Origin of the sequence: Cellulosimicrobium cellulans, from assembly GCF_007679345.1 — a bacterium.
Lineage (GTDB): Bacteria > Actinomycetota > Actinomycetes > Actinomycetales > Cellulomonadaceae > Cellulomonas > Cellulomonas cellulans_A.
Genome location: NZ_VEGH01000022.1, coordinates 1 through 40,677 on the forward strand (window position 1 = coordinate 1; position 40,677 = coordinate 40,677).

Annotated in this window: 41 protein-coding genes, 1 tRNA gene and 2 pseudogenes; 24 read left to right on the forward strand and 20 right to left on the reverse strand. The window is 77.0% G+C overall.

Going from position 1 to position 40,677, the window contains the following annotated elements:
- Together FS882_RS21215 and FS882_RS19860 are read left to right on the forward strand one after the other, a co-directional pair.
- Window positions 1-194: pseudogene (locus tag FS882_RS21215) on the forward strand (HNH endonuclease); the annotation flags it as partial.
- A gap of 51 nt (window positions 195-245) precedes the next feature.
- Window positions 246-965 carry an SOS response-associated peptidase gene (locus FS882_RS19860; protein ID WP_158375840.1) on the forward strand — a complete coding sequence of 240 codons (720 nt, stop codon included), beginning with the start codon at window positions 246-248 and terminating at the stop codon, window positions 963-965.
- Between the two features lie 12 nt (window positions 966-977).
- Here the strand turns inward: FS882_RS19860 and FS882_RS19865 are convergent, their stop codons facing one another.
- Complete coding sequence (locus tag FS882_RS19865) at window positions 978-1,826, reverse strand: siderophore-interacting protein (protein ID WP_187365400.1); 849 nt, start codon at window positions 1,824-1,826, stop codon at window positions 978-980.
- A 189-nt stretch (window positions 1,827-2,015) separates the two neighbouring features.
- Between FS882_RS19865 and FS882_RS19870 the strand changes: the two genes are divergently transcribed.
- On the forward strand, window positions 2,016-2,678 hold the full coding sequence (locus FS882_RS19870) for a hypothetical protein (protein WP_187365401.1): 663 nt from the start codon (window positions 2,016-2,018) through the stop codon (window positions 2,676-2,678).
- A 9-nt stretch (window positions 2,679-2,687) separates the two neighbouring features.
- Here the strand turns inward: FS882_RS19870 and FS882_RS19875 are convergent, their stop codons facing one another.
- The 4 genes from FS882_RS19875 to FS882_RS19890 all read right to left on the reverse strand — a co-directional run bounded on the left by FS882_RS19875 (window position 2,688) and on the right by FS882_RS19890 (window position 6,244).
- Window positions 2,688-3,233: an NUDIX domain-containing protein gene (locus FS882_RS19875; protein WP_158375842.1), complete on the reverse strand. Its 546-nt coding sequence runs from the start codon at window positions 3,231-3,233 to the stop codon at window positions 2,688-2,690.
- Window positions 3,234-3,264: 31 nt separating this feature from the next.
- The gene (locus tag FS882_RS19880) at window positions 3,265-4,329 is read right to left on the reverse strand and encodes a hypothetical protein (RefSeq protein WP_158375844.1); all 1,065 of its coding nucleotides are present in this window, start codon (window positions 4,327-4,329) and stop codon (window positions 3,265-3,267) included.
- A gap of 152 nt (window positions 4,330-4,481) precedes the next feature.
- The gene (locus FS882_RS19885; RefSeq protein WP_158375846.1) at window positions 4,482-5,144 is read right to left on the reverse strand and encodes a response regulator; all 663 of its coding nucleotides are present in this window, start codon (window positions 5,142-5,144) and stop codon (window positions 4,482-4,484) included.
- The gene (locus FS882_RS19890) at window positions 5,141-6,244 is read right to left on the reverse strand and encodes a sensor histidine kinase (RefSeq protein WP_158375848.1); all 1,104 of its coding nucleotides are present in this window, start codon (window positions 6,242-6,244) and stop codon (window positions 5,141-5,143) included. Before FS882_RS19890 ends, FS882_RS19885 begins: the two co-directional genes overlap by 4 nt.
- Window positions 6,245-6,465: 221 nt before the next feature.
- On the opposite strand from FS882_RS19890, the gene FS882_RS19895 reads away from it, so the two are divergent.
- Window positions 6,466-6,963: a DUF1269 domain-containing protein gene (locus FS882_RS19895; protein WP_158375850.1), complete on the forward strand. Its 498-nt coding sequence runs from the start codon at window positions 6,466-6,468 to the stop codon at window positions 6,961-6,963.
- Window positions 6,964-7,007: 44 nt separating this feature from the next.
- Complete coding sequence (locus FS882_RS19900; RefSeq protein ID WP_158375852.1) at window positions 7,008-7,451, forward strand: hypothetical protein; 444 nt, start codon at window positions 7,008-7,010, stop codon at window positions 7,449-7,451.
- A 69-nt stretch (window positions 7,452-7,520) separates the two neighbouring features.
- Here the strand turns inward: FS882_RS19900 and FS882_RS21710 are convergent, their stop codons facing one another.
- Entirely contained in the window at window positions 7,521-10,088 is a 2,568-nt protein-coding gene (locus FS882_RS21710; protein ID WP_262348431.1) for a LuxR C-terminal-related transcriptional regulator, read from the reverse strand.
- Between the two features lie 312 nt (window positions 10,089-10,400).
- Here FS882_RS21710 and FS882_RS19910 point away from each other — a divergent pair, with 312 nt between their 5' ends.
- Window positions 10,401-11,729, forward strand: coding sequence for a DUF1214 domain-containing protein (locus FS882_RS19910; protein WP_158375854.1), 1,329 nt, complete (start codon window positions 10,401-10,403; stop codon window positions 11,727-11,729).
- A 74-nt stretch (window positions 11,730-11,803) separates the two neighbouring features.
- Here the strand turns inward: FS882_RS19910 and FS882_RS19915 are convergent, their stop codons facing one another.
- Both FS882_RS19915 and FS882_RS19920 read right to left on the reverse strand, forming a co-directional pair.
- The gene (locus FS882_RS19915) at window positions 11,804-12,010 is read right to left on the reverse strand and encodes a hypothetical protein (RefSeq protein WP_158375856.1); all 207 of its coding nucleotides are present in this window, start codon (window positions 12,008-12,010) and stop codon (window positions 11,804-11,806) included.
- A 94-nt stretch (window positions 12,011-12,104) separates the two neighbouring features.
- A complete protein-coding gene (locus FS882_RS19920; protein WP_158375858.1) occupies window positions 12,105-12,692 on the reverse strand; it encodes a hypothetical protein in 588 nt (195 codons plus the stop codon).
- A gap of 160 nt (window positions 12,693-12,852) precedes the next feature.
- Here FS882_RS19920 and FS882_RS21830 point away from each other — a divergent pair.
- The 3 genes and pseudogenes from FS882_RS21830 to FS882_RS19935 form a co-directional block, all read left to right on the forward strand.
- Window positions 12,853-12,927: pseudogene (locus FS882_RS21830) on the forward strand (TetR family transcriptional regulator); the annotation flags it as partial.
- 9 nt (window positions 12,928-12,936) lie between these two features.
- Window positions 12,937-13,128 (forward strand): hypothetical protein, encoded by a 192-nt coding sequence (locus FS882_RS19925; protein WP_262348432.1) that lies wholly within the window; start codon window positions 12,937-12,939, stop codon window positions 13,126-13,128.
- Between the two features lie 120 nt (window positions 13,129-13,248).
- Window positions 13,249-13,851 carry a TetR/AcrR family transcriptional regulator gene (locus FS882_RS19935; protein WP_158375860.1) on the forward strand — a complete coding sequence of 201 codons (603 nt, stop codon included), beginning with the start codon at window positions 13,249-13,251 and terminating at the stop codon, window positions 13,849-13,851.
- 64 nt (window positions 13,852-13,915) lie between these two features.
- Here the strand turns inward: FS882_RS19935 and FS882_RS19940 are convergent, their stop codons facing one another.
- From FS882_RS19940 to FS882_RS19950, 3 genes are all read right to left on the reverse strand, one after another.
- A complete protein-coding gene (locus tag FS882_RS19940; RefSeq protein ID WP_158375862.1) occupies window positions 13,916-14,608 on the reverse strand; it encodes an ABC transporter ATP-binding protein in 693 nt (230 codons plus the stop codon).
- Window positions 14,605-15,735, reverse strand: a complete 1,131-nt coding sequence (locus FS882_RS19945; protein ID WP_187365402.1) for an ABC transporter permease — start codon at window positions 15,733-15,735, stop codon at window positions 14,605-14,607. Before FS882_RS19945 ends, FS882_RS19940 begins: the two co-directional genes overlap by 4 nt.
- A 213-nt stretch (window positions 15,736-15,948) precedes the next feature.
- A complete protein-coding gene (locus tag FS882_RS19950; RefSeq protein WP_158375864.1) occupies window positions 15,949-16,116 on the reverse strand; it encodes a thaumatin family protein in 168 nt (55 codons plus the stop codon).
- A gap of 372 nt (window positions 16,117-16,488) precedes the next feature.
- Here FS882_RS19950 and FS882_RS19955 point away from each other — a divergent pair, with 372 nt between their 5' ends.
- Window positions 16,489-17,637, forward strand: a complete 1,149-nt coding sequence (locus tag FS882_RS19955) for an MFS transporter (RefSeq protein ID WP_262348433.1) — start codon at window positions 16,489-16,491, stop codon at window positions 17,635-17,637.
- A 72-nt stretch (window positions 17,638-17,709) separates the two neighbouring features.
- On the forward strand, window positions 17,710-18,315 hold the full coding sequence (locus FS882_RS19960) for a sugar O-acetyltransferase (RefSeq protein WP_262348434.1): 606 nt from the start codon (window positions 17,710-17,712) through the stop codon (window positions 18,313-18,315).
- A gap of 75 nt (window positions 18,316-18,390) precedes the next feature.
- On the opposite strand, the gene FS882_RS19965 is transcribed toward FS882_RS19960, so the two are convergent.
- A complete protein-coding gene (locus tag FS882_RS19965) occupies window positions 18,391-18,804 on the reverse strand; it encodes a RidA family protein (RefSeq protein ID WP_158375868.1) in 414 nt (137 codons plus the stop codon).
- Window positions 18,805-18,882: 78 nt separating this feature from the next.
- Here FS882_RS19965 and FS882_RS19970 point away from each other — a divergent pair, with 78 nt between their 5' ends.
- Complete coding sequence (locus tag FS882_RS19970) at window positions 18,883-19,251, forward strand: winged helix-turn-helix transcriptional regulator (protein WP_262348435.1); 369 nt, start codon at window positions 18,883-18,885, stop codon at window positions 19,249-19,251.
- A gap of 50 nt (window positions 19,252-19,301) precedes the next feature.
- Here FS882_RS19970 and FS882_RS19975 read toward each other — a convergent pair.
- From FS882_RS19975 to FS882_RS21715, 3 genes are all read right to left on the reverse strand, one after another.
- Window positions 19,302-19,378, reverse strand: a tRNA-Val gene (locus FS882_RS19975).
- 97 nt (window positions 19,379-19,475) lie between these two features.
- Window positions 19,476-19,946 carry a redoxin domain-containing protein gene (locus tag FS882_RS19980; RefSeq protein ID WP_158375870.1) on the reverse strand — a complete coding sequence of 157 codons (471 nt, stop codon included), beginning with the start codon at window positions 19,944-19,946 and terminating at the stop codon, window positions 19,476-19,478.
- Window positions 19,947-19,965: 19 nt separating this feature from the next.
- Window positions 19,966-20,385, reverse strand: a complete 420-nt coding sequence (locus tag FS882_RS21715; RefSeq protein ID WP_239194932.1) for a DUF3052 domain-containing protein — start codon at window positions 20,383-20,385, stop codon at window positions 19,966-19,968.
- A gap of 476 nt (window positions 20,386-20,861) precedes the next feature.
- Here FS882_RS21715 and aceE point away from each other — a divergent pair, with 476 nt between their 5' ends.
- A complete protein-coding gene (aceE, locus tag FS882_RS19990) occupies window positions 20,862-23,603 on the forward strand; it encodes a pyruvate dehydrogenase (acetyl-transferring), homodimeric type (protein WP_158375874.1) in 2,742 nt (913 codons plus the stop codon).
- Window positions 23,604-24,286: 683 nt separating this feature from the next.
- Here aceE and FS882_RS19995 read toward each other — a convergent pair.
- On the reverse strand, window positions 24,287-24,967 hold the full coding sequence (locus FS882_RS19995; RefSeq protein ID WP_158375876.1) for a hypothetical protein: 681 nt from the start codon (window positions 24,965-24,967) through the stop codon (window positions 24,287-24,289).
- Between the two features lie 112 nt (window positions 24,968-25,079).
- Between FS882_RS19995 and FS882_RS20000 the strand changes: the two genes are divergently transcribed.
- From FS882_RS20000 to FS882_RS20025, 6 genes are all read left to right on the forward strand, one after another.
- Window positions 25,080-26,447: a PucR family transcriptional regulator gene (locus tag FS882_RS20000; protein ID WP_262348436.1), complete on the forward strand. Its 1,368-nt coding sequence runs from the start codon at window positions 25,080-25,082 to the stop codon at window positions 26,445-26,447.
- Between the two features lie 206 nt (window positions 26,448-26,653).
- Entirely contained in the window at window positions 26,654-27,631 is a 978-nt protein-coding gene (locus FS882_RS20005) for an ACP S-malonyltransferase (protein WP_158375878.1), read from the forward strand.
- A complete protein-coding gene (locus FS882_RS20010; RefSeq protein WP_158375880.1) occupies window positions 27,628-28,632 on the forward strand; it encodes a beta-ketoacyl-ACP synthase III in 1,005 nt (334 codons plus the stop codon). Before FS882_RS20005 ends, FS882_RS20010 begins: the two co-directional genes overlap by 4 nt.
- A gap of 89 nt (window positions 28,633-28,721) precedes the next feature.
- Window positions 28,722-28,970: an acyl carrier protein gene (locus FS882_RS20015; RefSeq protein ID WP_146838928.1), complete on the forward strand. Its 249-nt coding sequence runs from the start codon at window positions 28,722-28,724 to the stop codon at window positions 28,968-28,970.
- 148 nt (window positions 28,971-29,118) lie between these two features.
- Window positions 29,119-30,357, forward strand: a complete 1,239-nt coding sequence (locus tag FS882_RS20020; protein ID WP_158375882.1) for a beta-ketoacyl-[acyl-carrier-protein] synthase family protein — start codon at window positions 29,119-29,121, stop codon at window positions 30,355-30,357.
- Between the two features lie 126 nt (window positions 30,358-30,483).
- Entirely contained in the window at window positions 30,484-30,849 is a 366-nt protein-coding gene (locus tag FS882_RS20025; RefSeq protein ID WP_158375884.1) for a RidA family protein, read from the forward strand.
- Between the two features lie 15 nt (window positions 30,850-30,864).
- Here FS882_RS20025 and FS882_RS20030 read toward each other — a convergent pair whose 3' ends face one another.
- Complete coding sequence (locus FS882_RS20030) at window positions 30,865-31,764, reverse strand: oxidoreductase (RefSeq protein WP_158375886.1); 900 nt, start codon at window positions 31,762-31,764, stop codon at window positions 30,865-30,867.
- A 79-nt stretch (window positions 31,765-31,843) separates the two neighbouring features.
- Here FS882_RS20030 and FS882_RS20035 point away from each other — a divergent pair, with 79 nt between their 5' ends.
- The 4 genes from FS882_RS20035 to FS882_RS20050 all read left to right on the forward strand — a co-directional run bounded on the left by FS882_RS20035 (window position 31,844) and on the right by FS882_RS20050 (window position 35,819).
- The gene (locus tag FS882_RS20035) at window positions 31,844-33,253 is read left to right on the forward strand and encodes an NAD(P)/FAD-dependent oxidoreductase (RefSeq protein WP_158375888.1); all 1,410 of its coding nucleotides are present in this window, start codon (window positions 31,844-31,846) and stop codon (window positions 33,251-33,253) included.
- Window positions 33,250-34,248: an RNA polymerase sigma factor SigJ gene (sigJ, locus tag FS882_RS20040; RefSeq protein ID WP_262348437.1), complete on the forward strand. Its 999-nt coding sequence runs from the start codon at window positions 33,250-33,252 to the stop codon at window positions 34,246-34,248. Before FS882_RS20035 ends, sigJ begins: the two co-directional genes overlap by 4 nt.
- Window positions 34,249-34,317: 69 nt before the next feature.
- Window positions 34,318-35,073: an SDR family oxidoreductase gene (locus FS882_RS20045; RefSeq protein WP_158375890.1), complete on the forward strand. Its 756-nt coding sequence runs from the start codon at window positions 34,318-34,320 to the stop codon at window positions 35,071-35,073.
- Window positions 35,070-35,819 carry an SDR family oxidoreductase gene (locus FS882_RS20050; protein ID WP_158375892.1) on the forward strand — a complete coding sequence of 250 codons (750 nt, stop codon included), beginning with the start codon at window positions 35,070-35,072 and terminating at the stop codon, window positions 35,817-35,819. The genes FS882_RS20045 and FS882_RS20050 overlap by 4 nt, the downstream gene beginning before the upstream one ends.
- A gap of 29 nt (window positions 35,820-35,848) precedes the next feature.
- On the opposite strand, the gene FS882_RS20055 is transcribed toward FS882_RS20050, so the two are convergent.
- Genes FS882_RS20055 through FS882_RS20065 form a run of 3 tightly spaced genes read right to left on the reverse strand, consistent with a single transcriptional unit; the run spans window position 35,849 to window position 38,737 of the window.
- A complete protein-coding gene (locus FS882_RS20055) occupies window positions 35,849-37,363 on the reverse strand; it encodes an FAD-dependent oxidoreductase (protein ID WP_158375894.1) in 1,515 nt (504 codons plus the stop codon).
- Window positions 37,360-38,256 (reverse strand): FAD:protein FMN transferase, encoded by an 897-nt coding sequence (locus FS882_RS20060; RefSeq protein ID WP_158375896.1) that lies wholly within the window; start codon window positions 38,254-38,256, stop codon window positions 37,360-37,362. Before FS882_RS20060 ends, FS882_RS20055 begins: the two co-directional genes overlap by 4 nt.
- A complete protein-coding gene (locus FS882_RS20065; RefSeq protein ID WP_158375898.1) occupies window positions 38,243-38,737 on the reverse strand; it encodes an FMN-binding protein in 495 nt (164 codons plus the stop codon). The genes FS882_RS20060 and FS882_RS20065 overlap by 14 nt, the downstream gene beginning before the upstream one ends.
- A gap of 191 nt (window positions 38,738-38,928) precedes the next feature.
- On the opposite strand from FS882_RS20065, the gene FS882_RS20070 reads away from it, so the two are divergent.
- On the forward strand, window positions 38,929-40,521 hold the full coding sequence (locus tag FS882_RS20070) for a CehA/McbA family metallohydrolase (protein WP_158375900.1): 1,593 nt from the start codon (window positions 38,929-38,931) through the stop codon (window positions 40,519-40,521).
- Window positions 40,522-40,677: the final 156 nt, after the last annotated feature.

Here is a 40,677-nt window from a genome sequence, read left to right on the forward strand (position 1 = left end):
ACGCCGACAACCTCGGACCCCTGTGCCACCGCCACCACCGCCTCAAGACCGACGGCGGCTTCCGGCTGCGCCAGATCCAACCCGGCCTGTTCGAGTGGATCACCCCCACCGGACACCGCTACCTCACCCGACCCGGCACCGGGCGTGCGCGCGACGCCACGGCAGACCCGTACGACGAACCACCCCCGTTCTAGTCCGACGCCCCCGCGTCGTCGATGTCGGTGGTGCGCGGCACACTGGGCTCCATGTGTGGCCGCTACGCGCAGACCCGCGCCGCCGACCAGCTCGAGCGCGATCTCGCGATCGACCGGATCCTCGGCGAGCACCCGGGGCCGTCCTGGAACGTCGCCCCGACGCAGGACGTGCCGGTGGTGCTCGAGCGCGTCGAGGACGACGGACCGCAGCGCCAGCTCCGCCAGGCCCGCTGGGGCCTGGTGCCGTCGTGGGCCAAGGACGTGTCGATCGGGTCGCGGATGATCAACGCCCGCTCCGAGACCGTGCTCGACAAGCCGGCGTTCCGGAAGGCGGCGGCGCGGCGACGCGCGCTGGTCCCGATGGACGGCTACTACGAGTGGCAGGCCAACGAGCGCGGCCCCAAGACGCCGTACTTCCTGCACGGCGCGGAGCCGCTGGCGGCCGCCGGCCTGTACGAGCTCTGGCGCGACCACGCCAAGGCCGACGACGACCCGACGCGCTGGCTGTGGACCGTCACGATCATCACGCGCCCCGCGACCGACAGCCTCGGGCACATCCACGACCGCTGCCCGGTCCTGCTGCCCGGCCACCTGTGGGACGAGTGGCTGGACCCGACGATCACGGCCGCCGACGAGGTCGGGGCGATGCTGGTGAACGTGCCCGAGCCGCACCTCACGCCCCGCGAGGTCGGCCGGGCGGTGGGCAACGTGGCGAACGACGGGCCGGGGCTGGTCGAGCCGGTGGCGCCGGAGCCCGGGACCGAGGGCTGAGGCGACAGCCCGTCAGGCCATCGCGCGCGCCTTCGCCGCCCGCCAGTAGCCGCAGAAGGTCACGTCATGCTTGGGCACGCCGGCCGCGACCCAGTGCCGCCGCGTCGCAGCGACCAGCGACTGCTCCCCCACGACCCACGCGGTGACCGGCTCGTCCGGCACCGGCAGCGCCTCGACGGCCCCGAGCGCCGCCGGACCCGCGACCGCGTGCGGGTCGTCCCGCACCACCCAGCGCACCTGCACGCCCGCCGGTCCGGCGAGGTCCTGGACGTCGTCGGCGTGCGGCACCTCGACCACGGCGACGCCCCGGGCACCGACGCCGAGGGAGCGGAGGATGCCGGCGACCGCGGGCAGCCCGGTCTCGTCGGCGACGAGCAGCACCCGGTCGTGCGCGGTGGCCGCGGGGAACGTGATGCCCTCGTCGAGGATCGCGACGGCGTCGCCGGGCGCGCAGGTCCGCGCCCAGGTCGCGGCGGGGCCGGAGGTGCCGTCCTCGGGGGTCCCGTGCAGCACGAAGTCGACGTCGAGCTCGGGACCGTCGGGACCGTCGGGTCGGAAGGCCCGGACCGTGTAGTTCCGCAGCACGGGCCGCTCGGTCCGGGCGATCGCGAGGTACCTGAGGTACGCGAGGGTGTCGAGCTTGTTCGGCAGCCGGGACAGCACGGCGTCGTCGGCCACGGGGATGAACAGCCGGAACCACTGGTCGAAGCCCATCGGCCGGAACCGCGCCGCGTCGCCGCCGCCCAGCGTGACGCGGACGAACCCGGTCGACACGCGCGCGGTGCGCAGGACGTGCAGGGTGAGCAGCTCGGTGACCTCGGGCTTGCGCCGGCCCGCGGTGATGGTGCTGCTGCGGGCCACGGGTGCTCTCCTGTCGTCGATGTTGGTAAGGCTCGCCTTACCGGGAGGTGCGACGGTAGCAGCCGGGACCCGGGCGCCGGAATCCCCCGGCGCCTCGCAGTCCCCCGGCGGCGACCCGCCGCGGGCGCCCAGTGGTGCCGGGACGTCGGTCCGTGGCGGGCAGCGCCCGCAGGTGGCGGGATGGTGCGCATGGGGACCGACCGCTCCGACGACGCACCCGGACCCGGCGTCCTGCTCTGCTGGATCCCGCTGGGCGCGGGCGGGCCGCGGGTGGTGCGCGCGAGCGGCCGCTGCTACGAGACGCTCGCCGCGCTCCGGGACCGCCGCCGGCCACGGGCGCTCGTGCACGGCGCGCTGCTCGTCCGGCCGGCGTCCGGCCCCGAGGTCGCGGTCGAGGTGACGCCGGTCTGGGGCCAGCCGCCGGTCGACCGCGGCGTCGTCGCGACCGGTCCGGTCGGTGCGCGACCGCTCGGCAGGTCCCGGCTCTTCCGCTACGAGGTCCGGTGCTGGTCGGGCGGCGCGGTGCCCGACCAGGCGTGGGCGCTGGCGCGGCGGCGGGTGTCGGCGGACCCACGCGTGGCGGAGCGGCTGCTGGCGGCGGCGCCGGGCGTGCCGGCGCGCACCTGGGGCGGTCGGGCGCCGGGCGACCGGGACATGTGGACGTCGAACTCGGTGGTGGCCTGGCTGCTCGGGGCCGCGGGGCTCGACCCGGTCCCGCTCGGACCGCCCCCGGGCTGCCGCGCGCCGGGCTGGGACGCGGGCGTGCGGGCCGCCGCGGAGCGCACCGCCGCCCGGCCGGCGCCCTCCGGCCTCGCGACCCGGGATCCGCGCGGGCCGGGCCGGGCACCGTAGGTCGAGCGGTCAGGACACCCGGCCGAGCGCGATCGCCGCGTGCAGCAGGGCGCCCAGGGACTCGTTGTCGGTGATCGCGCCCGCGCGCACCAGGTCCAGCAGCTCGGGCCACGGCACGCGGCGCAGGCCGACGATCCCCTCCTCGTGCTGCGCGTGCGCCTCGTCGGCCGGCCGCAGCCCGCGGGCGAGCAGCACGTGCCCCGGCGCGTGCGCGACGCCGTTGAGGGAGAACACCGGCCCGAGGTGCGTCCAGTCGGCGGCGGCGAGCCCGGTCTCCTCGCGCAGCTCGCGCGCCGCCGCGACCAGCGGGTCCTCGCCGTCGGACCCGCCCGCCGGCACCTCGAGCGACACCGCGCCCGTGGTGTACCGCTCGACCTCGACCAGCACCACCTCGCCGTCGTCGGTGACCGGGACGACGAAGACGGCCGGGTTCCGGACCTCGACGACGCCGTAGACCCCCTCCCCGCCGTCGGGCCGGGTGACGGCGTCCTCGCGGACCCGGATCCACGGGTTCTCGTAGACGGTGCGCGAGTCGTGGGCGTGCCAGGCGGACATGCCCGCCATCGTGCCAGCCGGGCGGGCGGGGTCAGCGCCGCCGGTCGCCCGGGCCGCGCGAGGCGTGCCGGGCCAGGTGCGCCGCGCCGAGCGCGACCAGACCGATCCCGACCGCGCCCAGCGCCCCGGCGGCGAGGCCCGCGGCGTCCGAGCCGGTGGCCGCGAGGACGGCCGGAGCCGGGTCGGCAGGGTGCACGGGGTCCGCGGGGTCCGCCCGGCCCCCCGTGTGCGCCGGGGACGCGGCCGGCGACCCGACCGCCGCCGCCACGGTGGCCGCGCCCGGGTCGGCCGCCGCCACGCAGGACGCCGCGCCGGGGTCCCCGGGCACCTCCTCGACCACCGCGGGGTGCTCGATCGTCCGCACGGGGTGCTCGACGGTCTCCGCCGGGTGCTCGATCGTCCGCTCCGGGTGCGTGACCGTCACGGCGGGGTGCTCGACGGACGCCCACTCGTCGGGGACCTCGACGGTCTCGGTCACGGCGGGGTGCCGCTCGACGTGCGTCTCCGCCTCGTGCCGGACCGTCTCGGTCCACGCCTCGCGGTCCACGACGGTCTCGGTCCACGCGTCCTGCACGACGGTCTGCTCCTCGCGCACGAGCTGCCAGCCGTTGCCCGGGAAGGACGACCGGTCGGTGAACCAGCGCTCGCCGTTGCCGTTCTGCTGCCGGAACAGCCACCGGGTCTGCGTCACGGCCGGGTGCTCGACGGCGTGCGTCTCGGCGGGGTGCTCGATCGTCTCGGTCCACGCCTCCCGGTCGACGACGGTCTCCTCGTACGCGGCCGACACCTCCCGCTCGACGGCGTGCGCGGGCGTCACGAGCACGCGCTCGGTCCACGCGGCGCGCACCGTCTCGGTCCACGCGGGCACGGTCTCCGTCCAGGCCTCGCGGACGGTCTCGGTCCACCCGGGGACGGTCTCGGTCCAGGCCGCGGCCCGCAGCACCGGCCTCGACGCCGCAGGCGCGGCCGCCGTGCACACGATCCAGCGCCCGACCGACGACGCCGCGGGGGCCCCGGACGACGCCGCGGGGGCGGCCGGGAGGACCAGCGTCGCGCCCGAGACGGACGCGGCGAGGACGAGGGCGAGGGACGACATGATGGGCTCCTGGCGGCTCTGCGGGGGCGGCCGACCCGCCCCCGGCGACGTCCACCACGCTCCCGCCGCGGGCACCCCCGCGACCTCGTCCGACCGGCTCGTCCGACCCGGTCCGTCCGGATGCTCCTCGTCGCTGGGCGGCCCTGCCGGCCTCACCCCCCGACCGGCGGCACCAGCCCCGCGTCGTGCGCCACGATCGCCGCCTGGGTCCGGTTCTGGACCCCGAGCTTCGTCATCGCGTGCGCCAGGTGCGCCTTCACGGTCGGCTCCGCCAGGTACAGCCGGCGCGCGGTCTCCGCGTTCGACAACCCCTCCGCCACGCAGGCGAGCACGTCGCGCTCCCGGGCGCTGAGCGGGGCGACCCGGTCCCGGGCCTCCTGGGCCACCCCCGACAGCGCCGGGCCGACCGCGTCGAGCAGCCGCCGGGTGACCGCCGGCGACAGCATCGCGTCCCCCGCGGCGGCCGCGCGGATCCCCCGGTGCAGCTCCTCGACGGTGCTGTCCTTGAGCAGGTAGCCCGCGGCCCCGAGCCGCAGCGCCGGGACGAGGTACCGGTCGGACAGGAAGCCGGTGAGGACGACGACGGCCGTGCCGGTCCCGGCCCGGAGGATCTCCTGGGCCGCGCTCAGGCCGTCCATCACGGGCATCTGCAGGTCGAGCAGCACGACGTCGGGCCGGTGGGCGCGCACCTGCTCGACCGCCTCGCGCCCGTCCCCGGCCTCCCCCACCACCTCCAGGTCCGGCGCGGCGTCGACGAGCCGGGCGATGCCCTGGCGGAACAGCGCCTCGTCGTCGACCACCAGCACCCGGATCATGCCGGCACGGAGCGGCGCGGCAGCCGCGCGTCCAGCAGGAAGCCGCCCGCGGGTGTCGGCCCGGCGTCCAGGCGCCCGCCCACGAGGGCCACCCGCTCGCGCAGGCCGGCGAGCCCGGTGCCGCCGGTGGTCAGGCCGGTCGGCGTCGCGCGCGCCTCGGTCGTGAGCACCTGCACGTGCAGCTCGGGCCCCGCGTCCTCGACCAGGACGCGGGTGCCCGCGCCGGGCGCGTGCCGGACCGCGTTGGTCAGGCCCTCGCGGACCACGCGGACGGCGGTGCGCTCCGCGGGGTCCGGCGGGTCGCGGTGCGCCGCGGCCACGACGGCGGTGACGGGCTGGCCGACGTCGCGCGCGGCGGCGACCAGGCCCTCGACCTCCGGGAGCGCGTGCCGGGCCAGGCCGTCCTCGCCGGGGTCGTGGCGCAGCAGGCGCAGCACCTCGCGCATCTCGTCCAGGGCGGCGCGCCCGGTGTCCCGGATCTCGGTCGCGGCGGCGTGCACCGCCGGGTCGTCGGAGGCGCCGTCGAGCAGGTTCGCGTGCAGCACGATGAGGCTGATCCGGTGCGCGACGACGTCGTGCAGCTCGCCGGCGAGCCGGGTGCGCTCGGCCCGCCGCACCGCGAGGGCAGCGGCCTCCGCGGCGGCGCGCTCCTGCGCCACCCGGAGGGCGGCCGCGGCCGCCGCCGAGCGCTGCCCGCGCCCTGCGAGCCACGGCACCAGCACGTCGATCAGCAGCACGAGCGGCACGGCGACGCCCGACCGGAACGAGGTCAGCCGCCAGGCCGGCCAGATCATCGCCAGCGCGGCGAGCAGCCCGAGCCACCCCGCGCGCGGGCCCGCCCACCGCCCGACCAGGTACAGCGCGACCGGCGTCGCGACGACGGGCGAGAGCAGGCACAGCGGCAGGCACACCGCGAGCGCCACCGTCTCCCGCCGCAGCAGCAGCGCGGCGGCCCCGACCAGCTGCGCCGCGGCCTCCCAGGCGACCGGCTCGAGCGCGACCCCGGCCCGGGCGCGCGCGAGCACGAGGCCCAGGCCCGCCGCGGCGGCGACGGCGGACAGCGCCTGGCGCGGAGCGCCCACGGCGCGGTCGTCGGGCATGGCGACTCCCCCCGGTCGTCGGTGCTCGCGACGAGCCTGTCGCCCGCGACGGCCCGGGGCGTCGTCCGTCGCGGATGACCCGTGCGGCCGCGCCGGCCGTCGGCGGGCCGGGGTCACCCGGCCCGGGCGATGCGCGCCGCTCGCCCGCGCCGGGACGCTGGCAGACGTCCCACCCCGGCGAGGGGCCGCGGGACCGACCCGACCGACGAAGGAGCACGACGGTGGCCACTCTCAGCGTGTGGAAGTTCGAGACCCCCGGCGGCGCCCAGCAGGCCGAGCAGGCGCTCGAGTCGCTGGCGAAGCAGGAGCTCATCCAGGTGCACGACGCCGCCACGGTGTCCTGGGACCCGGACAAGTCGAAGCCCAAGACGCGGCAGGCGCACAGCCTCGCGGCCGCCGGCGCCCTCGGCGGGACGTTCTGGGGCATGCTGTTCGGCCTGCTGTTCTTCGTCCCGCTCCTCGGCGCCGCCATCGGCGCGGCGGCCGGCGCGCTCGCGGGGTCGCTCACGGACGTCGGCATCGACGACGACTTCATCGACTCGGTGCGCAGCAAGGTCACGCCGGGCACGTCGGCGCTGTTCCTGCTGTCGTCCAACGCGGTGCCCGACCGGGTGGTGGCGGCACTCAAGGAGCAGGGCATCCACCCCGAGCTGATCCAGACCAACCTGTCCGAGGACGAGGAGGCGCGGCTGCGCGAGGCGTTCGACGAGAACGCCTGACCGGTGGGTCGGCCGGGTCCGGCCCGGCGGGGAGGAGGAGGGCGATGTCGAGGACATCCGTGCACGAGGGGGCCGCGGCGCGGCCCCGGCCGCGGGAGACGGCCTGGGTCGGCTGGATCTGGTTCGGCGCGCTGATGATGATCCTGATGGGCCTGTGGGGCATGTTCACCGGCCTGGTCGCGGTCTTCTCGCCGCACACGATCGTCGCCTGGACGACCTACGGGCTGGCGGCGGTGGACGTCTCCACCTGGGGGTGGGTGCACCTCGCGGTCGCGGCCCTCGTCTTCCTGGTCGGCATCTCGCTGCTGACCACGGCCGCGGGCTGGGCGCGGGTGACGGCCGTGGTCCTGGTGGGGCTGCAGCTGCTGCTGCAGTTCGTGGCGCTGCCCGCGACGCCGTGGTGGTCGCTGGTGTCCATCGGCCTGTGCGTGACGGTGCTGTGGGCGCTGGTCGTGCACGGCGGCGAGCTGCGGCCCGTGTCGACCTGACCGGCCCCGCCGCCCGCGGAGCCGGGTGCGGCGGTGCCCCGGTGGGGGCGCCGCCGCCCTGCGGCGCGCTCAGAGCAGGCCGCGCTGCACCGCCGTCCGGACCGCCGCGCGGCGCCCGTCCACCCCGAGCTTCCGGTAGATGGCCCGCATGTGCGTCTTCACGGTGTTGATCGACAGGAACAGCGAGCCGGCGATCTCCTCGGAGGTCAGCGACGAGCGCAGGCAGGCGAGCACGTCCCGCTCCCGGGGCGTCAGGTCCCAGGTGGACGCCCGGGGCGCGGGCGCCTCGTGCTCCGCGACCAGCAGCCGGGTGATCAGCGGCTCGTGCGCGCTGCCCCACTCCAGGTGCGCCGACAGCAGCGGGTGCAGCGCCGCGGCGCGGTCCCGCAGCGGCCGGACGAGCCCGTGCGGCGCGGCGGCGGCGAGCGCCGCCTCGAGGGCGAGGTGCGCCGCGGCGGCGTCCTCGTCGGCGCGCAGGGCCGCCTGCGCCGCCAGGTTCGCGACCCGCACCTGGGCGGGCGTCCCGCCCAGCGCGGCGGCGGCCGCGGCGGCGGCGCGCTCGGCGGCCTCCAGCGCTCGCTCGGCGGCCTCGATCTCCCCGATCCGCAGCAGCAGGTCGCTCTGCCAGCCGAGCGCGAGCGGGTCGCTGAACGCGGCCGACGTCTCGTCGACCAGCGCGAGCGCCTCCCGCGGCCGGTCCTCGACGCCCAGCTGCACGGCCGTGAGGAAGGCGCGGAACGCGGTCAGGTGCTCGGGCGCCGACCCGTCCGGCCAGGGCGCGTCGGTGATCTCGCGGGCCCGGGCCAGTCCGGGGGCGTCGCCCTGCGCGAGGCAGACGACCGCGAGCACCCCGGCCGCGTGCACGGCGACCTCCCGCCGGTTGCGGCCGGCCGCCTCGATCGCGGCCCGCAGGTGGCCCGCCGCGGCGCACAGCTCGTCGCGCCAGTACGCGGCGATGCCGCAGGCCAGGTGGGCGGACGCGACGATGCCGGCTCCCTGCCAGTCGTGCAGCGCCGCGGTGGCGAGCACGGCCTGCGCGGCGGCCAGCGCCCCGCCGGCGTCGCCGCGCTGCGCGGCGGCCAGCGCCTCCTCCGCGCGGCAGCCCAGCTCGAGCGCGACCCAGCCGCGCTCCGCGGCGAGCGCCCCGCCCTCCGCGAGGTGGGTCAGCGCCGCGGGGTGCGGCCCGTACTGCTGGAGGGCGGCCCGCCCCACGAGGTACAGGCCGAGCGCGCGGGCGGCGTCGTCCGGCGCGCCGCCGCCGGCGACCCCGTCGTCGAGCAGCGCCCGGCCGCGCCGCACCGACTCCTGCAGCGACGGGCGCCCCGGGCCGAGGAACGTCCGCACCAGCTCCCCGACCCACGCCGCCCGGGCGTCGTCGTCGCCCGCGCCGTCGGCGTCGTAGGCGTGCGCCGCCGCGAGCGCCAGGAGCACGTCGGGGTCGCTGCGGTACCGCGGGGGCAGCGCCGCGCGCAGGCCGCGCACCTGGCCGACGTCGCCGCGCACCACCAGGTCCGGCCACCGCTCGCCGAGCACCCGCGCCGCCAGGTCGGGCGCGTGCCCGTCCAGCGCGTGCCGGATCGCGGCCGCGGGGTCGCGCGGCCCGAGGTGCGCCGCGACGACCCGGTGCGCGACCCGCGCCGCGAGCGGGTCGCGCCGCGCCAGCACCGCGCGCGCGTGCGCGGCGACCAGCGCGTGCCACCGGTACACCGGCCCGTCGCCGGCGTCCCCGACGTCGGTGAGGAACAGCCCGCGCGCGACGCACTCGTCGAGCAGCCGCGCCCCGCCCGGCACCAGCGCCTCGGCCAGCTCGGGGTCGACCTGGCCGGCCACGCTCGCGCGCAGCAGGAAGTCGGCGAGGTCGTCCGGCAGCGACCCGATCACCTCCTCGACCAGGTAGCCGGTGATCGGCACGTCCCGGTCCCGGAGCTGCGCCAGCGGCTCCCCGGAGCCGGCGAGCACGTCGGCGGCCAGGGCGAGCCGCACGGCGACCGGCCAGCCCCGCGTGACCTCCCAGAGCGCGCGGACCGTGGCGCCCTCCGCCGGCACGCCGGCGGCGCGGACCACGTCGGCGACCTCGTCCTCGGTGAACGCCAGGGCCCGCTCCCGCAGCTCGCCGACCTCACCGGCCATCCGCATCCGGTTCACCGGCAGCGCTGCGTCGTACCGGCCGGCCAGCACGAACCGGGGGCCCGCGTACCGCAGCACCGGACCCAGGACCTCGCGGGCCGTCCGGGCCGAGAGCAGGTGCACGTCGTCCAGGACCACCACCGTCTCGGGCGGCAGCGTCTCCAGCGCCGCCACGAGGGCGTCCACCCGGCGGGCGAGCGTCCCCGGCGCGCGGCCGGAGGCGGGGGCGGCACCGGGGCGCGCCCCCGGGGCGAGGCAGGCGAGCGCCTCGCCCAGCACGCGCACCAGGCGGCCGGGCTCGTCGTCCAGCGGGTCGAGCGACACCCAGGCGACGGGGCCGGGCTCCCGGGCGGCCCACTGCGCGAGCAGCGTGGTCTTGCCGAAGCCCGCCGGCGCGCTCACCACGGTCAGCCGGTGACCGACCACCGTGGCCGCCAGCGCCTCGTCGCAGCGCGACCGCGCGACCAGCCCGTGCGGGGGACGCGGCACCGTGAACTTCCCGTCGGGCACGGTGCGACCACGCCGTGCCCCCGGGCGCCCCTCCGGTCCCGTCCTGCCGCCGTCGTCACCAGCGTCCATGTCCACGCCCCCCCGATGCGTGCCCGACTCACCGTAGACCGCGTGCTCGCGGACGCCGGCTCCCCTGCACCAGAGTGACAGGTCCGCGCTGATCGTGAGTCACGTCTCGTTGTGACTCCCTCACCCGGCGCGGGTGAGCGCGGGTCCGGCCTCCCGGGTTCACACACCGCGGGTGAGGCCCGCGCGCCGCCCCGCGGCTTCGCTGGTGGCGTCGGTGCGGGACGGGCGCGAGGGCGGTGGGCGATGCCGGAGACCCAGCCCGCCCCCGTCCCCGTCCCGCACGACGCCGAGGTGGTGCGCGCCGCCGCCGAGGCCGCGGTGTGGGCGCACCCGGCGCTGCTGGGCTACCGGCAGCTGCGCACGGAGCTGCGGACCGGCCGCGCCGGGTTCGGCCTCCTCGACCACGACGGCCCACCCGCGCCCGGTGACGGCACCCGCCACGCCGACCCGCTGCTGGTGCGGTCGAGCGGGTGGCTCGACCTGCGCGCCGAGCCCGCCGTCGTGGGCCACCCCGACCTGCCCGCGGGGCGGTACGCCGGGCTGCAGGTCGTCGACCTGCTCGCCCGCACGGTGGCCCACCTCGGCCCAGTCGGCACCGGGACGGCCGCCGCCGACTGGGCCGTGGCCGGGCCCGGCTGGGACGGGGCGGTGCCGCCCCACGTCTGCGGTGTCCTGCGGGCGGGGTCGCCGCTGGTCCGGGTCGTGGCCCGCACCGGCGTACCGGGCCCGGGTGGTCTCGCCGCCGCCGTCGAGCTGCAGCACGCGTACCGCGTCCGGCCGCTGCACGCGCTCGGCGGCGTGCCGCCGCCCCGGCCGGCGCCGTCGCCCGACTGGCTCGCGTGGGACGAGGAGCGGGCCTGGGGCGCCGGCTTCGTCGAGTACCTGGCGCTGCTGCTCCGGCTCGCCCCGCCCGCCGGTCCCGCGGACCGGGCCCGGGTCGCGCGGTGGGTCCGGCTGGGCGTGCTGAGCGGCGCGGCGCTGCCCGGCGCGGGCGGCCGGGAGGCCGGGCACGGCACCGACGCCCGCACGCGGACGCTCGTCGCGCGGGGCGCGGCCCTCGGGGCGGCCCAGCTCGCCGACGCCCTGCGGCGTGAGGGGCAGGGCCCCGACGGGCCGGGCACCGCGGACGGTGGCGACACCGAGCCGGCGGCCGCGCTCCGCCGGGCCGTCGCCGCGGAGGACGAGCTGCACGCCCCCGAGCCCGACGAGGTCCGCACCCTGCGCTGGCGCCTGCTCGACGGGGAGCCGCTCGACGGGCACCGGCGGTACCGGATGACGCTGCCCACCGAGCCGCCGGCGTCGCTGCTCTGGTCGCTGGCCGCGCACGCCGAGCCGTCCGGGGAGCTCGTCGCCCACCCGGCGCGCCGGTACGCCCTCGGGACGGGCACGCCGGACCTGCCCCGCGGCCGGGACGGCTCACTGACCGTCACGCTCCAGCACGACGAGCCGGCCGACGCGCTGAGCCGCGCGGGCTGGCTGCCGGTCCCGCCCGGGCGGTTCGGCCTGGTCCTGCGGCTGTACGGGCCCGCGCGGGCGCCGGGGTGGGCCCCCGTCCTGCGCGTGCTGGGCTGAGCGGGCCGCCGCCCGCGCTCCCCGCCGGGTCGCGCCGCGCCGGGTCGCGCCGCGCCGGGTCGCGCCGCGCCGGGTCACGCCCCGCGGGTCACCGCCTGCAGCTCGGCGATGGCCACCCCGAGGTCGCACAGCAGCGCCACCACGCCGGTGAGCCCCGACGCGTCCGGCACCTCGCACGACAGGATCGCGCCGTCCCGCGTCGGCGCCGCCACGATGTCCGCGTAGTCGCCCAGCCCGCCGAGGTCGCGCTCGGGACCGACGACCCGGATGTGGTAGAGCACGCGCCTCGCCCCCTCCTCGACCGCGCCCGACCCGATGCCGCCAGCCTCGGGCCCTGCGGCCGCCGCGTCGTCACGCGCCGGGGGTGAGCCGCGGTCAGGACAGGACGACCGCGAGCGCCGCCAGCGTCTCGGACTCGACCTCGAACGACCAGTCCGCGCCCAGCTCGTCGAGCGGGAGCACCGTGACCTGCGGGTCCGCGTCCGGGTCGCCCCCGTCCGAGCAGGCGACGTCGGCCTCCCCGACCGTCTCGCCCGCGACCACCACCGTGAGGTGGGCGCCTCGGCCGTGCTCCGACGCGCAGACCACCGTGACGTCGCGCGCGCCGCGCTCCGGGGCCTGGGAGGACCCGCCGCTCATCGCCGCGCCGGGACCGGCCGCCCCGCCGCCGAAGGCGGTGCCGCCCTCCGCGTCGCTGATCCCGAGCGCGTGCTCCCAGACCCGGCTCCCCGCCGCCTCCGGGTCGAACGCCGGCCCCGCGGCGGCCCGCCACCCGAGCACCGCGACCACCGCGACCACCGGGACGGCCAGCGCCACGAGGGGCAGCCAGCGGCGCGCGGCGCGCGGCACGCGCTCGTCGCCGGGCTCCGCCGCGGGCGCGACGTCGACGTCGGCGAGCACGTGGTGGTCGTGCGCGTCGTGGTCGTGCGCGGCGGGCGGGGAACGGTCGTCGGGGGCGGTCACACGCACGAGCCTCGCACGCCGGGCCGGGTCGACGGGCGCGTTCCGGGCAACCCGTCCCCTACCCTCGGCTCCGTGGCGGAGCGACGGGACGCGGTGCGCAACCGGGGGCTGATCGTCGCCGCGGCCGAGGCCGTGTTCCGCGGAGGGCGCCGCCGTCCCGCTGGACCGCGTCGCGCAGCGGGCGGGGGTCGGCCGCGGCACGCTCTACCGGCACTTCCCCGACCGGCTGGCGCTGATCGCGGCCGTGTACGCCGCCCGCGTCGACGCCCTGGAGCGGCACGTCGGCACCCTGCCGCCCGACCGGCTGGTCGAGCACCTCGTGGCCGAGATCGGCGCGCAGCAGGTCGCGGCCCCCGGGCTGTTCGGCAGGCGCTACGGGAGGACGGCAGCGTCGTCGCCGGGCTGTACGCCGCGGGGAACAGCTCGGCGTCGGTGATGGGGCGCACGTACCCCGGGCCGGGGTCGACGATCGGGCCCGCGGCGGCGTTCGCCCGTCCGCACCCTAGAGTGGGCGGCCGGGCACCGGGCCCGAGGACCAGCGGAGGGTGAGGACGTCGTGCCGCGAATCGCCGCCCCGACCGTGGCGGAGCACCGGGCGGCGCGCCGTCGCGCGCTGCTGGACGCCGCGCGGGACCTGCTGACCGCCGACCCCGACCGGGTGCCGTCGCTGGCGGAGGTCGGCGCACGCGCCGGGCTGTCGCGGTCCAGCGTCTACCAGTACGTCCAGTCGCGGGACGACCTGCTGCGGGCGGTCGTGAGCGACTCGTTCCCGCGCTGGCAGGAGCGGCTCGACGCGGCGATGGCCGCCGCGCCCGGGCCGGCCGCGCGGGTCCTCGCGTTCGTGCGGGCGAACCTCGAGCTCGTCGCGGACGGCGAGCACGCGCTCGCGCGCACCCTCGCGGTGGTGGCGCCGGCCGAGGACCTGGCACGCGAGTCCCGCGCGTTCCACGAGCGGCTCCTGCACCCGGTGCTGGACGCGCTCACCGAGCTCGGCGTCCCGGACCCGGAGACGACGGCCGAGCTGGTCAACGCCCTGGTGCACGCCGCGTCGCGGCGGGTCGAGCAGACCGGGGAGCTCGAGCGCGCGTACGCGGCGACCGCGGCGCTGCTCGAGGGCTACCTGGGCGACGACGGCGGTGGGGCGGGCGCGACGGGCTGACCCCGGCACGGCGCCGCCCGGCCCGGGACGTCCCGGGCCGGGCGGGTCCGGCGCGGCGTCCGCCTCAGGCGGGTCGCAGCCGCCCGTCGACCATCTCGACCACGCGGTCCGCGTGCTCCAGCACGTCGTGGTCGTGGGTGACCATGACGGTCGCGACGTCGAACTCGTGCGTCTGACGCCACAGCAGCTCCACGATCTCGTGACTGCGCCGGCGGTCGAGCGCGGCCGTGGGCTCGTCCACGAGCAGGACCGACGGCGAGGCGGCGAGCGCGCGGGCGATACCGACGCGCTGGCGCTCGCCTCCGGACAGCCGCGCGGGACGCCGGCCGGCGTGCTCCGCCATCCCGACGGCAGCGAGCAGCACCTCGGGGCGGCGCGCCGCCGGTCTCCCCGTGATCGTCTCGACCAGCCGGAGCTGGTCGACCGCGGTGAGCGCGGGCACCAGGTTGCCGGACTGGAACACGAAGCCCACGTGGTCGCGGCGGAACCGGGCGAGCCCTCGCCGCGAGACGGTGGTCAGCTCGATGCCGTCGACCACGACCGACCCCGACGAGGGTCGGGTGAGTCCCCCGGCCACGGCCAGCAGGCTCGACTTCCCGGCGCCCGAAGGGCCGACGACGGCGACGAGCTCGCCGGCGCGCACCACCAGGTCGACGTGGTCCAGGGCGGTGACCACCTGGTCGCCGTCACCGAACGCGAGGGTGACGTCGGACAGGGCGAGGCCCGCCTGGGGCAGCGCGGGATCGGTGGCGGTCATCGGTTCTCTCCCAGGGCGGTGACGGGGTCGACGGAGACGATCCGGGTGGTGGCGACGGCGGCGCCCACGAGCCCGAGGCCGACGATCAGCCCCGCGCCGCCGAGCACCGGGCGCGCCTCGAGCGAGAACGGCATGCCCGTCCCGCCCAGCAGGGCCCCCAGGCCCAGGCCGGCGGCGACGCCGACGGCGGTCGCGCCCACCAGCAGGATCGCCGCCTGCAGCAGGCCGTCGGTCAGCAGGTAGCGGGTCGACGCCCCGATCGCGCGCATCACGGCCAGCTCCCGGGTGCGCTGCACGGTCCAGAGCGTGAAGAACGCCCCCACGACGAGCGCCGAGATCGCATAGAGGAACGCCTGGATCAGCTGCATGGTCATGAGCTCGGCGCTGTACCCGGGCGAGGAGTCGAACGCCTGGGTGATCGTGCGCGCGGACGTGCCGGCCGCGGCGTCGCCGGCCGCGAGGTCGATCGCGTCCCCGCCCGCGGACCGGAGGGCCACGACGCTGGCGACGTCGTACGCGTCACCCGGCACCGCCTCGCCGACGCCGGCGCCGGCGTGCACCTCCTGCCAGGTCCGCAACGCCACGTAGCCGATGTCGACGTGACCGAACGTGCGCTGGTCCGGGGCGAAGCCCACGACCTCGAGCCGCGTGCCCAGCCGGTCCAGCGTGATGACGTCGCCCAGCGCGATGCCCTCGTCCCGCGCGGTGGCGCTGAGCACGACCTCGCCCTCGGCGGCGAGGTCGCGGCCGTCGGCGGCCTCGGGTGCGACGAACCCGCCGGGCTCGACGCCGAACAGCGTGAGGTCGACGGGGGCGCCGTCGTCGTTCTCGGCGTTGACGATCGCGGTCCCGAGCAGCTCGGCGTCGGCCACGTCGTCCCGCGCCGCCCAGGCGTCCCGCTGCGCGGCGGTGACCTCGGAGCGCGTGAAGGCGGAGTCGGTCCGGGTGCCGTCCGCGAAGGCGAGGGCGTCGATCCGGCTGCGCTGCAGCCCGGACACGCCGTCGATCACGAGCCCGGACGACAGGCCGGACAGCAGGACCATGAGGACGGCGATCAGGGCGACGACCGCGCCCATCAGGCCGAAGCGGGTGCGCGCGAACGCGAGCTCGCGCAGTGCGAGGAACACGGGGAGCCTCTCGGGGTCGGGGACGCGCCGGTTTTCCGACGCGGTGTCGGCATCATAGCGACGCGGTGTCGGTATCCCACCGACACCGCGTCGAGGTCCGCACGCACATCGCGTGCCGGGGACGACGAGGGCCCGGCCCCGGAGGCCGGCGGGTCGCACCCGCCGGCGCCGTCTCCCACGGCGCACCTCCGCGGAACCGCCGCCCGCCCGTCGTCAGCGGGTGCAGCCGGTGCGCCCGACGGCCTTGCGCCGCAGCACGCGCACGACGGACCAGGCGGCCACGCCGGCGACGACCAGCGTCCACGCGGCGACCCAGCCGCTCGCGAGCGCCAGCCCCGTCGTGGCGAGCACGCCCGCCCCCTGGCCGGTGATCTGATACATGGTTCCCCACTCTCCGGAGTCGTCGGCCGCGCACGGACCGGACGCCGGCGCGGTGCACCCATCCGACCCCGCGGGGACCGGGTGCTCACGTCGCCCCGGACCCCCGGGAGCACAGCGGACGTGCGCGACGAGCAGGCGCGCCCCCGGCCACGAGCGACCGCCGACGGCGTGCTCACGACCGCGGACGCTGCGGGCACCCGCTGCGGGCGCGCACGGGGCCGTGGAGTGGCAGCATGTGGCGAGCCTGGTCGACCCGTCCGCGCAGGGGGCCCGATGCGACGACCACAGCCCGACCGACCGAGCGCCGACGCGTCGCCGGCGGGGACGCCCGCGTCGGGGCGGGCCGGACCGTCGCCCTCCGTCCAGCTCGCCGTGGCCACCGTCGGGTTCGCGATCAACTTCTGGGCCTGGGCGCTCATCAGCCCCCTCGGGCGGACCTACGGGACGGACTACGACCTCACCGACGTCCAGGTCTCCGTCCTCGTCGCCGTGCCCGTCATCGTGGGGTCCCTCGGCCGCATCCCGGTCGGCGCGCTGACCGACCGTGTCGGCGCACGGACGATGTTCCCCGTGGTCAGCGCGCTGACGATCGTCCCGGTGCTGTTCGTGGGGCTGATCGCGGACAGCTTCCCGATGCTGCTCGTCGGCGGGTTCCTCCTCGGGCTCGGCGGCACGACGTTCGCCATCGGGGTGCCGTTCGTGAACGGCTGGTTCGCGCCGGAACGGCGCGGGACCGCCCTGGGGATCTTCGGCGTCGGGATGGGCGGCACCGCCATCTCGTCGTTCACCACCGTCGCGATCGCCGATGCCGTCGGCCGGTGGGCGCCGTTCGTGCTGGTGGCGGCGCTGCTGGCGCTCTACGCCGTCGTGGCGCGCCTGCTCCTGCGCGACCCCTCCCCCCGACCGCCGGCCAGCGGCGACGGCCTGCTGGCCCGGACCTGGCGGACGCTGCGGATCCCCGCCACCCTGCAGCTCTCCTGGCTGTACGCCGTCGGGTTCGGCGGCTTCGTCGCGTTCTCGGTCTACCTGCCCACGTTCCTGGCCAACGCCTACGGGCTGAGCCAGGGCGACGCGGCCGCCCGGACCGCCGGGTTCGTCGTCCTCGCGGTCGTGATGCGCCCGGTCGGGGGGACGCTGTCCGACCGGCTGGGCGCCGTGCCGGTGTCGGTGGTGTGCTTCGCCGTCGTGACCGTGCTGGCCGCCGTCGTCGCGTTCCAGCCCGATCTGGTGCCGGTCGGGACGATCGCGTTCCTCGGGCTCGCGGCCGCGCTCGGGGCGTCGTCCGGGGCGACGTTCGCGCTGGTGTCGCAGGTCGCGCCGCCGGGGACGGTCGGGGCGGTCACGGGTGTCGTGGGCGCCGCCGGCGGGCTCGGCGGGTTCCTGCCGCCGCTGATCATGGGCGCCGTCTACCAGCTGCGGGGCGACTACGGCACCGGGTTCGCGATGCTCGCAATCACCGCGCTGGCGACGCTGCTGTTCACGCTCGGGCCGGTGCGCCGTGCGAGCGCACGCCGGGGGTAGTCCGCGCCGGAGGTCCCGGCGCCCCGCGGCCCCCGCCTGGGACACTCGTCGTCCGCGACGAAGGAGAACCCCGTGCAGGAGCTCGACCTCGCGACCGCCCTCGCGGACGGCCGCACCGAGTACGACAAGATGGTCGCCGGCGACTGGTACCGCTACCGCTACGGCCCCGAGCTGGCGGAGCTGACCACCAGCACCCAGCGCACGTGCCGCCGGATCACCGCCCTCTACGACGAGGACCGGCCCGCGGCCGAGAGGCTGTTCCGCGAGCTGCTGGGCACCGTCGGCGAGGGCGTCGACTTCCGCCCGCCGTTCTACCTGGACTACGGCCACCGGCTGCACCTCGGCGACCGGACCTTCGTCAACGCGGACTTCCTCACCCTCGGCGGCGGCGAGATCCGCATCGGCGCGGACGTCCTGATCGGCCCGAGCGTGCGGCTGTACACGCCGACCCACGTGCTGGACCCCGAGCTGCGCCCGCAGGGCTGGGAGCGGGTCTCCCCCATCACGATCGAGGACGGCGTGTGGCTCGGCGGCAGCGTCGTCGTGTGCCCGGGCGTGACGATCGGCGCGCGGTCGGTCGTCGGCGCGGGGTCCGTGGTCACGAAGGACGTGCCGCCGGACGTGGTCGTCGCCGGGAACCCCGCGCGCGTCGTGCGCGCCCTCCTGCCGGAGGGCTGAGCACCGCGCCGTCCGGCTTCCGCGGCCGGCTCGCCGCCCGCTCGCCGCCTGTCCCGTGACGGCGCACGGCCGGGATCAGCCGATCACCGCGGTCGCCTCGATCTCGACGCGGACGCCGGGCTCGAACAGCACCTCGACCCCGATCAGCGACGCGGGAGGCAGTGGCGTCGGCAGCCCGAGCTCCTCGGCCACCGACTCGACGCCGGCGAGGAACGCGGGCATCTGGTCGGCCGTCCACCGGGTCACGTAGATGGTCAGCCGGACGACGTCGGCGAAGGTCGCACCCGCGCCCGCGAGGCCCGCCGCGACGTTCCGGAGCGCGTCGGCCACGTGCCCGGCGATGTCGTCGGCCGCGAGCGGTGCGCCGTCCGCGTCGACGCTGCCGACCTGGCCGGCGACGTGCACCTGGCGGGTGCCCGAGCCGATCGCGACGTGCTGGTACGGGACGGGGTGGGCGAGGCCGGCGGGGCTGAGCAGCTGGACGGGCACGGGGTCCTCCGAGGGGCGGGAAGCAGGTATCCCCTTCCTACGTGGTACCCGCAGGACACTTCAACGAGACTAGGTGTCGTGACCGATACCGCCACGCCCGCCGAGCGCCTCGCCGTCGGCGCGCCCCACCGCGAGCTGCTCGAGCAGGTGCTGGACACCTGGTCGATGCAGGTCCTCGAGCACCTGTGCGAGGCACCCGCCCGGTTCAACGACCTGCGCCGGGCGATCCCCGCCGTCACCGCGAAGTCGTTGACCGCGACGCTCCGCCGGCTCGAGCGCAACGGCATCGTCGGCCGCGCGGTCATCAGCACGCGTCCGGTGGCGGTCGAGTACGCGATCACCCCGCTCGGCAAGACCCTCCGGGAGCCCGTCGACGCCCTGCTCGCCTGGACCTCCGCTCACCTGGCGGAGGTTGAGGCGGCACGCGACCGCTTCGACGACGCCTGACGACGCCAGGGCTCGCGGCGGCTGCGGGATCCGTGCCGGGCATCCTGTGGTGGTGGGCCCGGCCGGTCTCGAACCGACGACCTCCGCGGTGTAAGCGCGGCGCTCTGACCAACTGAGCTACAGGCCCCTGCTGCGCTGGGCAGCCTACCGGTGCGGGTGCCCCCGCCCGGTCCGTACCCCGGTCCTCGACGGGACGGGTGCCGGCACCCGCGCCGGCACGCGGGTCACAACCCCGCGACCGCCTCGCGGTACGCGGCGAACGGCCGCGCGACCCCGGCGGCGGACTCGACCGACCAGCGCAGCACGCCGGTGGCGTCCAGCAGGAACGACCCGCGCCGCGCGTACCCGTCGACCTCGTCGAACACCCCGTACGCCCGCGCCGCGGCGCCGTGCGGCCAGAAGTCGGACAGCAGCGGGAACGTGTACCCGTCCTGCTCCGCCCAGGCGCGCAGGGCCGGTCCGGGGTCGCAGGACACCGCCCGCACGCCGACACCGGCCCGGTCGAGCTCCGGCAGGTGCGCCTGGAGCTCGCCGAGCTCCGCGGTGCACACCCGCGAGAACGCGAACGGCACGAACACCAGCAGCACCGGGGCGGCCGACGCCCCGCCGACCGCCACCGGCGAGCCGTGCGCGTCCGGCAGCGTCAGCACGGGCACCGCGTCGCCGACGACGGGCGCCCCCGGACCCTGGCTCACGGCCGGGACCGCGCGGGGCTCAGCGCCCGCGGCCGCGGCTGCCGAGGCGGGTCGCGGACCAGTCGCCCGCGATCGAGAACGTGCTCGTCGCGTGCAGGCCGGCCGTGGTCGCGGCCTCCTCGATGTCGTCGTGCCCGACGTGCCCGTCGCGACCCGGCTTGGGCGTGAGCACCCACATCTGCCCGCCGTCGTCCAGCACGGTCATCGCGTCCATGAGGGTGTCGGCCAGGTCGCCGTCCTCGTCGCGGAACCAGATGACAACGCCGTCGACCACGTCGTCGTAGTCCTCGTCGACGAGCTCGGTGCCGGTGATGCCCTCCAGACCGGCGCGCAGGTCGTTGTCGACGTCGTCGTCGTAACCGAACTCCTGGACCACCTGGCCCGAGGTGAACCCGAGACGGCCCGCCCCCTGGGGGGCGTCGCCGGTGCTGGATGCCACGTCCTGACCTGTTCCTTCCGTCTGGCGTGCCGGGCCGGTCCCGAGCACCACCTGTTCGATGATCACCGAACGGTAGCCCACCGCACCCCACGTGCGCGTGGCAAGCGCCGTCGTGGCGCCGGGATGTCGGCGCGGCGCGGACCAGCGCGTCCGACCCGCAAGACGGCGCGACCCGGCCGCGGCCCCCGCCCGGAGCGGCACCCGGCGGTCGCGACCGGCGGCCAGGCACCCGCGCACTCCCCCCGAAACGCCCCGTGACGTGCCCGGACGTGATGGGGGCCACCCCCCGGAGAGCCGATTGTCATGAGCGTCACGCATCCCGAGTGTCGGACTGGGAGACTTTCGGTGTCCGGACGGCGGACAATGGTCCTACTACCCGCCCGGCGGCGGCGCGCACCGAAACCGGCGCGCACACCGGCGGGCCGAGATGCGCACCGGGGCCGACCGGCCCCCGCGTGGAGAGGCGAGGAGCACTGGTGGCTTCGAAGGACGAGCGCGGACCGCTCATCAACGGCCTGCTGAGCCAGGTCCCGGACGTGGACCCCGAGGAGACCTCCGAGTGGGTCGAGTCCATCGACGGGCTCATCGACGACAAGGGCGGCCCCCGGGCCCGCTACGTGCTGCTGAGCATGCTCAAGCGCGCGCGTGAGCGGAACGTGGCGGTGCCGGCCGAGCTGAACACGCCGTACGTCAACACGATCGGCGTGCACGAGGAGCCGTACTTCCCGGGCGACGAGGTCCTGGAGCGCCGGTACCGCTCGTGGAACCGGTGGAACGCGGCGGTCATGGTGACCCGCGCGCAGCGCCCCGGCGTCGGCGTCGGCGGCCACATCTCCTCCTACGCCTCCGTGGCGACGCTGTACGAGGTGGGCCTCAACCACTTCTTCCGCGGCAAGGACCACCCCGGCGGCGGCGACCAGATCTACTTCCAGGGCCACGCCTCCCCCGGCGTGTACGCCCGCGCGTTCCTCGAGGGCCGGCTGGACGAGCACCAGCTCGACGGCTTCCGCCAGGAGGTGTCGCACCCGGGCGGCGGCCTGCCGTCGTACCCGCACCCGCGCCTGATGCCGGACTTCTGGGAGTTCCCGACGGTGTCGATGGGCCTCGGCCCGGCGTCGGCGATCTACCAGGCGTGGACCAACAAGTACCTGCACCTGCGCGGCATCAAGGACACCAGCCAGCAGGACGTCTGGGCGTTCCTCGGCGACGGCGAGATGGACGAGCCCGAGTCGCGCGGCATGCTGCAGCACGCCGCCCAGCAGGGCCTGGACAACCTGACCTTCGTCGTGAACTGCAACCTGCAGCGCCTCGACGGCCCGGTCCGCGGCAACGGCAAGATCATCCAGGAGCTCGAGGCGCAGTTCCGCGGCGCCGGCTGGAACGTCATCAAGGTCGTGTGGGGCCGCGAGTGGGACGCCCTGCTCAACGCCGACAAGGACCGCGCGCTCGTCCACCTCATGAACGAGACGCCCGACGGCGACTACCAGACGTACCGCGCGGAGAACGGCGCGTTCATCCGCGAGCACTTCTTCGGGCGCGACCCGCGCACCAAGCAGCTCGTCGAGAAGATGACCGACGACGAGATCTGGGCGCTCAAGCGCGGCGGCCACGACTACCGGAAGATCTACGCCGCCTACAAGGCCGCGCGCGAGCACACCGGGCAGCCGACCGTCATCCTGGCGCACACCGTCAAGGGCTACGGCCTGGGCTCCGGCTTCGCCGGGCGCAACGCCACGCACCAGATGAAGAAGCTCAAGGGCGCCGAGCTCAAGGCCCTGCGCGACTCGCTCTCGATCCCGATCACGGACGAGCAGATCGACGAGAACCCGTACCTGCCGCCGTACTACCACCCCGGCCAGGACGACCCGGCGATCCAGTACCTCCAGGAGCGTCGCCGCCAGCTGGGTGGCTACGTGCCCGAGCGCCGCTCGACGCACAAGCCGCTGACGCTGCCGGGCGACAAGGCCTACGAGCTGCTGAAGAAGGGCTCCGGCACGCAGGAGGTCGCCACGACGATGGCGCTCGTGCGGCTGTTCAAGGACCTCGTGAAGGACAAGGAGCTGGGCAGGCGCCTGGTCCCGATCATCCCCGACGAGGCCCGCACGTTCGGCCTGGACTCGATCTTCCCGAGCGCGAAGATCTTCAACACGAACGGCCAGAACTACCTCGCCGTCGACCGCGACCTGATGCTCTCCTACAAGGAGTCCGAGTCCGGCCAGATCATGCACACCGGCATCAACGAGGCCGGTTCCGCGGCCGCGTTCCAGTCGGTCGGCACGTCGTACGCCACGCACGGCGAGGCGCTGATCCCGTTCTACTTCTACTACTCGATGTTCGGGTTCCAGCGGACGGCCGACCAGTTCTGGGCGGCCGGCGACCAGATGACCCGCGGGTTCCTCATCGGCGCCACCGCCGGCCGCACCACGCTGACCGGCGAGGGCCTGCAGCACGCCGACGGCCACTCGCCGCTGCTGGCCGGCACCATGCCGCACGTCGTCCACTACGACCCGGCGTACGGCTACGAGATCCGGCACATCGTCCGCGACGGCATCCAGCGGATGTTCGGCGAGGACGGTCGCGACCCCGACGTCATCTACTACCTGACGGTCTACAACGAGCCGATCGTCCAGCCGGCCGAGCCGGAGGACGTCGACGTCGAGGGCATCCTCAAGGGCATCTACCTGCTGTCCCCGGCCGAGGGCGACGGGCCGAAGGCCCAGATCCTCGCGTCCGGCGTGGCGGTGCCGTGGGCGCTCGAGGCCAAGCAGCTGCTCGCCGAGGACTGGGGCGTGCACGCCGCGGTCTGGTCCGTGACGTCCTGGAACGAGCTGCGCCGCGAGGCGCTGGCCGCCGACCAGGCCGCGTTCCTGAACCCGGGCGAGGAGGCGCGCACGCCGTACCTCACCGCCAAGCTCCAGGGCGCCGAGGGCCCGTTCGTCGCGACGACCGACTACGACCACCTCGTGGCCGACCAGGTGCGCGAGTGGATCCCGGGCCGGTACGCCACGCTCGGCGCCGACGGGTTCGGGTTCTCCGACACCCGCGCCGCCGCCCGCCGGCACTTCAAGATCGACGGCCCGTCGACCGTGGTCCGCGTCCTGCAGCAGCTCGCCCGCGAGGGCAAGGTCGCGGCGGACGCGCCGGCGCAGGCGATCGCGAAGTACCGCCTGCACGACGTCACCGCCGGCACCTCCGGCAACGCGGGCGGCGAGTCCTGACCGGACCCGCCTGACGCACGCGACGGGCCCCGCACCCCTCCTCGGAGGGGTGCGGGGCCCGTCGTCGTCCCGGGGGCCGGTGCCCGGACCCGGCGAGATCGGCGCTGTCGGCGCCGGTCGCCGTCGGCGGCGCGCCGTCGCCGACCGGCGGCGCCCCGTCGCCGAAGTAGGACGGCTCCGCCGAGGTAGGACCGTCGGGGGACCTATCTCGGCGCGCGGGACCTATCTCGGCGCGCAGTCCTCTCTCGGCGCGCGGGGCCGGGACGGCACGGCGCCCGGCGCCAGGTCCCCGGGTCCCGCGCGCTCGACGCAGCCCCGCGAGATCGGTGCTTCCCCCCGAGATCGGTGCTCGCAGCCACCGATCTCGACGGGATCCGCCGATCTCGGCGCCGCCCCGTCGCCGAGGTAGGACCGTTCCGTCGAGGTAGGACCGTCGGGGGTCCTACCTCGACGCGCGGGTCCTACCTCGACGCGCGGGTCCTACCTCGACGCGCGGGTCCTACCTCGGCGCAGGTCGGCGCACGGTGCGCGGGGTCTCTCCCGCGGCGCGGGTCCGCTGCCGACGGCGTACGACCCGCGGACGCTCGCCGGGGACGCCGACAGAGGACGCCCGCCGGACGACACGCGCCGCCGGGCGGACGACACGCGCCGCCCGCCGGACGACACGCGCCGCGGAGCGCGCGTCAGGCGCCGGCGTGCCGCTCGGCCTGGTCCACCAGCCGCGCCAGCTCGCGGCGCATCTGGGCGATGTCGTCCTGCTTCGGGTACAGCTCGAGGCTCGCGAGGTGCTGCTTCGCGTCGAGCGGGCGGCCCGCCTCGACCGCGGCCAGGACCAGCTCGCGCCCGACCTCGGGGTCGTGCTCCCGCGGGTGCCAGTGCCCGGTTCCGAGGCCGAGCGCCTCGACCGGCAGGCCGGCCTCGCGCAGCAGCCGCAGGCCCGCGACGAGCGCGGCGCCGGACGGGTCGCGCTCGGTGGCCGTGGTGAGCCGGCGGAGCGTCCCCTCCAGGTCGTCGCGCACGGACAGCCGCGCGACCTCGACCAGCGGGTACCAGGCGCGGGGGTTGCCGGCGAGCTCCTCGCCGAGCGACCACACGGCCAGGTCCGCGGCGCGCTGGCGCTCCGCGTCGTCCGCCTCGGCGGTCAGGGGGTCGTCGTCGACGCCGGTGACGGCGTGCCGGCGGACGATCTCGGCGAGGGCCGCGAAGGCGCGCTCGTCGTTGGGATCGTCGCCGAGGCGGGACCTCAGGGCGTCCTCCTGGGGGACGTCGCCGTGCCGGGTCGCGCCCGTCGGGCGGCGCGCCCCGATCCGGGACGCGGGCGCAGGGCGGCCCAGCAGGCGGCGCAGTCGGGGCAGCAGAGCCATGACGCGACACTATCCGGTGGACTCGTCCCGCACCGGTCGAACGGCCCGCCGGCCCGTCGGCCACGCTCGGGACCTTTGTCGGTTCCCCACAACGGGGCCCTATGCTCACGGCATGCCTCAGCCCCGCCGGACGTCCGCGGCCCCCGCCCCCGAGGGCGCCGCCCCGGCCCCGTCGCCCGCCGCGCCGCCGACCACGACGGCCACCACGGCACCGGCGGCGCCGCCCGAGGTCCCGGCCGAGGACGCCGCCCGGGCCGCCGCCCCGGTCGACGGCCTCTCCCCCGCCCGCAACCGCACCCGCGCCGGGCGCATCGCCACGGCCCCCGACGCGAGCAACGGCGAGACCCTGCGCCGCGTCCGCGAGGGCAGCGGCGTGCTGGCCGCGGCGGCGATGCGCCGGCTCGACGAGGACCTCGACTGGTACCGCGCCCTGCCCGCCGACGACCGGTCCTGGGTCGGGCTCGTCGCCCAGGCGGGCATCACCGCGTTCGTCACCTGGTTCGCCGACCCGTCGCGACCGCCGCACGGCGTCGGCGAGATCTTCGCGACCGCCCCGCCCGAGCTGACCCGGTCGATCTCCCTGCAGCACACGCTGCAGCTGGTCCGCGTGGTGGTGGACGTCGTGGAGTCGCACAGCGACCGGCTCGCGGCGCCGGGCGGCGAGCGCGACCTGCTGGAGGCCGTGCTGCGGTACTCCCGCGAGGTGGCGTTCTCGGCGGCGGAGGTCTACGCCCGCGCCGCCGAGGTGCGCGGCGCCTGGGACGCCCGGCTGGAGGCGCTGGTCGTGGACGCCCTGCTGCGCGGCGACGTCGACGACTCCCTCCGGTCCCGGGTCGCCGCGCTCGGCTGGAGCGGCCGCGGCAGCACCCTGGTCGTCGTCGGCACCACCGCCTCCCCGCTCGACGACGTCCGGACGTCCGACCTGCGCCGCGCGACCCGCCGCGCCGCGGACGACGCGCTGGTCGGCATCCAGGGCGACCGGCTGGTCGTGTTCCTCGGCGGCACCGGCGACCTGCGCGAGGCGGCCGCGTCCCTGCTCCCGCGGTTCGGCCCCGGTCCCGTCGTCCTCGGCCCCACGGGCACCGACCTGGCCGACGCCGCCCGGTCCGCCCGGGCCGCGCTCGCCGGGCTGGCCGCCATCTCCGCGTGGCCGCAGGCGCCGCGCCCGGTGCTCGCCGACGACCTGCTGCCCGAGCGGGTGCTCGTCGGCGACGCGAGCGCCCGCGCGCTGCTGGTCGAGCAGGCGTACGTCCCCCTGCTGGCCAGCACCGGCAGCCTGCTGGAGACCCTCACCGCGTACCTGGCGGCGGGCCGGTCCCTGGAGGCCGCGGCCCGCACGCTCTACGTCCACCCCAACACCGTCCGGTACCGCCTGCGCCGCGTCGCCGAGGTGACGGGCTGGGACCCCCTGGACCCGCGCGAGGCCTACGTCCTGCAGCAGGCCCTGGCGGTCGGCCGCCTGGACCACCCCGGCGCCTGACCCCCGCCGAGGTCGTCGGTTCCGGCCACCGCACCCCCGGCGGAACCGACGACCTCGGGCGCAACCGCCGACCTCGCGCCCCCGCCGGGGGCCGGCGGGACCCCGCGGGACCCCCGCGGGCGTTGTGGGACCCGGACAAGTCGGGCTCGGGAACCGTGTGCGGGTCGTGAGCGGGCGCGGCGCGTCCGCACCGGCAGAGTGGTCGGGTGCTCGCGATCGTCTGCCCCGGACAGGGCGCCCAGACCCCCGGAATGCTCGCCCCCTGGCTCGAGCTGCCCGGATCCGCCGACCGCCTGGCGGCCTTCTCGGAGGCCTCGGGCGTCGACCTGACGGCGCACGGGACGACCTCCGACGCGGACACCATCCGCGACACCGCGGTGGCCCAGCCCCTGATCGTGTCGACCTCCCTGCTGGCGCTGCGCGCGCTGGAGGACGAGGGCGGCCCGGTCGCGGCCGGCGCCACGGCGGGGCACTCGGTCGGCGAGTTCGCCGCCGCGGCCGTCGCGGGCGTGCTCGACGACGCCGCTGCGGTGGCCCTCGTCGGGCAGCGCGCCCGGTTCATGGCCGAGGCCGCCGCCGCCGAGCCCACCGGCATGACCGCCGTCCTCGGCGGCGACCCGGACGAGGTGCTCGCGGCGATCGAGGCGGCCGGCCTGTGGCCCGCCAACGTCAACGGCGGCGGCCAGGTCGTCGCCGCCGGTGCGCAGGACGCGCTGGCCCGGTTCGCCGAGAACCCCCCGGCCCGCGCCCGCGTGGTGCCGCTCCAGGTCGCCGGCGCGTTCCACACCCCGTTCATGCACCCGGCGCGCGACGCGTTCGCCGCCGTCGCCGCGCAGACCGCGGCCGCGTCGCCCCGGGTGACGCTGCTCACCAACGCGGACGGCTCGGCCCTCGGGCCGGACGTCGCCGGCGCCGACGTCGTGGCCCGCCTGGTGTCCCAGATCGCCTCGCCCGTGCGGTGGGACCTGTGCCAGGCGACCCTCGTCGAGCTCGGCGTGACCGGCCTGCTGGAGCTCGCCCCCGGTGGTGTGCTCAAGGGCCTGGCCCGGCGTAGCCTGCCCGGGGTGGAGACGGTCGCGATCACGTCGCCGGCCGACCTGCCCGCCGCCCGGGGCCTCGTCGCCCGCCACACCGCGACCCCCGGCGCGCCCACGACCGACGACTCCCGGGAGACCGCGAAGTGACCCGCCCCACCCTGACCCAGGCGACCGGCCCCGCCCACACGCGGATCCTCGGCCTGGGCGCCGCCCGCGGCGAGAACGTCGTCCCGAACGACGACCTGGTCGGCCCGATCGACTCCTCCGACGAGTGGATCCGGCAGCGCACCGGCATGGTGACCCGCGTCCGCGCGGGCGCCGACACCGACGTCCTCGACCTGGCCGAGAAGGCCGCCCGCGAGGCGATCGCGAACGCGGGTCTGACCGGCGCGGACATCGACGCGGTCATCCTGGCGACCGTCACCTACTTCCACCAGACCCCGTCGGGCGCCGCGATCCTCGCGGACCGGCTCGGCGCGACCCCGGCCGCCGCGTTCGACGTGTCGGCCGCCTGCGCGGGCTACTGCTACGGCATCGGCCAGGCGGACGCCCTGGTGCGCGCCGGCACCGCCCGCAACGTGCTGGTCATCGGCGCGGAGAAGATGAGCGAGTTCGTCGACCCGACGGACCGGTCCATCTCCTTCCTGCTCGGCGACGGCGCGGGCGCGGTCGTCATCGGCCCGTCCGACTTCCCCGGCATCGGCCCGACCGTGTGGGGCTCGGACGGCTCGCAGGCGCAGGCCATCCGCCAGACCCACTCCTGGCTCGACACCCGGGACAAGGGCGCGGGCTGGCCGACGCTGCGCCAGGAGGGCCCGAGCGTCTTCAAGTGGGCCGTCTGGCAGATGGCCCCGGTCGCCGAGAAGGCCCTGGCCGCGGCTGGCGTCACCGCCGACCAGATCGACGCGTTCATCCCGCACCAGGCGAACATGCGGATCATCGACCAGATGATCAAGCAGCTGAAGCTGCCCGAGACCGTCGCGGTCGGCCGGGACATCGCCGACACCGGCAACACCTCGGCGGCCTCCATCCCGCTCGCGACCGAGCGCCTCATCCGCGAGGGCCAGGCGAAGAGCGGCGACCTGGCGCTCCAGATCGGCTTCGGCGCGGGCCTCGTCTACGCCGCCCAGGTGGTCGTGCTGCCCTGACGGGGCGCCCGGCCGCAGTACCGTTCATCGACCGCACGACCGTCGCCCCGCCTCACGGCGGGGTGCAGCACACAACCAAGGAGACACCGATGGCGCACAGCGAGCAGGAGATCCTGGCCGGCCTGGCCGAGATCGTCAGCGAGGAGACCGGCCTGCCGACCGACTCGGTCCTGCCCGAGAAGTCGTTCACGGACGACCTCGACATCGACTCCCTGTCGATGATGACGATCGTGACCCTGGCCGAGGAGAAGTTCGAGGTCCGCATCCCGGACGACGAGGTCAAGAACCTCGCGACCGTCGGCGACGCGGTGTCGTTCATCTCGAACGCCCAGGCCTGAGACACCCGACCGGGGTCCGCGCCGCGCCGCCGCCTCGCGCGGCGTCCGGGAGCCCAGCGCTCCCGCGGCGCGGACCCCGGTCGCGTCCCGGCACGCTCCGGGACGCCCCCGCACCACCCGCACGCACCCGACACCCCAGGAGCACCTCATGAGCACGCGAGTCGTCGTCACCGGCCTCGGCGCCACGACCCCGCTCGGCGGGGACGTCCCCACCACCTGGCAGGCCGCCCTGGCCGGCACGTCGGGCGCGCGCACCCTCGACAACGACTGGGCCGAGACGTACGGCCTGCCGGTCGACTTCGCCGCCACGCTCGCGGTCCGCCCGGAGGAGGTCCTCCCCCGGCCCGAGATGAAGAAGATGGACCCCTCGGCGCAGTACGCGATCATCGCGTCGCGCGAGGCGTGGTCCGACGCCGGCGCCCCGGAGGTCGACCCCGAGCGGCTCGGCGTCGTCGTGTCCTCCGGCATCGGCGGCATCTGGACGACCCTCGACGCGTGGGACACCCTGCGCGAGAAGGGCGCCCGCCGCGTCCTGCCGATGACCGTCCCCATGCTCATGCCGAACTCGCCGTCCGCGTACGTCGAGCTGGAGTTCGGCGCCCGCGCCGGGGCGCACGCCCTGGTGTCGGCCTGCGCGTCCGGCGCCGAGGCGATCGGCTACGGCGTCGAGATGATCCGCACCGGCCGCGCCGACGTCGTGATCGCCGGCGGCACCGAGGCCACCATCCACCCGATGCCCATGGCCGCGTTCGCCGCGTCCCGCACGCTGTCGACCCGCACCGACGACCCGGCCCGCGCCTCGCGGCCGTACGACGTCGACCGCGACGGCTTCGTCATCGGCGAGGGCTCCGGCATCGTCGTCCTGGAGTCCGAGGAGCACGCCCGGGCCCGCGGCGCGAAGGTCTACGCGGCCGTCGCCGGCGTCGGCCTGTCGTCCGACGGCTACCACATCACCTCCCCCGAGCCGACCGGCCGCGGCCAGATCGCCGCGATGCGGATGGCCATGACGGACGCCGGCATCGGCACCGCCGACGTCAAGCACGTGAACGCGCACGCCACCTCGACCGTCGTCGGCGACCTCATCGAGGCCCGCGGCGTCCGCGAGACCCTCGGCTCCGACGCCGACCAGGTCGCGCTGTCCGCCACCAAGTCGATGACCGGCCACCTGCTCGGCGGCGCCGGCGCGCTCGAGACCGTCTTCTCGGTGCTCGCGGTGCACGACCGCCAGGCCCCGCCGACGATCAACGTCGAGAAGCCGGACCCCGAGCTCGTCCTCGACCTGGTGCGGGACACCCCGCGTGCCCTGCCCGAGGGCGACCTGGCGGTCGTGAACAACTCGTTCGGCTTCGGCGGCCACAACGTCGCCCTGGTGGTCACGAACGCCTGACCCGGGTCCTTCGACCCTCGCGACCCCCCGGGTGGAGCGTCCTGCCCGACACGCCGGTGCGTGTCGGGCAGGACGCTCCACCCGTTTCCACCCGAGGGCCCCGGGCACGGCGGTACCGTCCGCGGCATGGACGCGATCACCCGCCACGAGATCCACGAGGGCTGGGCGCACGCCGGACTGGTCGAGGCCGGCGCTCTGGTGTTCGTCTCGTACTGCGTCGGCCGGACCACCGGCACGACCGCCGAGCAGGTGCACGGCGCGCTCGACACCCTCGAGGCGCGGCTCGCGACGATCGGGCTGTCGCTCGCCGACGTGGTGCAGGTCGACGCCCTGTTCGCGGACATCTGGGAGATCCCGGCGATGGAGGCCGTGTTCCGGGAGCGGTTCACCGCCGGGTACCCGGCCCGGAAGTCGATCCAGACGGCGTTCGCGCACGAAGGGCTGCGGTTCCAGCTCGACGCGGTGGCGCACCGGGGGGCAGCAACCCCCTGAGCGCCGCCCGGGCGCTCAGCCCGGGCCGTCGCTCGCCGCCGCCAGCAGCGAGACCAGCACGTCCCCCACGGGGGTCGGGATGCCGTGCGCCCGGGCGCGGCGGAGCACGACCCCGTTGCGGGCGTCCCACTCGAGCGGCCGCCCGGCCTCGCGGTCGGCGAGGATCGACGTCCCCAGGTCGGGCGGGTTCGACCGGAAGCCGTCGAGGATCGCCTCGGGCACGTCGTCCCCGAGCGCCGCCCCCTCCTCCCGGGCGACCGCCAGGCACTCGCGCAGGTAGCGCAGCGCCAGGTCGCCGACGTCGTCACGGCGGAACGCGGCGGAGCGCCGCCCGGTCAGGACCATGAGGCCCGCGGCGGCGTTCTGCAGCAGCTTCCGCCACGCCACCGTGGGGAAGTCCGCGGCGAGGTCGACGGCGCACCGGCTGCCGCGCAGCGCGTCCCGGACGACCGCCGCCGCGGGCACGTCCGGCAGCGTGAGCCGGGGATCGCCGCGCAGCAGGACCGCCCCGTCCGGCTCGGCGACCGCCGGGAACCAGACGACCGCGGGCAGCACCTCGGCCCCGCCGGCCAGCGGTGCCACGACCGGCACCTGCTCGACGCCGTTCTGCAGCACGCACACCACCGTGCCCGGGCCGCAGAGCGCCGACAGCCAGGGAGCCGCGCCGTCGACCTGGGTCGCCTTGACCGCGAGGAGCACGAGGTCGACCGGCGCGCGGACCTCCCGCGGGTCCGTCCGGACCGGCCCGGGCACCACGACCGTGCCGTCCGCCGTCCGGAGCACGAGGCGCTCCCGCGGGGTCCGGCCGTACAGCCGCGGCGTCCGGCCGGCCTCGTGCAGCGCCGCGGCGACGGTGGTGCCGATGACACCGGGGCCGACGAGGGCGGTCGTGGCAGGGGGTGCGCTCGAGGTCACACCGGCGAGGCTACGCGCCACCTCACACCCGGTCGGGCCGCGTCGTCATGTCGGTGACCGAACAGGAAGGGTCGCAGCCGTGAAGCACATCGTCGTCGTCGGGGGCGGGTACGCCGGGTTCTACGCCGCGTGGGGGCTCGAGAAGAGGCTCCGGCGGGGCGAGGCGCGGGTGACCGTCGTCGACCCCCGTCCGTACATGACCTACCAGCCGTTCCTCCCCGAGGTGGCGTCGGGCTCCGTGGAGGCCCGGCACGTGGCCGTCCCGCTGCGCCGGCACCTGCGTCGCACGCGGCTCCTCGCCGCGACCGTCACGCGGGTGGACCACGCCGCGCGCCGGGTCACGGTGGCGCCGCGGGACGGCGACCCGGTCACGCTCGCCTACGACGTCCTCGTGCTGACCGCCGGCGCGGTGACCCGGACGCTGCCGATCCCGGGGCTCGTGGACGAGGCGATCGGCCTGAAGCAGGTCGAGGAGGCGGTGGCCGTCCGGGACCACGTGCTCACCGCGTTCGACCGGGCGGCGGCCCTGCCGGCCGGCGCCGAGCGCCGCCGGCTGCTGACGGTCACGTTCGTCGGCGGCGGGTTCTCCGGGGTCGAGGGCTTCGGCGAGACCCTGTCGCTGGCCGCCTCGCTGCTGCCGTCGTACCCGGAGCTGGCCGCGGACGAGCTCGCCTTCCACCTCGTCGAGGCCCGCGACCGCATCCTGCCCGAGGTGACCGACGGGCCCGGGGCCTGGGTGGTCCGCCACCTGCGGCGGCGCGGGGCGCACGTGCACCTCGGCGCCCAGCTGCGCTCGGCCGTGGGCGGGCACGTCGTGCTGTCCACCGGGGAGGAGTTCGACAGCGGCCTGGTGGTCTGGACGGCGGGCAACGCCGCGAACCCGGTGGTCCGCCGGCACACCGACCTCCCGGTGACCGATCGCGGGCTGATCCGGGTGCGCGCCGACCTGCGCGTCCAGGACGCGGACGGCGTCGTGGTCCCGGACGCGTGGGCGGCCGGGGACGACGCGGCGGTCCCCGACCTGGCCGGCGGGCCCGGGGCGGTCACCGTCCCGAACGCGCAGCACGCCGTCCGGCAGGGACGGCTGCTCGCGGCCAACGTCGTCGCCGCGCTCCGCGGCCGGACGACCCGGGACTACGTGCACCACGGGCTCGGCGTCGTGGCGACGCTCGGCCGGCACCAGGGCGTCTTCCAGTATCGGCGCCTGGTGCTCACCGGGCTGCCGGCGTGGCTCGCGCACCGCGGCTACCACGTGCTGGCGGTCCCCACCTGGGAGCGCACGCTCCGCGTCCTGCTCGTCTGGTTCGCGGCCGCGCTCGCGGGGCGGGACACCGCGTCCCTGAGCGCGGTGGTCGAGCCGCGGCGGTCGTTCGTCACCGGCGGTGCCCCGGAGCGCGGGGCGGACCACGACGGGCGGGACGCACGGCACGCCGGCGACGCGCCGTCGGGCCCGCGCGACCCGGTCCGTGCCACGATCTCCGCGGCGTGACCGACGACGGAGGGGGACGGCGGGCGATGATCGAGCACGGACCGGACCGGCGCGTCCCGCCGACCGCCACGGCCGACGACGACCTCGCGGGGGTGTTCGAGGAGCGCCGCCGCCTGCTTGCGATCGGCTACCGCATGCTGGGGACGCTCGCCGAGGCGGAGGACGCCGTGCAGGAGACCTACGTCCGCTGGTACCGGATGACCGACGCGGAACGGGCGGCGGTCCGGAACCCGGCGGGGTGGCTGACCCGGGTCATGGGCCGGGTCTGCCTGGACGTGCTCGGTTCCGCCCGGGCGCGCCGGGAGCGGTACGTCGGCGAGTGGCTCCCGGAGCCGGTGCCGGCGGACCTGTTCGCCGGCGTCCCCGGCGCGACCGCCCCCGCCCTCCCCCCGGGCGGCGGCGACCCGCTCGACCGCGTCACTCTCGACGAGGAGGTGAGCACCGCGCTCCTCGTGGTCATGGAGAGCATGACCCCTGCCGAGCGCGTCGCCTTCGTGCTGCACGACGTGTTCGCGGTGCCCTTCGACGAGGTCGCGGCGGTCGTGGGGCGCACGCCCGCCGCGGTCCGCCAGCTCGCGACGTCCGCCCGGCGGCGGGTCCGCGAGCGCGGCGCCGTCCCCGCCGGGGGCACCCGCGAGCACGACACCGTCCTGGCCGCCTTCGCCGCGGCCTGCGCGGGCGGCGACATCGACGCCCTGACGGCCCTCCTCGACCCCTCGGTGACGCTGCGGTCCGACGGCGGCGGTCTGGTCAGCGCGGCGCGGCGCCCGGTGCTGGGGGTCGAGCACGTGGCGCGGTTCGTGCTCGGCGTCCTCCGCAAGCAGGCGACGGCGACGCTGGTGCCCCGGCGGACCGGCGACGGGCTGGCGTTCGCCCTGGTGACCGAGGACGGCGTGCGGGGTGTCGTCAACGCACGGGTGCTGGACGGCCGGATCGTGGACCTGTGGTTGCAGGTGAACCCCGAGAAGCTCGGCGCCTGGCACGGCGGGCGCTGACCTCACACCCGGCGGGGCTGCGTCGTCATGCCGGCAGGACCGGCAGGGCGCCGGCCAGGAGGGAGAGCCATGCGACTGCTTGTCGCCGGTGGCACCGGCCACGTCGGGAGCCGCCTGACCGCGCGGCTGCGGGAGCTCGGGCACGACGTCGCCGTCGGGTCCCGCGGCAGGGGCTTCGACCCCGTGACCGGCGCCGGCGTCGGTGAGGCCGTGCGGGGGGCCGACGTCGTCGTGGACGTGCTCAACGTCCCCGAGACGGACCCCGCGGCCGCCACGGCGTTCTTCCGCGGCACGACCGAGCGCCTGCTCGCCGCCGGGCTCAGCACCGGCGTGCGGCACCACGTCGTGCTGTCGGTCGTGGGCGCGGACCGCGCGCTGGCGAACGGGTACTACGCCGGCAAGGTCGCCCAGGAGGAGGCGGTGCGCGACGGCGGCGTCCCGTTCACGATCGTCCGGGCCACCCAGTTCCACGACTTCGTCCCGGCCCTCGCCGACTGGCTGACGGTCGACGGCACCGTCCGGGCTCCCGGCACGCTCCTGCAGCCGGTGGACGTCGGCGAGGTGGTCGACCTGCTGGCCGACGTCGCCCTGGGCGAGCCCGCGGACGGCACCGTCGACCTCGCGGGTCCGCACCGGTACCGGCTCGACGACCTCCTGCGCGCCACGCTCGCCGACCGGTCGGACCCGCGCGCCGTCGTGACGGTCGCCGGGACCGCGCTGGGCGCCGAGAGCGACGACGCGCTGGTCCCGCTCGGGGACCACCTCCGGGGCGTGCGCCCGTACCCGGTCCCCGGGGTGCCCGTCGCAGCGGAGCCGGTCCGATGAGGATCGCGGTCGCCGGCGGCACCGGCACCGTCGGCCGGCACGTCGTCGACGCCGCCGCGCGCCGGGGGCACGACGTCGTGGTCCTCAGCCGGCACGAGGGCGTCGACGTCCTGGGCGGTGCCGGTCTCGACGCCGCGCTGGCGGGCGCCGACGCCGTCGTCGACGTGCTGAACACCACCACGCTGTCGGCCCGGGCGGCGACGGCGTTCTTCTCCGGCACGACGCGCAGCCTGCTGGCCGCGGGCACCCGGGCGGGGGTGCGGCACCACGTGGCCCTGTCGATCGTGGGCATCGACGGGACGGACGCCGCGTACTACGCCGGCAAGCTGGCGCAGGAGCGGCTGCTCGCGGGGTCGGGGAGCCCGCACACGATCGCCCGCGCGGCGCAGTTCCACGAGTTCGCGGAGCAGGTCACCGCCCGCACGTCCCTCGGCCCGGTCACCGTCGTGCCCCGCACGCTGTGCCGCCCGGTGGCCGCCCGCGAGGTGGCCGAGCACCTGGTCGAGGTCGCCGAGGCCGGGCCGACGGGCCGCGCGCCGGACCTGGTCGGGCCGCGGGACGAGACCCTCGCGGACATGGTCCGGCGGCTGGCCGCGCACGACGGCACCCGGCGGCGGGTGCTGGACGTGCGCCTCCCCGGCCGGTACGGGGCCGGGCTGGCGTCGGGCGACCTCCGCGGCGACGGCGGACCGCGGCGGGTGGGCCGGACGACGTTCGACGAGTGGCTGGACTCGCGCGGTCGCTGAGGACAGGGGGGCGGGGGCGCCGGCCCTGCTCAGTACCCGCTGAACGCGTCCGTCCGCACCCGCCGCGCCCCCGCGCGCCGCAGCAGCGCCCGCGTCCCGTCGACCATCGCCGGCGGCCCGGACACGTAGGCGTCGCGCTGCGCCAGGTCCGGCACCGCCTCGGCGAGCCCCTCGACGCTCAGCCGCCGCTCGCCCAGGTGCACCGCCCCGGGCGGCAGCCCGTCCAGGTCCGGCGTCGGCGACAGCACGAGCACCCGGGCCCCGGCGGCCCGCGCCACGTCGGCGTAGGCGAGGTCGGCGTGGTCGGTGACGGCGTGCACCAGCACCACGTCCCGGCGCTCCCCCGCGTCCGCCAGCGCCGCGAGCTGGGACGCGAACGGCGTGATCCCGATGCCACCGGCGACGAGCAGCACCGGCCGCTCGGCGTCGTCGGGCAGCACGAAGTCGCCGCCCAGCCCGGTCGCCCGCACCCGGGAGCCGATCGGCAGCGCGGCCAGCGCGCGCTTGAACGTGCTGGGCCGCTCGGGCACGGTCAGCGCCACGGTGAGCTCGCCCGCCGACGGCGCCGACGACACGCTGAACACGCGCCGGGTGCCGCGGGCGTCGGGTCGGCGGTGCGGCACCGTCAGCTCGACATACTGACCCGGCCGGAACCGCACGGGCCGGTCGGCCCGGAACGCGAGCTCCACGGTGCGCGGCGTGAGCCGGGTCGACCGGGTCAGCGTGAGCCGGACGGCGCCGCGCTGGCCCCAGGCGAAGCCGATCAGGTTGCCCACGACGAGCGCCGCCTCGGGCGTGCTGAACAGCGGGCCGACGTGGTACGACACGGCCATCAGCCCGCCGACCACGACCGCCTCGACCAGCTGCTGCCAGCGGCGCGGCGGCAGGGTCAGCGGCTCGGTCAGCATGACGCCGCCGAGGAACAGGATCGGGTAGGACACCACGGCCGTCTGGACCGCCGGCCACGGCGCCGAGCCCTCGGCCACCAGCCGGATCGCGACGGCCAGCACCGCGACCCCGACGAACGTCCCGACCAGCGCGTACCGCCGGGTCCGGACGACGACCACGAGGGTCAGCAGCAGCACCGGCACGAGCAGCCAGCGGTCCGCCACCCACCAGGTCGTCGCGTCCCAGCCGGTCAGCCCGACCAGCAGCGCGCCGATCGCCGCGGGGTTGACCAGGTGCCGGCCGCGCCACGCCAGGACGTACTTGGACGCGTTCGCCAGCAGCGCGGCCAGGGCGAGCGTGCCGAGGTACCGGGCCTCGAGCGTCGGCCAGAACAGGAAGAACAGGATCAGGCCGGTGATGATCGCCGACTCGGTGTGCGGGCGGGTGCGGAACGCCAGCGCGGCGCCCCACGCGCTCGCCACCGACGCGGCCACGGCGACCGCCGCGCTCACCACCATCGCCCCGGGGTCGAGGAAGATCACGCCGGTCGCCGCCAGCACCACCGCCACGACCGCGAGGGCGGAGAGCCCCAGGGTCAGCAGCCGGTACATCGTGACGCGGCCCAGCCGCTCGTCCAGCCACGCGAACGCGCTCACGCGAACACCTCCCCGTCCAGGCCGAGGGACCAGCGCAGGCTCCCGTCGGCGCGCAGCACCACGTAGCGGACGTCGAACCGGGACGCGACCAGGTCCGGCTCGGCGAAGAACAGCGCGGTCGCGGCGACGTCGGCCACCAGGGCCGACTCCCCGACCGCCCAGGTGGCGAGCACGTCGGCGGTCGGCACCCCGGTCCGCGCGTCGACCACGTGGTGCAGGCCCTCGCCCCAGGCGCGCCGGTTGGTCGCCGACCCGCACAGGGCGCCGTCGGCGAGCCGGAGCACGCCGAGCGCGCGCGTCGTGTCCCGCGGGTCCTCCAGGGCGACGGTCAGCGGCGCGGCGCCCCGGCCCGCGACCCGCAGGTCCCCGCCCGCGTCCACCACGTGCTCGCCGACCCCGTGGGCGGCGAGCACGCCGGACACCAGGTCGACCAGGTAACCCTTGCCGCCCGCGCCGACGTCGAGCAGCGCCGGCTCGTCGAGCACCAGCGTCGCGCCGTCCCGCCGCGCGGCACCGCGCCAGTCGGGGACCGGCGCGGTGCGCAGCGACCCGTCGGCGTCGCGGCGCGGGCGCAGCGTGTAGGCCGCGTCGTAGCCCAGCCCCTCCAGCGCGCGCCCGACGAGCGGGCTGACCGCCCCGTCGGTGCACCGCGCCGCCTCGTCGTACGCGTCGAGCAGCGGTCCGGCGTCGTCCGGCAGCCGGTACGACCCCGCCCCGCCGCGGGCGACCTCCGCCACCCAGGAGTCGTCGCGGAACCGCGACCAGTCCCGGTCGAACCGGTCGATCCGGGCCCGCACCGCGCCGAGGACGGCGTCCGCCAGCGGCTCCGGGGTGTCGACCGTCCAGCGGGTGCCGATCGCGTCGAAGGCGACGGTGGCGTCAGGCCGCGGCATCGGCGCGGATCTGGTCGAGCGCCGCGTTGAACCCGTCGCCCGTGAGCGACGAGCCGGAGACCTTGTCGACGGACAGCCCGGCCAGCTCCTGGCCGACGACCTCGTCGGCGATGCCGGAGGCGAACTCGTCCTGGAACCGCGCCGCGTTGCCGCCGGTCGCCTCGGGGGTGACGGTGACGTCGGTGACCACGCCGTCGGCCACGGTGACGTCGACCGAGATCGACTCCTCGCCGCCCGGCGTCGAGTACGAGCCCTCGGCCGTGTAGCTCCCGTCGGTGAACTCGCCCGTCGACGATCCGGCGGTGCCGTCGGTGCCGGCGCCCGCGGTCGCGTCCGCGCCGCCGGAGCCCGCGTCGGACTGGGAGGACGCCTGCGCGTCGTCCTCGGTGGCGGCGTCCGCGTTGCTGCAGGCCGCCAGCGCCACGAGGACGGACAGGCCGGACATCAGGCCGAGCGTGCGGCGTCGGGTGGTGTGCGCCATGGGTCGTCCTCCCCTGGTCCCGGCCCCCGGGACCCCTTGGTTGAATCCGATCACATTGGGTGTGACACACGACGCTAGGCACGCTTGCTGGGAACGGCCTGGGAATCGGCGAGGTGCCCGCCCATCATCCGGTGCACTTCTGGTCACGGCGCGCTTGCGGGACGCCCCGTGGCGCTCGCTACGGTCGACGCGTGCCGACGCTGACGATCGAGACCGGGACCCCCGCGCGCGTCACGGTCCGCGGGCCGGACGGGACGTGGCACGCGCCCGAGGACGCCGTTCGCGACCGCACCGCCGACGACCGCCCCGGGGTGCTCGGGATGGACGTCGACCCCACCGACGCCTCCACGATCGAGCCCGGGTACACCGCGCACTTCCTCTCCGCCGGCACCGCGGAGGTCCCCGTGCCGCGCGAGGCCTGCACGGTCGTCGTGGAGCGCGGGCCGGAGCACCGGCGGGTCGAGCGGGTCGTCGACGTCGGGGCCGGCGGGGCGCGCGTGGCCTGCGACCCGGAGCGGTGGGCCGACCTCGCCGCCGACGGGTGGTGGTCCGGCGACCTGCACGTGCACCGGCCGCTCGCGGACGCGGCCGCGCTGCTCCGGGCCGAGGACCTGCACCTGGGGGCGTTCGTGACCCGGTGGAACGAGCAGGCGCCGGCGGGCGGGACCGGGGCGGGCGGGGCCGGCGCCGGCGGAGCCGGGGCGGGCGGGGACGGCGGCGTCCCGCGGGCCGCCCTGACGGTCGACGGCGACCGGCACGCCGTCGCGCCGGTCACCGAGGACGAGCGCGGCGGCGGGGCCGTCCTGCTGCACGGCGTCACGGTGCCCGACCTGCCCGGCACCGGCGCCGGGGACTGGTGGTACCCGCCCGCCCGGACCCTCGTGGACGCCGCGCGGGCCACGGGCGCCTTCGTCGACGCCGAGAAGCTGACCTGGTGGGACGTCCCGGTGCTGATGGCCACCGGCGCCCCGGACGCGGTCGGCGTGCTGAACAACCACTACGTCCCCGGCGGGATGCTCGCCAACGAGGCCTGGGGGCGCCCCCGCGACCGCGCCGCGTACCCGGGCCCGGAGGGCGCGAGCCGGTACCAGCTCGCGCTCTGGTACCGGTACCTCGGCCTCGGGCTGCGGCTGCCGGCGTCGGCGGGCTCGGCGTCGGGCGTGCTGCCCGCGCCGCCCGGGTACGACCGGGTGTACGTCCAGGCGCCGGGGCCGCTGACCGTCGACGGCTTCTACGCCGGGCTCCGGGCCGGGCGGTCCGTGGTGACGAACGGGCCGCTCCTGGCGTTGGCCGTCGGTGACGCCGGGCCGGGCGCGACGGTGCCCGCGGGGCGGCACCGGGTGCGCGCGGTGGCGCGCACGGCGTGGGCACCCGGCGTCGGCGCGGGGCCGGGGACGCGCGCGTCGGACGGCTCCGGCGCGGGCGGCTCCGCGCCCGACGGCACCGGTCCGGCGCGGGTCGAGGTCGTCGTCGACGGCCTGGTCGCGGCGCGCTCCGACGGGCCGGTGCTGGACGTCACGCTCGACCTGCGCCGCGCCGGCTGGGTGGCCGCCCGGGCCAGGCAGCCGGACCCCCGCACGATCCGGCTCGCCCACACGAGCCCCGTGCACCTCGACGGCCCCGGCCCGGACCCCGCGGCGCAGGCCGAGCACCGGGCGTTCTTCGCACGCTGGGTCGCCGACCTGGCGGCCGCGGCCCGCGCCGACCCGGGACGGTTCGGCTCCCCGGCGCGCCGGGACGAGGTGCTGGACCTCTACGACCGCGCGGCACGCTTCTACCGCTGACGAGGACCGCACCGGCTGCTGCGCGCTGCGGCGCGCTGGAGGAAGACGCCCGCGCCGAGCGCGGGGGCGCGCGCCGAGCGCGGTAGCCCGCGCCCAGCGCGGTAGCCCGCGCCCAGCGCGGTAGCCCGCGCCCAGCGCGGTAGCCCGCGCCCCCCC

What these genes read in the sequence shown, in the direction of transcription:
- FS882_RS19940 (WP_158375862.1), bottom strand. Translation starts at nt 14,608, where the DNA reads ATGACCGCCACCGATCCCGCGCTGCCCCAGGCGGGCCTCGCCCTGTCC.
- FS882_RS20050 (WP_158375892.1), top strand. Translation starts at nt 35,070, where the DNA reads ATGAGGATCGCGGTCGCCGGCGGCACCGGCACCGTCGGCCGGCACGTC.
- FS882_RS20060 (WP_158375896.1), bottom strand. Translation starts at nt 38,256, where the DNA reads ATGCCGCGGCCTGACGCCACCGTCGCCTTCGACGCGATCGGCACCCGC.
- FS882_RS19880 (WP_158375844.1), bottom strand. Translation starts at nt 4,329, where the DNA reads ATGTCGTCCCTCGCCCTCGTCCTCGCCGCGTCCGTCTCGGGCGCGACG.
- FS882_RS19860 (WP_158375840.1), top strand. Translation starts at nt 246, where the DNA reads ATGTGTGGCCGCTACGCGCAGACCCGCGCCGCCGACCAGCTCGAGCGC.
- FS882_RS19885 (WP_158375846.1), bottom strand. Translation starts at nt 5,144, where the DNA reads ATGATCCGGGTGCTGGTGGTCGACGACGAGGCGCTGTTCCGCCAGGGC.
- FS882_RS20065 (WP_158375898.1), bottom strand. Translation starts at nt 38,737, where the DNA reads ATGGCGCACACCACCCGACGCCGCACGCTCGGCCTGATGTCCGGCCTG.
- FS882_RS19870 (WP_187365401.1), top strand. Translation starts at nt 2,016, where the DNA reads ATGGGGACCGACCGCTCCGACGACGCACCCGGACCCGGCGTCCTGCTC.
- FS882_RS19910 (WP_158375854.1), top strand. Translation starts at nt 10,401, where the DNA reads ATGCCGGAGACCCAGCCCGCCCCCGTCCCCGTCCCGCACGACGCCGAG.
- FS882_RS20020 (WP_158375882.1), top strand. Translation starts at nt 29,119, where the DNA reads ATGAGCACGCGAGTCGTCGTCACCGGCCTCGGCGCCACGACCCCGCTC.
- FS882_RS19890 (WP_158375848.1), bottom strand. Translation starts at nt 6,244, where the DNA reads ATGCCCGACGACCGCGCCGTGGGCGCTCCGCGCCAGGCGCTGTCCGCC.
- FS882_RS19875 (WP_158375842.1), bottom strand. Translation starts at nt 3,233, where the DNA reads ATGTCCGCCTGGCACGCCCACGACTCGCGCACCGTCTACGAGAACCCG.
- FS882_RS19995 (WP_158375876.1), bottom strand. Translation starts at nt 24,967, where the DNA reads ATGGCTCTGCTGCCCCGACTGCGCCGCCTGCTGGGCCGCCCTGCGCCC.
- FS882_RS20025 (WP_158375884.1), top strand. Translation starts at nt 30,484, where the DNA reads ATGGACGCGATCACCCGCCACGAGATCCACGAGGGCTGGGCGCACGCC.
- FS882_RS20000 (WP_262348436.1), top strand. Translation starts at nt 25,080, where the DNA reads ATGCCTCAGCCCCGCCGGACGTCCGCGGCCCCCGCCCCCGAGGGCGCC.
- FS882_RS19950 (WP_158375864.1), bottom strand. Translation starts at nt 16,116, where the DNA reads ATGTATCAGATCACCGGCCAGGGGGCGGGCGTGCTCGCCACGACGGGG.
- FS882_RS19900 (WP_158375852.1), top strand. Translation starts at nt 7,008, where the DNA reads ATGTCGAGGACATCCGTGCACGAGGGGGCCGCGGCGCGGCCCCGGCCG.
- FS882_RS20015 (WP_146838928.1), top strand. Translation starts at nt 28,722, where the DNA reads ATGGCGCACAGCGAGCAGGAGATCCTGGCCGGCCTGGCCGAGATCGTC.
- FS882_RS20045 (WP_158375890.1), top strand. Translation starts at nt 34,318, where the DNA reads ATGCGACTGCTTGTCGCCGGTGGCACCGGCCACGTCGGGAGCCGCCTG.